The following is a 57,671-nucleotide window of genomic DNA, read 5'->3' as shown; positions in this document are numbered from 1 at the left end:
CCTAAGCAATCTCACCACGAAAAACGCGTTGCCAATTGAAGTTTAGCGACACGTTTTTCGTTGGTCGTTTTGGGTTGATAGGTAGGCGTTAAGGCACGAGTGTTTTTAATTGCTCGATATCGACAGGCTGGTCGTAATCAACGTTTGAAAAACCAAAACCATTAAGCTGCAAGAAGTCGGTGAGAACACCTTCGTAATCGGCAATCTGTGTGAAATTCTCCGGCGTCATTTGTGCAAGCAGAGTGTTAACCTCATCTTGCACATCTGGCTGAAGTTCCCAGTCATCCAGTCGGATCAGTCCTTCATCGTCTCTGTCTTGTTGACGGTTCCACTTGTTGTAGAACAACCGATCCATTTGCTCAATACAACCCTCTTGCAGGCCTTTGGCTTTCATCACTCGGTAAAGCGCCAGCAGGTAAGGGGTTAGCCCTGGGATAAACACACTGGCTTTGGTCACGAGCGCCTTGCACACCGCAATATCGGCTTGTCCATTAATGCCTGACAGCAGCGCATCGATGTCATGTCGGGTCTGATGAAGATGCGTTTTGGCTAAACCTAGCGTGCCTTTGTGGTAAATCGCATGCGTATGTTCTGGGCCAATGTAAGAGTAGGCGACAGTGCGACAACCTTCCGCCAACAAATCGTTCTGACCGAGAAACTGCATCCAGCTTAGCCAGTCTTCACCGCCCATCACTTTCACGGTGTCATTGATCTCTTGCTCACTGGCGGGAGATAACGTGACGCTATTCAGACGGTTTTTCTCGAAATCTATGGCATAACCTTCGACAGCTTCGCCGATAGGTTTGATAGATGAGCGCCAAAACTCGCCCGTTTCGGGGTTAGGGCGTATGCCTGTTGCCAATGAGTACACAACCAGATCGACCTTCCCGCCGCATTGGGTGCGTATGGTGTCAGCCACCATTTGACGGGTTTGATCAGAAAAAGCATCGCCGACGATATTGGACGTGGTGCGGCCAGCTTTGATAGCAGCGTCTTTGACAAAAATATTGTTATACCAACCTGCACTGCCAATGCCTTTGTCTGACATGCCGCGCTCAAAGGACACGCCAATGGTTGAAGCGTTCGCGGGGCCAAAGGTCAGTGCAATGCGAGAAGCCAGCCCAAATCCAGAAGACGCACCTAAAATCAGTACGTTTCTGGGCATATCTGACGTTCGAGCTTGCTGCTGTGCCAGATAAATTTGCTTTTCTATGGCAGCTTTGCACCCAATGGGGTGGCAACTGCGGGCGATGACGCCCTGAATTTGAGGCTGGAGAATCATCGTTACAGTCTTTCCGCTAAATAGGCTTCGTAATCGGGTATATCGACCTGCACTTCTTCGCTCATCATTGGAGACGTGATCAAATAACGGGCGGTGGCACGATTAATGGCGACAGGAATGTTCCACACGGCCGCAATACGCAGTAACGCTTTCACATCCGGGTCGTGGGGCACTGAGCTGAGTGGGTCCCAAAAGAACACCAAAACGTCGATTTTCTTTTCGCAAATCATTGCACCCAATTGCTGATCACCGCCCATTGGGCCACTCATCAGTGATGTGATATTGAGGCCTGTTTCTCGGCTCAAAATCGTACCTGTGGTTCCCGTCGCGAAAAGTTGGTGGTGGGAGAGTGCATCTTTATTTTCTTCAACCCAGCGTAAAAGGTCGGTTTTGCGGTGATCATGTGCAACGAGTGCGATTTGTTTGCTTTTGCTGACCGTACGATTGGTTGATTTCATTTCTAACTTCTTATTCATTCTATGGACGAAGGCTTATTCTGGTGATTTTGGCTGGTTTGAGCGACACGATAATCATCATTTCCAGACATTGATCATTAAATATGGAACATCGTCGCGTTCAAACGGGGCTTTGTGATAACTCTCGTTGGGTTAATCGTCTTATTGTGCTAATCCAATCTGCGTGTTACTTGGCGCAATATGGCAGATACTTTTCCGTGTCAGTTGCATGGCTTAACCAGTGTCGGATAAAAGATGCCACCTCATCGGCATTGTTAAGATCCAGCGAAGTCATGTTTCCACCAGTCAATGACGCTAGCGGTTTATCACATGCGACGGCAATGATGTTGCTGTCATGGCTAAACAGTGTCGGCTTGCCGTGCGCGGGTCGGTGTACTTCGACTTTGGTCAGTACCGCATCGCGGAAACCTTCAACCAGCACAATATCCAGTCGTGAGTGATCCAACTGGTTTAGACATTCTTGCAAAGAAGGTTCTCTGTCTAAATTGTCGTGATATTCAAAAAAAAGCATGTGACGTTTTGCCGTCGCGAGAAGTAATTGATCGCTACCTGCGTAACGAAGACGGTAACTGTCTTTACGTGGCGAGTCCGGCTCTATGTCATGATGACTATGTTTGACGAGTCCTACACGCAGGCCAACAGCATTAAGTTGCGGGATAACTGCTTCAAGTAAGGTTGTTTTTCCTGAGCCACTGAAGCCAGCAAAGCCAAGCACAGGGGTAGGTTGGTTGCATTGCATGATGTTAACGCCTACTTTCTAAAAAGTGATAAAGACAAAAATAAACATGATTACGTACTACATTATTACGTGCACAGTGACGTAGACACACTACAGTTAGCGATGGCATTCCTGCCGTTGCATATTAAAGCTAAATTTGAAGAGAGTCTGGTTGGCAGCATCACGTGACCAAGCGCAGGGTAAGATAAGGATGTACCCGTTGTGCTGTCGCAGCCAAATAGCCTTCTCTAACTATCGAAAACACTAAATTATCACGGAGCGATAATATGTGGGTTACCCTCGATTTTGAAGCATCTGGCCTTACAGAAGCTTCATACCCGATAGAAGTTGGTTACAGCTTGCCCGATGGCGCTGGCGTTAGCCTACTTATCAACCCAGCGTCTTCTCCTGAATCATGGCAGTATTGGGATGATCATGCGGAAATTGAAATACATGGCGTTAGCCGTGAGTATTTGAAAATAAATGGCTTATCCGTGTTTGATGTCTGTACCCATTTGAACAACACCTTGTGTTATTTCGACGATGTATTGTGTGATAGCCAATGGGACTTGTTCTGGCTTGGGAGATTGTATAAAGCCGCGCACATGCGGCCAACGTTTACTTTGACGGAGGTGGGGCACTGGCTTCACCGTCATGATGGTATCGACAGGCAGGATTTTTTGAGTGCGTTGGCATCGCTTGGGCCTGCTCCACATCGGGCAGAAGCGGATGCGAAACACATTCGAGAAGCCTTATCGATGGTGCTTAATCGTCAAAGCTGTTCGTAAGTCACTCTGAGTGCGTTACCCTTTGCTATCTGATTGTGTAGTGAATATTGAAATCAAATGGTAACGCCTCAAACCACACTTCGATTTGCGACGTTTAATGTCGCGATGTCTGCTGATCAACCTGATCAGGTATTCAGTTCGCTAAGAAACGCCGACAGTGAGCGATTCAATCGTATTGCTGCCATCATTCAACATTGCCAACCTGATGTGTTGCTTCTGTGCGAGTTCGATCATCACGGTGAAGGGGGTGATGATGGCATGCTGGCGTATTTTCAGTCCCATTACTTAAATCAATCGCAATATGGGCAATGCCCCATCACGTATCCCTTTCAGTACCTTCCTCCTACCAATACAGGGTTACCGCTGTTTGACGGTGAAGAGGTTTCTTCCGCGCCTGAACGTGCGCATGGCTTTGGGCGACACCATGGGCAATATGGTTTCATCCTGCTGAGCAAGTATCCGTTGGACATCGATAATGCGCGCAGTTGGCAATCGTTTCTTTGGCAGAGCATGCCCAATACCCGTATGCCACGACATTACTTCGATCATGCCGTGGAACAAAGGCTACGTTTGTCATCCAAAAATCATGTCGCGATCCCAGTGTTCGTCGGTGAACATACCGTGCATGTTGTGGCGTGTCATCCCACGCCACCTGTCTTCGACGGTGCAGAAAAGCGAAACCTCAAACGCAATGCTGATGAAATTCGCTTATTGCACGATATCCTGAAAAATGAATCCTATTTGGTTGATGATAAGGGCTTAGTAGGCGGTTTGGCCAAAGGCTCATCATTTGTGGTGATGGGGGATTTGAATGCCGATCCGAAAAACGGTGAGGGTGACAAAGCGGTGATTGCCCAATTGATCGGTGATACGCGTATTCAGCCTTTTCCTATCCCTCAAAGTGGCGGAGCGGCGCACTTTGTGCGTGGGCGTCATGTACGAAACAAAAACCAAGCCACTCATCAGCGCGGCTTGCGTTTGGACTACGTGTTGCCATCGAAGGATTTGCAAGTAAAAGAAACGGGGGTGTTCTGGCCTGCGCCAGATGACCAGCTATTGACACTTTTATTGGATGACGTTGGCAAATTTCGTGCTTCTGCGACATCAGATCACCGTTTGGTTTGGGCTGATATTTGCCTGAGTTAGAGAGTGTTGTGCTAGCACCTGGTGAGTTTTTTGCCGAAAACTAAGGCGGTGTGTGAAAGCGTTCAAGATTTCATCGTTTTGCTGACGATAACGTTCCGTCCATTGTAACTTAAATGTTAACGTGGTCGAGAAACTATGGATTTCTTCAATGAATGGAGTAGCAAGGATGAAAACGATCACCTCACTGGCAGCAGCAATAACCCTTGGTCTGATGTCAGCATCGGCGTCAGCCGATGCGTTTAAGCCTTCTGTGATTTTTGACATGGGTGGTAAGTTCGATAAATCGTTCAACCAAGCCGCCTACACCGGTGCAGAAGCATTTAAAGCGGAAACAGGTGTTAGCTACGGTGAGTTTGAAATCACTAATGAAGCCCAGCGTGAACAAGCGATGCTGCGCATGGCGCAACGTGGCTTTAGCCCAATCGTAGCGGTTGGCTTTCAACAAGCTCCGATCGTAGAAAAAGTGGCGAAGCAATTCCCTAAAACCCAATTTGTCATCATCGATGCTGTGGTTGATCTCCCCAACGTGCGTTCTGTTGTGTTTAAAGAACACGAAGGCTCATTCCTTGTTGGCGCACTGGCGGTGATGAAAAGTGAAAGCGACAAAGTCGGTTTCATTGGCGGTATGGATATCCCGCTGATCCGTAAATTTGCTTGTGGTTATGAGCAAGGCGCGAAATTCCAAGCGGCTGACGCGGACGTTGTTCAGAACATGACGGGCTCAACGCCTGCGGCTTGGAATAACCCTACCAAGGGCGCAGAGCTTGCAAAATCTCAGTTTGATAAAGGCGTTGATGTCGTTTATGCCGCAGCAGGTGGTACCGGTGTTGGTGTGTATCAAGCCGCTGTTGATGAAGGTAAATACGCTGTCGGCGTTGATTCCAACCAAAACTATCTGCACCCAGGTGTGATGCTGACCTCTATGGTTAAGCGTGTTGATGTCGCGGTTCAAGATGCGTTCAACGATGCGCAAAACGGTGAATTCACCCCTGGTTTGCAAGCACTTGGCTTGAAAGAAGGCGGTGTTGACTGGTCATTGGATGAGTACAACAAAGATCTGGTCACGCCTGAAATGGAAGCGCGTGTTAAGCAGATCCGCGACGATATCATTGCTGGCAAGATCGTGGTCCACGATTACTTCAGCACAGATTCTTGCGAGTATTAATTTAGCGACCTCATTCGCCCCTTGATTTGGCTTATGCCTATCAGGGGGCGTTTTGTATCGCTAGCCTTCGTTGTACTTGCCAAGGAGCAGGCATGGCAAACCCCGCAATAGAACTGCGCGATATCAACAAACGCTTTGGTGCAGTCCACGCAAACAAAGACATCGACCTCAAAGTGATGCCGGGCACTATTCACGGTATTGTCGGGGAAAATGGGGCGGGAAAATCCACCCTGATGTCTATTCTCTATGGCTTTTATCAGGCCGACTCCGGCACCATCGAAGTGGATGGTTCCATCGTTAAAATCAAAGACTCCCAAAACGCCATTTCTCATGGTATTGGCATGGTGCACCAACATTTTATGTTAGTGGAAACGTTCACCGTGTTAGAAAACGTGATGCTAGGCGCCGAAGGGCACAGCTTACTCAATGTGGCGTCGACCAATGTGCGTGCCGCATTGAAAAAAATCGAAAGTGATTATGGCCTAACCGTTAATCCAGACGCCATTGTTGGTGAGTTGGCGGTGGGCATTCAGCAACGGGTTGAAATCTTGAAGGCGCTGTATCGCGGCGCACGCATTCTTATTCTGGATGAACCTACGGGTGTGCTGACACCGCAAGAAATCGAACAGTTCTTCGATATCCTCAACACCCTAAAATCTCAGGGTGTGACCATCATTCTGATCACGCACAAACTGAAAGAGATCATGGCGGTCACTGACTCGGTGTCGGTAATGCGTCAAGGTGCGATGGTCGCGCATCGCACCACAGCAGAGACCAGTGTCGACGAATTGGCTGAGCTCATGGTGGGCCGGAAAGTCCTGCTTCGTGTTGATAAAGGCAAGGCCACACCCGGTGAAGAGCGTCTTCGCGTTGAAAGCGTCTCATGGAGGGACAGCCGAGGTGTTAAACGTCTCAAGAACCTAAATTTCAGCCTGCGAGCTGGCGAAATTCTTGGTGTTGCGGGGGTGTCTGGGAATGGTCAGTCGGAACTGTTGTCAGTGTTGTCTGGCGTGACGACGCCACAAGAAGGCGAGATAACGCTAAAAACGGGGAAAGGTGAGCAAACGTTTTCACCTAAAACCAAGCGTAATGCTGGGCTCATGCGTCAACTTAGCGTGGGGCATATACCAGAAGATCGTATTCGCCAAGGGTTAGTGAAAGCCATGCCGGCATCTGAAAGCGCCATATTGGGTTTCCAGCATGATATTGCCTACGGCAAAGGCTTATTGAACCCAGCGGCGATTGAAGCGGCAACACGCAACATGATGGAAAAATACGATGTTCGCCCCGCAGATCCTCATCTGAAATCCGCCAACTTCTCCGGCGGTAACCAACAGAAATTGATTATTGCGCGTGAAATGCTGCGAGAGCCGGATGTGTTGCTTGTCGGGCAGCCAACCCGTGGCGTTGATATTGGTGCGATTGAGTTTATTCACCGCAACCTGATTGCAGCGCGCGATGCGGGTGCAGCGATATTGTTAGTGTCGACAGAACTTGAAGAAATCATGTCTTTGTCTGATCGCATCATTGTATTGGCGGATGGCGAAATCACGGGTGACGTGATTGCCAAAGACACCAATGAACGCCAACTCGGTATTTTGATGGCGAATGCCGCGCAAGAGGAGGGTGCAGCATGAGTGTGGCTCAACAAAGTGCCCCTGCGTGGGTAAAAGTATTTCTGGTTCCCGCACTGCAACTGACCGTGGCGCTGGTGATCTCTAGCTTAGTGGTACTGATGGTCGGTGAAAGCCCGACAGCCGCGTTCAGTGTGATGATCCAAGGGGCGACAAACTTAGAATATGGTGGCTTAAGCAACACCTTGTATTACGCCACAAACTTTGTGTTTACAGGTTTAGCCGTGGCTGTCGCGTTCCATGCAGGTTTGTTCAATATCGGCGGTGAAGGTCAAGCGTATATCGCAGGGTTAGGCATCGGCATTCTGATGCTGGTGTTGGACGATGTGTTATCCATGTGGCTGATGGCACCACTCGCCATCATTATCGCAGCGGCCTTTGGCGCATTGTGGGGGGCGATTCCAGGCTACCTTCAAGCCAAGCGCGGCTCGCACATCGTGGTAACGACCATCATGTTTAACTTCATTGCTTTCTCGGTAATGGGTTACGCGCTGGTGGAGCACATCGCCAAATATGGCGGTAACTCGACCGATTCCCGTTACTTCAATCCTGAAGCGGTATTCCCAAAACTTTACGAGTTAGCCGCAAGTTGGGGATATGAACTGCCATTTTCACTTCTTAACCCGTCTATCCTCCTTGCTCTCGTCGTTGCGTATTTGGTGTGGTTGTTGCTGTTCAGAACGCGATTGGGCTATGCCATTCGTGTGGTTGGGCAAAACGCCGAAGCGGCAGAATATGCCGGTATTGATGCGAAGAAAATCATTATTATTGCCATGACAATCTCTGGCGCATTAGCCGGATTGATGGCGGTCAATGAGGTCTTTGGCGCTCAAAATCGCCTTATTCTCAACTTCACAGGCGGCTTTGGCTTCATCGGGATCGCCGTTGCGTTGATGGGACGTAATCACCCGATTGGTATCTTGGTTGCTGCGTTGTTGTTTGGCGCGTTATACCAAGGCGGCACGGAGTTGCAGTTCGAAATGCCAAGTCTGAACCCAGAGCTGATCATGGTGATCCAAGGGTTGGTGATTTTCTTTACGGGTGCGTTAGATAGACTCATTCGTAAACCGGTTGAAGGCTTCTTTATGCGCCGCGGCGCGAAAGGTGAGGAGGTTGCCAATGGAACTGTTTAGCTGGATTTTGTCCTCTGCTGACTCCACGCTTCGCTTGGCCGTACCGCTTATTTTCGCTGCAATGGCGGGGATATTCTCTGAGCGTGCTGGGGTGGTGGATATTGGTCTTGAAGGCAAAATGCTGTTTTCAGCCTTTGTGGCTGCAGCGGTATCTTACGTGACGGGCAACCCTTGGTTGGGTTTAACCGCTGCTATTTTGGCATCAATGATGTTGGCGCTGATCCACGGGTACGCCTCAATTACTCAGAAAGGCGATCAGATCATTTCTGGCCTTGCGGTGAATTTCTTCGCCTCGGGGATGACAATCACACTCGGCCATGCGTGGTTTGAGCGTGGCGGTCAAACACCATCGTTAAGTGGAGAACAACGCTTTTTACCGGCTCAACTGCCGGGCGCAGAGTGGATGGGCGATGTTGTGCCCGTGCTAGGTCCGTTTTATCGCGATGTGGTCTCAGGACACAATGTGCTGGTGTATCTGGCGTTTGTCGCAGTGATAGTGACCTGGTGGGTATTGTTCAGAACCCGTTTTGGGCTGCGTCTTCGTGCGGTGGGTGAAGAGCCTAACGCCATCGACACCGCGGGTATCTCGGTTGTTTGGCTTCGCTATCGCGCCGTATTAATTGCAGGCTTACTGTGTGGTTTGGCTGGCGCGTATTTGTCGACAGCGCAAAACGCAGCGTTTGGTAAAGAGATGACAGCAGGGCAGGGCTACATCGCGCTGGCGGCGGTTATTTTTGGTAAATGGCAACCACGCAACGCATTGTTAGCTTGTTTACTGTTTGGCTTTTTGTCCGCACTGGAAACGCGGATGCAAGGCGTAGACATTCCGTTTGTGGGCGTGTTGCCGACACAAGTGTTCTCTGCCTTGCCGTATGTGTTAACCGTGGTATTGCTGGCGGGATTCATTGGTAAAGCGGTTGCACCGAAATCTATTGGGCGGCCTTACGAGAAAGAGCGCTAACGTTTGATTGGCTGGGTTTGACTAGCTGGGTTTGATTAGGTTGGATTAGCTTGGCTTAGGTTGAATTGAAGCAAAAACGCCACCGAAAGGGTGGCGTTGTTTGTTCAGACACCAGCGGTAAAGCGGGTGTGACGACGACAAAGCGAACTTGCGTTATGCGTTGGCCGCCGTCGTTGGTAGAACGCGTTTAAGAATATCGGCCAGTGTCACGACACCCACCATTTTCCCATCCTTGCTGACTACCGCCAATTGAACACTGGCTTCACGCATGCGAGCGAGCGCTTCATATATCGGCATTTTTGAGTCAAGCACATATGCGTTACGCGCAACGTCTCGAGCGGGTTTGTCGGTTGGTTCCAATAACGTATCACGCACATGAACCACAAGCGGCTTGAGGCCACTTTTTCCAAACACCAGAATACGTAAATGCCCTGACTTCATCGCCGCGGCACGCACGTCTGCAACGGTGGCGTTTTTATCGACATGCGCCATCACCTGACCTTCCGTCACCAAGGTTTCAACAGGGATGGAGCTTAGATCAATAAGACCTGACAGTTGTCGCTGAATATTCGGTTTCAGCGTGCCTGTCTTGCCAGAATGTTCAACCAGTTGGCGAATGGTACTCACGTCTTGCCCACCGACAGCTGCGCTTTCAACGGGTTCAACGCCAGACGCTTTGACCAGTCGGTTGGCAATGCTGTTTATCGCTTTTAGTAGCGGACGCAGCGGCCAAACGTAGGCTCTAGCAGCAATACCAATGGCAAGTGCGGACTTTTCTGGGTGTGCAATGGACCAAGATTTCGGCGCCATCTCGCCCACGACTAAGTGCAGGAACGTCACAACAAACAGCGCAAAACCGAAGGCAGCACCATCAGCCGCCCATGCTGGTAAGCCCATGACGAGAAACACCGGGCCAACCCAATGATCGACCGCAGGCTTTGTCACCGCACCAAGCGCAAATGTACAGAAGGTGATGCCGAGTTGGGCACCTGCCAACATCAGCGTCAGGTCGTTCATACCCCGAAGCGCAGCGCGCGCCGACGCACTTTCTACGGCGACTTCTTCAAGGCGGTGTCGACGCGCACCCATCAAAGCAAATTCGATAATGACGAAAAAACCACTCAAAACAATAAGGGCAAGTGTCACGATAGTGACGATCAACGGATCGGTCATTGTTCACCCTCCACGATTTGCTGTTCCACCAGTTTTACACGCACCTCTGTTGGCACGTGTCGCTCGATACGTAACACCTCAATCTCGAGATGTCGCATGATCGGCTCGCCAGAAGCCAGCTCTGAAGGGTCGATAGGAAGCGCAATATTCACCGTCTCTCCTTCAGCTGGAAGCGCACCTCGCTCAGCAATCAAGATACCAGCAATGGTTTCTACATCTCCTCGCGGCAAGTCATAACCAATCGCACGTTCTACTTCGTCGACGTGAACATCACCTTCCATCAACCAGACGTTGTCGCCTTCAGGCACCACTGCATCGCCGTGATCGGCGTCATGCTCATCGGTGATTTCGCCCACAATCTCCATCGCTAAATCTTCAATGGTCAACACGCCAGCAAAACCGCCGTATTCATCGATCACACACGCTAAGTGATGGGTAGACGTCACAAGCTGATCCAGTGCGTTAGGCAGTCGCATCAGCGTTGGCAACACAGTAGCAGGGCGCATCACTGATTCTACGGTGTCGTCAGCATGGCCAGCATCGATACGCGCCAGAACGTCTGGGAGATGAACCACACCAACAGGTGCGTCGTCATCATTGATGACTGGATATCGCGTATGCGCTTGCGCCATGAGTGACAGGAGTTCTGTCAACGTGGTTTCAGGTTCAACCCAATCCACTTGCGAACGGGGCACCATCGCGTGTTCCACGTCGCGTTCAGGGAAATCAAGGATGCGGTCCATCATCAGTGATAGTTCAACAGGCAAATCACCGCTATCGCGTGAGTTAGCGATAATGTGGTGTAAATCTTCCTCAGATGCGCTGACGTCGAGATCGTGCACGGGCTCAATGCGAACCGCGCGAAGAAGCAAGTTAGCGGACTTGTCGAAGAAGCTGATGAGCCAGCCAAACACAGACATGTAAATCAAGGTGGAGCGAGACAACATGCGAGACATTGACTCAGCGTTCGCAATCGCCAGGTTTTTGGGGTAAAGCTCACCCATGATCATTTGAACCACCATCGCAACGATCAAAGTAATCACCGTACCGATAGCAATACCGGCCTCAAGTGACAGCCCGAAGCTTTGCAATAAAAGCCCCATAGATTGACCGACAAGCGGTTCGGCAGCGAAGCCCAACACTAAGCCTGTCACTGTGATGCCAAGCTGGGCACCCGACAACATGAAGCTGGTGCGTTTAGTGATTTTGAGCGCGCGTTTTGCGGCTTCATCGCCGGTCGCAGCTAAGGTCGCAAGTCTCGCTCGGTCAACCGCCATATACGCGAATTCTTGCGCAACGAAATAGCCGTTTGCGGCAATAATTGCCAAGAGAAATAGAATGCCGAACAGAAGGGTAATGAGGGGCTCAATCATGCTCGTGTCCTTCCTTGATAACATAAAGCCAGTAAGGGGCGACACAATCGACGAGAGTTGGGGTCCACAAAGTATTCCTAACGTAATAACAGGACGCGCAGTATATTTCCGCGATAACGATTTAGTCTAGTGAATACTCACATTGCACCTTGCAAAGAAAGTGAGACAGGGTGGGAAACCGACCATCACCACCGCATGAATACACCACGTTAGCAGCAAGTAGAGCCTTCCCAACACGCTATTTACCGTTCAACCGCGTTACCGTCTGTTACAAACTATCACTGCACTAAGTGTGGTTTTGAGCCTCCGTAGCAGCAAAAACACCAATCAAAGGTGACAATCATTGGCAACAATCGAAGGTGAAACGGGTTTCAGCGGTGCAGTGTGGACTTGCGCATTAATCTGCATGCAGCGATTTTTGGCGCTTTGGATAAAGCGATGATTGATGCAAACCGCCACCGTGTAGGAAGCCGTTTGAGGTGTTGATTAAAATGAGAGTGGGGATCGGTGGTTTGAAAGTGAGCGCAGCCCCTAAATCGCTTTTGGACAATAACGGCTTAGAGTCGGTACATTCATACCAACATTTCGGATAAGCTAAATTTGTGCAAACTACATTAAGGCGTAAATGTATGTACTGATTCAGTGGCTATTCAGAAGACGACCATTTAATGTCTTCCATTGACGCTATATAAAAGGCGCGTGAAAAGAACTCTCTCCTCAAAATAACAATAATAACAAAGAGAAAAATAGCGTAGAATACATAATGGTGGATAATCCAAGCTAAAGAGGATATTCCAAAGTAATAGGCCCTTACACCATATTGAAAGTGGTAAGACGCCAGAACGCTCATCTCGGACAGTTTGTTGACGACGAGACTCGTCGCCTTTGAATCCTTTTCACTTGGTTCTGGCGCTGACCCCAGCATAAGCAATGAGTTCGCGTGTAAACTCATAGACCACGCAAATTCAAAAAACGCAATCACCATAATAAATAACAAACTCGTTATTTTTAAAACCACGGCCTCCTCTGTCGTTCCATTCAAGTAAGAAAAAGAGTTTATCTTTTCGGTGATTGATTGGCTTGCACCTAACAGTGCGACTAAGCCGCTGATAACAAAAACAGTCGTCGTCGCGAAGAAAGACACATTGTGAATCAATCCTCGCACCAAGCTGACATCTGTAATTCTCTCATGGCGCCAGAGCATTTGTGTTGCCCACGCTTTTCTCCATAACATCATTTGACTGGAAATATTCTTCCCAAATATGGCTTTACTTATAGGCTCATAAAGAAATAAAGACAAAAAGAGGACAACAAGTGCTATCAGATCTCCGTCATTCAGCTTTTGTAAGAATTCAGTCATCCTCTTTCACCCATCACGCCCTTCATTCTTTGATCGAATCTGACCAGGCTGACATCACCTCTGTCATCCCAGAGTTTTCAAGCCGACCATCTTCAACTTGACTCGAAATGATGCTAGGACAAGCGAAATTGAACGGATATATAGTCCGTGGGGCTAATTTGACCTGTCGTAGTGATCCCCTTAAATCCTCAACGAGACTTTCATCCATAGTGTCATCGACAATCGTGAGATCACTCAGGCTAGTATCTATCCTCGGCGTATACATCGCTTTCTCAATATCCATCTTGTAATCCAAGATAAACGAGGATAGCTGCGCTACCGCTGGCATTATTTTTCTTCCGCCTGAAGCCCCTAAAGCGAAGTAAAGACCATCACTGCGTTTGAGAATGGTGGGACACATATTCGCCAAGCATCTTTTGCCCGCAGCGAGCGAGTTTGGCTTATTAGGTTCCGGATCAAACCACATGATCCCGTTGTTCATAAGAATGCCACTGTCCCCCAGCATCAACTTGGAGCCGAAAATTGAAAGCAGTGTCTGCGTGACCGATACACAATTCCCCTCCGAATCAACAACATTAAAATGTGTCGTGCAACTAGGCGCCACTTCTTTACGTTCATCCCCCATAAAACGATAACGCTCTTCGTTGGCCAACCTAATGGCAGTGTCATATACCTTGTAGGCGTTTGAGTCAGGAGAATTGCCCTCTGGCTGCCAATTCTCCATAAGTGAAAAAGTGCGTTTTAAGGTTGGTCCGGCAGTCATTGACGGTGTACCAAATATGGTATGGTCGCGATAACTGTATTTATCTGCAGTCTGCAAAGTCGCCGCGTAGCTTTCAAAGTCTTCCAAGCAATGCTTGCCGCCCGCAGCAACAAGCTCATTGACAATGGTTCTTGCTAACTCACCGCGGTAAAAGCTTTGATGACCCTTCTCTGCTATTGTCTCCAGCGTTTTAGCAAGGCTAGACTGATCACAGACGTTTGATGAATGAGAAGTCCAAGCAGAAGATTTAGGGAAAAGACAGGAATCCAAGAAAGTCTCGGCGGAGGCTTTATACAGTACCAGATCTTTAGTTACGGAAGAAATAATCAGCTGCGCGTACCAATCAACGGCTAACCCTTTCTTAGCAAGGTCTATTGATGGTTGAATGAGTTCTTTCCAAGGAAGTGATGAAAAATGCTCAGCTGCCAGCCCCATTCCAGCGACTTGACCGGGAATAGCCACCGCCAACGCACCAGTAACATTCCTGTCTTCATGGACGCGAGTCCAAGGAAACAAATCTGTCGCCGAACCTTCAACAAGCGGATAGTCTTCGACATCAAGATTCTTAGGTGATTTCATACCGAAGTTGATCACCTTAACGTCGTCCGTTTTGGCTAAACGAACCACCATAAAGCCGCCACCACCGATACCACTCATCCAAGGTTCTGCGACGCCTAAAGCGAACGATGTTGCTATTGCAGCATCAACAACGTTTCCGCCGTTTCTTAAAACCTGAGCACCGATTTCTGAAGCTATGCGACTTTGTGAGGTCACCACACCACGGTGAGTACGAACAACCTTTTTAGTGATACTCCAAGACGATGACTGAGACAAACTCACGGTTAAACTCCATTTTTATTTGTGTTACGACGGAAAATCACCACCGCAGATATGATAGATAAAACTAAAAACAACACAGAAAGTGGCGTAGAGACGAAAACGAGCCAGTTCCCATCGGACAGGGTGAGCGCCTGACGCACAGCTTGTTCTCCTACGGGCTCGAGAACAAAGCCAATCATCATTGGAGCAAGAGGGAAATCGAGTTTTCGCATGACATAACCCAGCAAGCCAAAGCCCAACATCATCCAAAGATCGACCGTACTGTTGTTGAATCCATAAACACCGATAAGACAAAACACCGCGATAATTGGTAGCAGCACACTTTGGGGGATTCTCGTAATTTGAAAAAACATCTTTATCGCGACCTTACCGACCAGTGGCAGAAACAGTGATGCGATAAAAAGCACGACAAACAGTGAATAGATCAGCGAAATATCTTCACTAAAAAGTGCTGGTCCAGGCGCTAAGCCATGTATCAGAAAAGCCCCCATCAATACCGCAGTTGTCACATCACCCGGCACACCTAAAGCGAGCAGAGGAATCAAAGCACCTCCGCAAGTAGCATTGTTCGCAGATTCCGCAGCAGCGACCCCCTCTAACTCTCCTTGACCAAACTTCTCTGGTGACGCCGATTTCCGTTTCGCCTCGGAATATGACAAAAACGCAGCTGGAGTAGCTCCCAATCCGGGTATTGCACCTAGCACTACACCAATGAATGAGCCTCTGCAGATAGTTTTTAGACTCCCCCTGATTTGAAACCAGGAAATAGATGAATTGGCATTGTCGGTTGCTTGCTTAGCTGTCCGTTTCTCGACCAAATTTTCTGCCTGAATAAGGAGCTCAGAAACGGCGAATAAACCGATCAGCATCGCCATCAGAGAAATACCGTTCATCAAATTGACGTTATCAAAGGTAAACCTTGGTGTGGCAACCATCGGATCTAGCCCGACAGTTCCAAAAAGAAAGCCTAATGAAGCGGCTATCAACCCCTTCGAAAGCGAATTGCCTGACACACCAGCCACAACAAGAAGCGCAAAAAGTACTAGGGTTGCAAATTCCGGCGGTCCAAAATTAGTCGCCAATTTGGCAAGGGAGACTGCGCCCAGAACCAATATGGCAGTAGCAATAACATCGGCAATAACGGAAGCCCACAGCGCCATACCCATAGCCTCGCTTCCCCTTCCTTTTTGAGCCAAAGGGTAGCCATCCAAAACAGTCGCAGCTGCTGCGGGAGAGCCTGGTGTATTCAATAAAATGGCAGGAATACTCCCTCCAAAAAGACACCCTTTATAAGCCCCTAACAAAACGCAAAATGCGGTTAGAGGACTAAATCCATAGGTAAGCGGGATAATCAACGCAATACCCATGGTTCCGGTTAGCCCGGGGATTGCCCCCATAAAGATGCCAAATGCGACGCCAACAAAAATAGCGACAAGATTAAGTACAGAAAAAACTGAAACTACAGATTGAAGGATTTCGCCTTCCATACCACTCTCCTTGGTTTAAACGGACATTCCCAATCCAATAACAAACAGTGCATAGAGCGCGAGGGTGACCAGCGCCGGTATGATGATTAGCGTCGCTGGTCGTCGTACTCCATTGATAAGAAAGAGCAGAAACATCATTGCAGATACAGAAAGGATGAAGCCGTATGTTTCAAACACGCTGATAAATAGGACTATCACAAGGACAGTGAGAAGAGGTCGAAACCAAGTCCCAACACTCTGCTTAGGGGCTATCGTTTCCTGCTCACCAGAAGTTTTATCAAAGCTACTTACAAACAGAAAAACTGCGCCAATACCGACCAACGCACAACCAAAGTATGGGAAGAACCTCGGTGACAACGCGATAGATGGAGTATCTTCAACCTGTTCTGGGATTAATGTGACACCTATACCCACAGCGATAATGACAAGCACCACTGCTGACAATCTGTCCTTTAATTTTTGATTCATCATTCCTTCCTGAATTCCTGCTCTAACCTTCCCTCGCTTAATACTGGGCTATTTCCCTAGCCCAGAAAGCTGAATGATTTCGCCTTGTTCGTGAAACGTTTCTGTCACATTCTCCTCAAAACTCTTCGAGTCGAGATAGTTCACCTGCATAGCGAGTTTTTCGATAATCGCCATGAAACCCTCGGTTTCTGTCGCAACTTTTATTGCACTGGCAAGTCGCTCTACCACTTCATCAGGGATCCCTTTTGGACCCGCAATACCCAAAATAGAAGGCGCAGAGATCTCGTACCCTGCATCAATCAAGGTTGGTACATTTGGGAACTCAGCCATTCGCTTGTCGGTAATAATTGAAAGAAGTTTAAATTCGCCAGAGCGGACTTGGGGCAACCACTCCGTTGCTCCAGCCATCAAATCGACGTGCCCACCCAACAGCGCAGTAACACTTGCAGCACCGCCTTTAAATGGGATCGCCTTCCATTTCAACGACTCTTGTTGCGCGAGACGTTCCATAGCAAGGTGTTGTGGAGTGCCGGCACCAGCAATTGCGTAACTCACTTCACCCGGATGTTGCTTCACATATTCGACAAGCTCTTGAATAGAAGAGTAAGGCGCATCCTTGGGCGCCACTATTCCAAGGTTCCATTGGGCAATTTGAGAGATAAAAGAAAAGTCGTTTAAAGGATCGTACGGCAGATTTTGCATATGGGGCGATAGTACTGCCGCGCCTGTGGTGAGTGTGAAAATAGAATATCCATCGGGGCGTTGTGCTTTCGACAACGCCGCAGCGACAGATCCGCCACCTCCCGGTTTATTAATGACGGTCACTTTCTCACCAAGGCTTTTCTCAAGTTCAGTGGATAGCACTCGTGACACGGTGTCCGTTGTTCCACCCGCCCCATAACCAACCGTTAATTTAATTGTCTTCGTTGGCCATTCAGCGGCTTGAGTGAAATTGGCGACAAAAGAAAGCGCAGCAAAAAGAGTAGCGAATAGATACTTCATGATATTTACCTCCATATAAATATTGCATTACAATACTTTGTTGTGCATTGTGTTACTCTGTTAACAACCATATAACGATCAGGTTACGATCGCAAATCAGATCTTGCTTTCTAATGTCTTATTTCTGAGGATTTAGAGGATGGAAAATCGCTTATTTGTTGGCTCAGTTAAGAAAGCCTTTGAAATTATTGAAGCTTTTGATGTGACGACGCAAAGCATGAGTTTGACCGAACTAGTTCAGGTCACAGGGATGGGGAAAAGCGCAGTACAACGCTATGTTTATACTCTTGAGGAACTGGGATACCTGACCAAGAGTCCAACCTCAAAGCGATATGAGCTCTCCTTAAAAATGCTCCTCCCGGCAAGTAGTTACCTCAGTCAAAATAATCTGGTGAGTGCTATAAACCCCCATATTATCAATCTGCGTCAGAACTTGGATGCACGCGTGGGCGTCAGCGTTTATCACCAAGAAAGAGTAGTGTATCTCATTCCACTACAAAGCATCACAGAAGCCTACCCAAACGATTATCCAGGCTTTACGGTGCCCATTTTCTGTACAAGTTCGGGGAGAATATTCCTGTCCACTTTTGATGATAATAAGGTCGAGTCAATTTTGGAGAAGGAAACCAAAAAGTCATTCACACCGTTGACAATGACAAATGAGGTAGACATCAAGAATGAAGTGCATAAGTTCAAGCAAAATGGATACTGCATAACGAATCAAGAGATAAGCCATGGAAAGATAAATATTTCCGTACCAATTTTGGATTACGACAAGGAAATAATAGCCTGTATTGTCGCAGTATTTAAAACGAGCGAATGGGATGAAAGTCGATTAATAAAGGAGGTGTTTCCTAAGATTCAAGAAGTTGCTTCATTTATCAGGGTTCCTTCCCGATAAAGGTGCAAGCATTTAGTTTCTAGCAATCGTTCCAAGGAAAAAAAAGCCAAAGTAATGGATATGCAGAAGGGCTATTAGCGGGGTTGCTGGACTTTGAAGCATTCTCCAGTGGAATGAAATCACCTGCAACCTAAAGAGGCACAGGCAATTTTCACGTTGTATCGTTTATACAGTTCTTAGCTAGTCAATTTCTTCAAAGGGGATATATCAACCACATATTTAAATATCTGTGTCTTCGGAAATTTTGAGCGCATCTTCGATCTCGACGCCAAGATAGCGTATGGGGTTATCAAGTTTTACATGCCCTAAAAGTAGTTGTACCGCCTTGATATTTTTTGTTCTCGGATAGATCAGCGTTGCCTTAGTCCTTCGCATGGAGTGGGTTCCATACTGAGCAGCGTCAAGTCCAAGGGGCGTTGCCCACTTTTTTACGATGTGGGCGTAGTAGGAGTAACTCATTGGCGCCCCAGTTTTTCTGGGACTGGGAAAGATAAAGTCCTGCGGCGAAAGTTGACTGACAAACAACCACTGGCTAAGTGCGTGTTGAGTTTTTGCTGTTATCTCAAACTGAACATCCCGTTGCGTTTTGCTTTGCGTGAACAGAATTCTGGGATGAATGATGCCTAACGACGAAATGTCGCAAACCCTCATTCTAAGTAAGTCACAAGACCGGAGTTTACAGTCAATCGCGAGATCTAAAAGCGCCAGTTCCATCTGATTGCCCTCTATCTCAAGGCGCGTGCGGATCCGCCAGATATCTTCGAGTTTAAATGGCTTCTTTTGTCCTAAGTGTCTTCTCTGTTTATTAATAGTCACCATGCTCCACCTCCATCGGTTGTTTGAGTGACTAAATAATTTTAGAAATGACAGTTTTGGATAATATTTCCTAATGCGAACGGGGCGTCAGAACTTTGCTTGGGGCAAATACTCTAAGAAGGAATGGGGCATAAACGGTTTAGAGTGATCACCATAAACCGCATTGGGACAAAAGCGAGCTAGCACAAAGGGTATCTGCGCAGCTCGCTTTAGAGTGGACTTGGTTATTTATCTAGTTTCGCAGAGGCTTTTTTTCCAACAAAGTAACCCGCACAGAAGACCGCAACAAAGACGACGGCGCCCAACGCGTAAGCCAGTGCTTCTGGCGCACCTAGCCCAAATGCGAACGCAAAACTGATACCAAGGAATGCTTCTTTTAGCCATTCTGTCGCTGGCGCGTTAGTACTCATGCCTATCATGGCGACAAAGATAAAAAGGGCTATCAAGCCGACTTTCAAGCCGACGAGGGTGGAACGTTGCATAAATGGCTCCCGCTAAAATAACGGGGCCATTATACGATATATTTCACCGCTATAGGCACTGCGCCAGTTGACCTTTTTTGGTGGCTGCAAGCACACATCCGCGCTCGCTGTCAGACGCTGACTTGCACTGACCCATTAATTCTCCCGCTGATGGTGCCATCGCGCCAAGCACTTTTTGCGCATGGCTAACGACTTTGCCGCATTCGCTTTCTGGGACAGGGTCATGGCCTGAACATGCATTCAGACCAAATGCGAGTAGGGCGATAAATGTAGATTTTGCGGCAAGCTTGCTCAATGACATGTGTCCTTCCTTTAATCAGTATGATTTCAAATTAAGGGTAGGAGAGGAGTCTCATAAATGCGAAAGCGTGTGTGCGATAGTTAAAAAAAACGGGTGCGATTCGCACCCGTTATCTTGGTTGTTATTGGAGATTGGCAAAGATTAATCGCCAATAAACCCACCCGTTTGATGTCGCCAAAGCTGTGCGTAAATCCCGCCGCTGGCAATCAATTCTTGGTGCGTCCCTTCTTCGGCAATTTCACCGTTATCGAGCACGATGAGTCGGTCCATCGCTGCAATCGTCGACAAACGGTGAGCAATCGCAATCACGGTTTTGCCTTGCATTAGTTCGTAGAGGCTTTCTTGAATCGCGGCTTCAACTTCGGAATCCAATGCGGAAGTGGCTTCGTCCAAAATCAAAATAGGCGCGTCTTTTAACAATACACGAGAAATCGCCACGCGTTGACGTTGACCGCCCGACAGTTTCACACCGCGCTCGCCAACTTGAGAGTCATAGCCATGGTTACCGTGTGTGTCGCTAAGCTGTTTGATGAAATCATGCGCTTGCGCTTTTTTACTCGCATCCAACATGGCTTCTTCACTTGCATCGGGGTTGCCGTACAAGATGTTGTCTCTAATCGAGCGATGCAGCAGCGAGGTGTCTTGTGTCACCATGCCAATGTTCGCGCGTAATGAATCTTGTGTGACCGCGGAGATAGTCTGACCGTCGATTTTGATTTTACCGCCTTCGACATCATGAAAACGCATCAGCAGGTTCACCATGGTTGACTTGCCCGCACCAGAGCGCCCGACCAGACCGACTTTTTCACCCGGCTTGATGGTGAGGTTCAGCTTCTCTATCACGCCTTTGCCTTCACCATAGTGGAAGCTGACATCACTGAATGAAATCTCACCGTTCGGCACTGTCAGTACGGGTGCATTTGGTGCATCAGTAACTTCTACAGGCTTCGCCAATGTGGCCATGCCATCAACCACTGTCCCTATGTTCTCGAACAGCGCGCCGATCTCCCACATGATCCACTTGGACATGCCATTGATTCGCAGCGCAAGACTGACAGCGATAGCGATGGCACCTATGGAGATGGCTGAATCAAGCCATAGCCATATTGAAATCGCACTGATGGCGAAAACCAAGGCATAGTTAATGATTTCAACGGCGATATTGAAGCCTGTCGCTAAGCGCATTTGGCGATGAACGGTATCAAGGAAGGTATCCATGCCTTCTTCTGCGTACGCGGTTTCTCTGTCTGTGTGTGAGAAGAGTTTCACGGTGGCAATGTTGGTGTAGCTGTCAACAATGCGTCCGGTCATGAGCGAGCGCGCGTCGGCCTGTTCTGTCGAAACGGCTTTCAATCGTGGCACGAAGTACATCTGAATACAGATATACGCCATGAGCCAGATGATAAGCGGGATCATCAAGCGAATGTCTGCTTGCCCCACCATGACGAGCATGGTGGTGAAATACACCGCGATATAAACCGCGACATCCAGTAATTTCATCACGGTTTCACGTATCGACAAGGCGGTTTGCATCACTTTAGTGGCAATGCGTCCTGCGAAGTCATTTTGGTAAAACCCGATACTCTGTTTAAGTAAATAGCGGTGTGCCAGCCAGCGGATAGACATGGGGTAATTGCCAAGCAACGACTGGTGTAAAACAAGGGAGTGTAAGGAGACCAGCAGGGGCATAACAATAAGGACCAATACACCCATCCAGATCAGCGTATTGCCTTCGTGTGCGAGAAACGTCGCTTTGTCTTGGTGGGTCAGCCAGTCAACCAGTTTGCCCATGAAACCAAATAGAGAGACTTCTGCAATCGCGATTAGCGCGGTCAGAAACGACATTGCGACCAATGGCCTTTCAAAGCCCTTGGTGTAGTGACGGCAAAAGGCGAGCAAAGTATTGGGTGGCTGCTCGGGTTGTTCAGGGGGAAATGCCCTAGTGACACGCTCAAAGAGTTTGTAAATCATGAAACCTTCGGAATACAGAGTAATGATCGGCGATAGGAAGTTATCGGCAGAAGTTGACCACATGATACGACTCTGCGGGGAAGAATAGCACTCTATTTGTATGAAAAATCATTCAGTTTTAGATTCAATTTCCTTAAGTGGACGTCATCTCTCTGTTGTCAGGTTTTTTTATAGCCTTGTAAAGAATGTATGACTTCTTTCACGTATGCAGTGCAGTGGAGGGCACATCAACTAGAGTTAACTCAAATTTAGACGGTTGAGATACTTACAGCCTGTCATGAGGAGGCGATGGATGTTTTCTTTTGCTCAGAAAGAACCCACTGCGATGAGGCCTGATGTGGGGTTCTCCCTCGCATCTCGCTTGAACCAACGAGTGTCCATTGGGGGGAAATCTAAACAGTGTGCCTGCAATACACCTGCGCATGAGGACAAAACGGATCATCCGCTATCGATTAAGAACGCAGACGCGGCAGAGCCAATAAAGATTCAAATGATGAGCAAAGACAGCCTTAGTTCTGATGGTGCAGAACGTGAAGCTGATGATGTTGCCAATCAAGTGATGAATAAACCTGCCTCAAGTCCCTCAGGAAATTCTTGCAGTGCCTGTCAAAAAAGAGGAAGTGCGACGCCGTCATCGTTGGGAAAAGCACTGCCTCTATCTAGGCCTTCTATACCTTCACATTTGCAAAGCAGAGTGCCTGGTGCTGGCGAACCACTTTCTGTTCATGTTCGACAGGATATGGAACAGCGTTTCGGTTATGACTTCAGCAATGTGCGTGTTCATAACGATGCGAAAGCCGCAGACTCGGCGTCTAGTTTGCGTGCTCGTGCTTATACCCTCGGGAATAACATCATCTTCAATCGAGGACAATATCAGCCTCATTCTGTGTCGGGTCAAAAGGTGCTCGCACACGAATTAACGCATGTGTTACAGCAGTCCAAAGCGGGACGTTCTGCTACGCAGTTCTTAAGTGAAGCGGATTGCGCGAACGAGTGTTCAAAAAAAGACGGGAATACGACTGAAACAGGCAAGTTTTCCATCACCGTCTTTGCTGATAAAGAAGGGCCATTTTTGTTGTTACCGGCAACGCATAAAGTCGGGCATTCATGGATACGCTTGCAAGATGACAAAGGCAATTTATGGACGTACGGCTTTTGGCCTAAGGAAGGTTTCGATGCTGACGATACCCGCGCTGACGTTGATGGCTGTGTTCACCACCCTGATAAAACCCAACACAACAAAAACAACCCGACGAGACAGACGTTTGAACTTACCGCGGAGCAGTTTAATGCGGCGTATAAGTTTGCAGTGAAAACGTGTAATGACCGCCCTAAATACAACCTGTTTGGGTTGCAATGCACTGAATTCGTGAAGCAGGCTCTGGCGGCAGCGGGTCAAGGGAGTGCGGGTGGTTTTGGTTTGATATGGGAAAGTCCGAATGCACTCGCGTCGTGGATGAAAACCAACGCATTAGTCCTTGGGATTAACACGACAGGTGCGACCTCTGCGGCTGATCAAGCAGGACAGGGAGCTGTCGGGTTAGATTTAAAATACCGTCATCAGTTTTATTCGTTACTTGGCACTAAGCTGCGTTTATATGGCATGGGGCGAGCAGAGATAAGCAGCCCAGTCAAAGCGGGATCTGTGGGGTTTGGTCTGGAGCTAAACACTCAAAAAGTCTGGTTGCCTGAGTTGTATCTCGAAACAGGCGCGACTATCGGCGATCTCAATCCAACCGCAGGGCAAGATAAATTTGGCGCCGGCGTGATGGGCAGTGCGGGACTGCGCTTTAGTATCGATGAGTTAGCGTTTGTTGGGGTGGAATACAATCTGGTCAAAGATCTGGTGAATAACGATCCAGAACTGCATCGTTTGATGTTTAGCGTGGGAATCAGGCTGTTCTAAAAAAGCCGGCTGATTTCAGCCGGCTCTGGTTAGATTAAAACGTTATCTGGTGCTATTGGCGTTAGCCACACACTTTAGACCAGCTACCGTCGCTTCCTGGTACGGACGCTGTCCACCAGTTGGCTTGATAGACTTTGCCGTCATTAACGACCTTGTCGCCCGTGTTAGCATGGCTTGGATTACCCTGCCAGTCAGTTTGTGGTAAGTCTGGGTAAACACTCAGACCCGTCGTATCACAAGTGCCTGGGTCTGGGTTGCCTGGATCTGTTGGACCGGTAGAACCGGACAGGTCAGCCAAAGGCAAATCACTGTACTCAAACGCGAACGCGTAATCGACACCGTTGATGTTAACGGTGTAGTTAGCGGGACCAGAGATTGGCAGGTAGTAAACCATATCCAATTCATAGCTATCACCTGCTGGCAGTGCTTTCCATGCTGGTAGCGAGAACGCAGCGCGGTGCATGTTACCCTCAAGGCCACCAATGTTGTTAGACTTGGTGTGACCTGAAACAATCACTTTCAGACCGCCACCAGACTGATCTTTTGCGTTGTCCGGCGAAGAGGTTGGAATGTCGAATTGGAATTCCGTTCCGCCCGGCAAATCAGTGCCAGTGTTGTTGGTGAAGGTGATCTTAGGGTTGATTGGGTAGTTCTGATCGCCCACTTTGAAACCACCGATTGAAACAGTGATATCCACAGCTTCCAATGGCATTGGGTTATCAGACAGCTTGTTTCCATATGGCGTGGCCGCCGCGAACTTGTTGTAGATCGCTTTGGTCATGGTGTTACCCATGTGGAATTCACCGTTGCCCGTCTTACATGCATTTTCTGTGTCATCGACGTTCGTTGTACGGTTACCGTTTGCGTCGAACAGGTAGCAGTTATAGTCACCTGCTAATTCCCAGAACATTACGCCGCCGATACCTTTGTCGATGATGTAGTCAGATTTCACGCCGACAGACGCTTCATCTTCGGTAGACAGGAAGACTTTCTTCTCTGCGTTCCACAACCAAGGTGCAACTGCAACGCTGTCGTAGTTACGCTCGTAGGTGCCTGTCAATACGTCCTGTGGGTCGTTCGCTGGGTCAAGCTTATATGCCGTCGCGTACGAACCAAAGATACCGTTTTCAAGGTTCTTTGCGTGCCACATTGGGTTGGAGCCTGCACCCATTTCGTTGCCTTTAGGATCGGTATCGTGCCACATGTTGTCGATACCTACAGCGCCGTTACCACAATTGTTCTTCTCGCCTTCACCGGTACCCGCTAAACACTCAGCTTGGTTTGGAAGGGCGGCTTTGCCCCACAGACCATTCTCGCCACCGGTGACATCTTGCCAACCACGGGTGTAATACGGCACACCAATGTTGATACGACCAGCAGGCATAGAACCACGGAAGTAGTGGTATGCCCAGTCGGTGTTCAGATAGCCCATGCCGCCATACTGGCTAGTGCCATAGACATTCCATGCAGCGAGTTCTGAATCTTTACCTGTATCGTACAATGCTGAGTTGTGACCAACGTGGTCATTCCACGCACCATGCAAGTCGTAAGACATGATGTTGACGTAATCGAGGTATTTAGTGACATCGAAGGTTTCCATGCCACGCAGCAAGTAACCTGATGACGGCGACGCAATGGTCAACATGTAGTGAATATTGTCGTCAACCGATGCCTGATCGAGTTTCTCACGCAGTACGCGCATCAGCTCTTGATAAGACGCCCATAGATACGCACGACGCGGCTCCATGAAGTTTTTGTCATCTGGGTTGCCCGCACCTGCCATAGAGGTTGGGTATTCGTAATCGATATCCACACCGTCAAATTTGTACTTACGGATCATTTCAACGGCTGAGGTAGCGAATTTTTCGATGCCTGCATGGTTGATAGAACCGTCAGCATTGGTGGTCATGGTGTAGAAACCGCCGTCTGCGACACGTTTACCATCGGCGCCAAAGTGACCGCCTGTTTCCGCCCAACCACCGATTGAAATCAGTGTTTTAACGTCATGTTTTTTCTTGTAAGTAGCGAGTGCACCGAAGTGGCCTTTGAAGCCCAGTGCGGGGTCAATTTCAACGCCAGGCCATTCTTTACCAACAGCGGCGTTTGTTGGGTCGTTAACATCACCAATATTCACGTTGCCGTCGGAGCCAATGCTCACGAACGCATAGTTGATATGGGTGAGTTGTTCCCATGGAATATCGTTAACCAGGTAAGAGGCTTGCGGGTCATCACCCGAACGCCAGCTTGTGAAGTAACCAATGATTCGACGAGGGTGGTCGACACCCATATCTTCACGGCCATCTGCGTCATAAATCGTACAGTAAGGAACGTTTAGTCCCGCTGTTTGATAGAGACCTTCAGGGCGACAGTTTGAAACGGTTGGCGTGCCAGTAACGCTGACGCTAATTAGAGCAGAATCGGTTGATGCGCCTTTGTCATCTGTCGCTTTTGCATAGACAGAAACTGAACCGGCTTTGTCTGTCATCCAATCAAACGTGTACGGTGCCGTATCAGCCGAACCTTTCAATTGGCCGGCGACGTAGAAATCAACTTTCGCGATTGTGCCATCTGCATCGGCGGCATCCGCAGTGAGTGTGACGACGGCACCTTGGTCAACGGCTGTTGCTGACGTTGCAACTGAAACAGTTGGTGCTTCATTGCCAGGATCAACAGTGCCTGCGTCGACAGTCACGCTGAGCGTTGTTGATTCAGTGATGGCACCTTTATCATCGGTTGCTTTAACCGTGATCGTGTGGGCACCTTCAGCGGCAGTCCAGTTTACAGAGTAGGGAGAAGAAGTGTCTGAACCGACTGACGCGCCATCAACGAAGAATTCGACTTTAGTAACAGAGCCATCAGTATCTGCTGCGGCAGCACTTAGCGCGACCACGTCACCGCTAGTGATCTTATCGGTTGCAGTCGGAGAAACCAGCGATGTGGTAGGTGCTTGGTTTTCTGGTGGAGTCACTGAACCGCCAGTATCGCACTGATCAATTTCTTTCCATTCTTTGTAAGAGCCAGATGAGGTTATGGGGTCGTTACCCATTGTCCACCAGTTGGCCGTGTAGACTTTGTTATCTTGCTGAACAGTAGAGCCACCGCCATAAGCAACGTCGCCTTTCCATTCTTGAATTGTTGAGCAATCAGTTGCTGCTTGCGCGTTGAAAGCAAACATACACGCGACGGCGACTGCCGACAGCGTGAAGCCTTTGCTCTTGCGTGTCACATCCATTGGAATTACCTCGAAAAAATTAACTAGCTATTGATCTATTTGTAATTAACGCAACTTAAATTGCGTACTAAATAAAGTAGTGGAGTTGCAGTTTTGAGACACGGCTGTTTTCGTCAGAGTTAGATCTCTAGTCAGTATCTGTGATGAAAAGCTTTTCTCTCTTGGTAGTGACTCACAATTTTAACTGACACATATTCAGTGAATTCATGAAATCTGTGCAGTGAATGTTTGGCGGGAAATACCGTATGCTAGACCAATGTCTAATGAGAATTGTCGACAGTTTGGGTTGAAAAATGCACAATTTGCGGTTAATAATTAACCCATAGAGAAATGTTGTCGACAATGTGTGGTGTTATGCGAGCAACTTATTAAACCCATTGTCGACACCAAAGGAATTGCACAATGAAGGATGTCACCAAATCAGAAGGGATGACGGAATGGCTAATTGAAGCCATTGTCAGCGGAAAATTTGCGTCGGGAAGCAAGATTTCGGAACCAGAATTATCTCGTGAGCTTGGCGTGAGTCGTGGGCCTTTACGAGAAGCCATGATGCGTTTGGAAGCCATGGGCTTAGTCGAGCGCATTCCTCATGTTGGCGCACGAGTGGTTGCGATAAGTGCGGCACAACTTTCCGATATTTACGCGGTGCGAGAAGCATTAGAGGGCATGGCAATTCGACAAGCCTGTACCCATATCACTGCGCGTGAACTGGATGCGTTGAAACATCTTCTTCATCGCCACCAACAGCACATCGACGATGTAGATGGCGCGACCTATTTTCATCAACAGGGCGACTTTGACTTTCATTATCGAATTATTCAAGCCAGCCGAAACAATAAATTAATCAGTTTGTTATGCGATGAACTTTACCATTTGGTGCGCATGTATCGTACCCAATCAACGCGAACCCAATCCCGGCCAGAACGCGCATTAAATGAGCATGTTCAAATCTTAAATGCATTAGAAGAAAGGGATGCAGAACTGGCGGAAATGCTGATGCGAAGACATATCCGACGAAGCGGCGAATTGGCAGCGCAGCAACTAAATTCAGACAGGGAGAAAGCCTCATGAGCGCAGGGAAGAAGTTCCGCGATGCAGTCGTAAACGGCAGACCGTTGCAAGTGATGGGCACGATCAACGCGTATACCGCGATGTTGGCAGAACAAACCGGACACCAAGCTATTTATCTTTCTGGTGGTGGTGTCGCAAACGCCTCTTTTGGTTTGCCTGACTTAGGGATCACCACGCTTAACGACGTACTCGAAGACGCGCGTCGCATTACGGATGCATCTCGCCTTCCATTGCTGGTGGACATTGATACTGGATTCGGGGGGGCATTCAGCATTGCTCGCACGGTGCGTGAAATGGAACGAGCGGGTGTGGCGGCGGTGCATCTTGAAGATCAGGTTTCACAAAAACGCTGTGGGCATCGACCCAACAAAGCCATCGTAAGCCAAGCTGAAATGATTGACCGCGTCAAAGCGGCAGTAGATGCAAGAACGGACCCGCATTTCGTCATCATGGCGCGTACCGATGCACTGGCGGTTGAGGGGTTAGACTCTGCCTTGGAACGTGCTCAAGCTTGTGTTGAAGCCGGTGCGGACATGATTTTTCCAGAAGCCATTAATACCCTCGAACAGTACAAAATTTTCACGCAAGCGCTTAACGTCCCTGTGCTGGCAAACATTACGGAATTTGGTCAAACGCCTCTGTTCTCGGTCAGTGAATTGGACGAAGTTGGGGTTGATCTCGTGCTGTATCCGCTCTCAGCATTTCGTGCCATGAATCAGGCGGCACTTAACGTTTATCAGCAAGTGAAAGCCGATGGTCATCAACGCAATGTTGTCGACACGATGCAGACGCGTGATGAGTTGTATCACTACCTCGGTTACCACAATTACGAACAGCAGCTCGACAACCTGTTTGCTGAGAAAGAATGAGTTCGCTTTGAAATAGAAACGCTGAAACAGAAAGCTTGAAGCACAAAGATGAAACAAGATATTGAAGCAGAAAAAGCAGTAGGGAAACACATAAAAACAATGAATTAGTCAACGACAAGGAGCATACCATGACGGACAAAAACAAGCCGTTGAGCGGAGAAGGACTACGAGGTCAAAGTGCGGGCAGCACGGCTTTGTGTACGGTCGGAAAATCGGGCACGGGATTAACCTACCGAGGTTACGACATTACGGATCTTGCTAATCACGCTGAGTTTGAGGAAGTCGCGTATCTCCTGTTGAAAGGCAAGCTACCGAACGTGCAAGAATTGAAAGATTACAAGCAAACCTTGGTCCACAAAAGGGGCTTACCTTCGGCTTTGTGTAGCGTACTAGAAAGTATTCCTGCTGATGCTCACCCCATGGATGTGATGCGCACCGGTTGCTCCATGTTGGGTAACCTTGATACCGAATTGGATTTCTCAGAGCAGTCAGACAAATCCGACACCATTCTCGCGCACCTTCCCGCCATGATTTGCTATTGGTATCGCTTCTCACATGATGGCGTACGCATTGATACCGCCGCGAGCGATCAAAACAGCATTGCGGGCTATTTCCTCGACATGTTGTCTGACGACACGCCATCTGATCTGCATATCCGCGTCATGCATTGCTCGTTAGTTTTGTACGCTGAACATGAATTCAATGCGTCCACCTTTGCAGCTCGGGTGTGTGCTTCTACCTTGTCGGATATTCATTCGTGCGTGACTGCCGCCATTGGCACCTTACGTGGGCCGTTGCATGGCGGCGCGAACGAGGCAGCAATGGCGATGATTGAAAACTGGGCCACACCCGATCAAGCAGAAACCACGCTAATGGGAATGCTGGCGAACAAAGAAAAAGTGATGGGGTTTGGACACGCGATTTATCGTGAGTCCGACCCGAGAAACGCGCTGATAAAAGCATGGTCAAAACAGCTGTCTGAGTCTTCGTCTGAAGCGGCATTGTATGACGTATCGGAGCGTGTCGAGCAGGTAATGAAACGTGAAAAAGATCTGTTCCCTAACGCTGATTTCTTCCATGCCTCGGCGTATCACTTCATGGGGGTCCCCACCAAGCTATTCACGCCCATATTTGTGATGAGCCGCGTCACAGGCTGGTGCGCTCACGTCTTTGAGCAACGTGCCAACAACCGAATTATTCGACCAAGTGCGGACTACATTGGGCCAGAGCATCAAGACTGGTTGCCAATCGAAAAACGCCAATAAGTGATTAAGGAAAGGAATCTAAACATGTCAATGAATGTCGATGTAAACCAGCGTCCCGAGCCTGATGCACTGCTACAAACCATTGCCGATTATGTGTGCGATAAAGAGATCACTTCTACGGAGGCGTACAACACCGCGCGCAATTGCCTGATCGATACCCTTGGGTGCGGGTTGTTGGCGTTACGCTTTCCAGAGTGCACTAAGCATATGGGACCACTGGTTCCGGGCACAACAGTAAGAAACGGTGCGCGCGTGCCGGGCACTTCCCATGAACTCGATCCGATCACAGCTGCATTTAACATCGGCTGCATGATTCGCTGGCTGGATTTTAACGATACTTGGCTCGCCGCCGAGTGGGGACACCCATCAGATAACCTGGGCGGCATTCTTGCCACTGCAGATTATCTTAGCCGTATTGCTGTGTCAGAAGGTAAACCTGCTTTGACCATGCACGACGTGCTAACGGCGATGATTAAAGCCCATGAAATTCAAGGTGTGTTGGCACTAGAAAACAGCTACAACCGCGTTGGTCTTGATCACGTCCTTTTGGTGCGTGTTGCGTCGACAGGCGTGGTTACACGAATGTTGGGTGGTAACCGCGATCAAGTCATTGATGCATTGTCACAAGCGTGGGTGGATGGTTGTTCGCTGCGTACTTATCGTCATGCTCCGAATGCAGGCTCACGTAAATCTTGGGCAGCGGGCGATGCGACCTCGCGTGCGGTTCGATTAGCCATGATCACCATGAAAGGTGAAATGGGCTTACCGTCTGTACTGACCGCTGAGAAGTGGGGCTTTTATGATGTGCTGTTCAAAGGTGAATCATTCCGCGTGAACCAGCCTTTTGATGCCTATGTGATGGAAAATGTTCTGTTTAAGATTTCATTCCCTGCGGAATTTCATGCACAAACGGCAGTGGAATGTGCCGTGACCCTGCACCCGCAAGTGGCGAGTCGCCTCGATGAGATTGATCGTATTGAAGTGACCACGCATGAGTCTGCGATTCGTATTATCTCCAAAGTGGGCGATTTGGCGAACCCCGCCGATCGCGACCATTGCTTGCAATACATGCTTGCTGTGCCTTTGATTCACGGCGATTTAGTGGCCGAGCATTATGAAGACAGTTTTCACCGAGGCGACAGCCGAATTGATGCGCTGCGCGAGAAAATGACGATTGTTGAAGACACGCGCTACAGCGAAGAATATCTCGACCCAGAGAAACGTTCGATTGCGAATGCGGTACAGGTTTTCTTCACTGATGGGTCGTCGACCGAGAAGGTAGAAGTGGAATATCCGATTGGTCATCGTCGTCGCCGTGAAGAAGGGATCCCCGTGCTTGAGGATAAATTCAAACGTAACCTCCTCACGCGTTTTCCGGCGGCGCAAGCAAATAAGATTTATACGCTTTGTTTAGATCAAGACATCTTGATGAAGACGCCGGTAAATACCTTTATGGAGATGTTTACCATTAATTAGTGTTTCATCAACAAGCCAACATAAGGCTTGAGAAACAGCAGTTACTTGGCAGTAAGCAACGACATCCGCTTGCTGCCAAGCTTTTTTACCTGACTGAGTGCCATTGGCGACTCAAACCTGCAGGTAGAGAAGCAAAACCTCAGCAAGAGGCAAGGAGCATGACAATGTCAGCCTATCAAAACGCCTATCAGCAATCCGTCGCCAGTCCAGATATTTTCTGGTTGCAACAAGCAAAGAATATTCAGTGGTTTACACCACCAACTGTCGCACTAGAAAATGATGCCAACGGCATTGAACGTTGGTTTCCCGATGGTGAGCTTAATACATCGTATCTCGCGCTCGATTATCACGTCGAGAACGGACGCGGCGATCAGACGGCGTTGATCTATGACTCGCCAGTCACCGGTAAAAAAGCGCAATACAGCTATGCAGTGCTTCGTGATCAAGTGGCCAAGTGTGCGGGTATGTTGGCAGCCCTTGGTGTGACCAAAGGGGATCGTGTTGTTATCTACATGCCCATGATCCCGCAAGCCGCCATTTCAATGCTTGCCTGTGCGCGACTAGGTGCTATTCATTCGGTGGTATTTGGCGGCTTTGCTCCGAATGAGCTGGCCGTTAGGCTAGAAGATGCGGAACCCAAAGTGTTGCTGACTGCATCGTGTGGCATCGAAGTGTGCAAAGTGATCCCTTACAAGCCGATGGTCGACCAAGCCGTAATGGACAGTCGTTGGAAGCCCGACAAAGTGGTGGTTTATCAACGGTCCGAACAACCTGCTGCACTAGACCATGAGCGTGATGCAGATTGGGCGACTTTATTTGAACGCGCCTCGCCGCATGACTGCGTTCCTGTTAATTCAACCGATCCTTTATACATTCTCTATACATCGGGAACTACCGGAAAGCCAAAGGGTGTGGTTCGAGACAATGGCGGTCATGCTGTCGCCATGAAATACAGCATGTCGACCGTATATAACATGGAACCGGGAGAAGTGTTTTGGGCGGCTTCTGATGTCGGTTGGGTGGTGGGGCATTCCTACATTGTTTACGCGCCGCTGATTCATGGTTGCACCAGCATTATGTTTGAAGGAAAGCCCGTGCGAACGCCAGATCCTGCGGCGTTTTGGCGTGTTTGTGATGAATACAATGTCTCGGTATTGTTTTCTGCACCCACGGCGTTTCGCGCAATCAAAAAAGAAGATCCAGACGGTAAGCTGATTGGTGACTATCCGATGGCATCGCTTCGCACGATTTTCATGGCGGGTGAGCGTTTAGACCCGCCCACGTTGGAATGGGTGGAGCTTCACACTGGACGTCCGGTTATTGATCATTGGTGGCAAACAGAAACGGGCTGGGCGATTTCCTGCAACCCCATTGGTTTGGAAAGCTTCATGACGAAACCTGGGTCATCAACCCAACCAACGCCTGGGTTCAATGTGCAAATTTTGAATGAGCTAGGCCAGCCTGCCGAAACAAATCAACAAGGATTTATTGCCATCAAACGACCATTGCCACCGAGTTGTCTGTCGACGGTATGGCGGAATCATGACCGATTTGAATCAGGCTATTTACAACAGTTTCCCGGTTACTACGTGTCTGGGGATGGCGGTTATGTGGACGAAGACGGCTATTTGTTTGTCATGGGGCGCATTGACGACGTGATTAATGTGTCAGGCCATCGTTTATCTACGGGAGAAATGGAAGAAGTCGTGGGTGCGCATGAAGCCGTTGCTGAGTGCGCTGTTGTGGGTGTTTATGACGAAATCAAAGGGCAACTGCCACTTGGCTTGGTGGTACTCAAAGACGGGTATTACTCGCATGACGGCGATATTGAAAAAGCATTGGTAGCCAAAGTGCGCAGTGAAATTGGCCCTGTTGCTTGTTTTCAACGTGCGATTGTCGTCGACCGATTGCCAAAAACACGCTCTGGAAAAATTCTGCGTCGTATTATCCGTCAGATTGCGGACGGTGAAAGTTATTCGGTGCCTTCAACCATTGATGATCCCGCAAGCCTTGATGATATTTGCCACGTTTTATCCGGACATTAACGCATTAACTGAAAGATTAAGTTAGCGCGGATTGGGGATAGGCAGAAGAAACAAGCAGGCCACCTAACTCGGTGGCCTGTTCTCAATGTTATTGGGTGTTCACGTAGGCTTTAAAGCGTGCTTTTGCTTCTGGGCTCGCTTTCTCGAACCAGTAGTGCAGCTGATAATCTATTTCGTCTATTGATTTGCTACCCACCACGACATGAGAGGTGCGTGACACCGTCGTCGATGGCGCTGCAGTCAGTTGCAATGAAGCTGGTGCATCGGTTTGATTGAAGCGTGAAAGCTCGGCCAAATAGTCACGACTTAACTGAAAGCCGCTTTTCATAAGTTTATTTTGTTCAAACGCAATGGATGAATGTGTTTCATCAACGAGCTTAAAATTTGGGTTTTCGTTAAATGCGCGAGCCTGACGTTTGTTCTTGTGCTTTGGAAAAGCAAAGTAAACATCTTTGTCATTGGCATCAAATGTCACAACCAGTACATCAGATTTGATGAAAGAGATGTCTTTACCTTCTTCGAAGCTTTCAACATAGCGAAACGCGACTTGTTGTGTCCCGTTTTCCAGTATTATCGGCTCTTGTTTTCCAAACATAGAAGACTTGTGCGATTGGCCGTTGTAAGTCAAAAGTTCAACATTGTTGTTAGCGTGAAGTGTCACTTCCGCAGCCACTGACAATGGCAGCATCGCTGCAAGTACAGACGCGAGAAACAGGTTTCTTCTCATTGTGATCCCTTAAATCTAAAAATGGGTCCACACAAAAGTGGTGGGCCAAATAGTGGTTATTTTACGTGACAGGCGAAACCTTTCAGATAGAAGCCTTCTGGGTAAGCACTATCGAGAGGGTGATCTGCGGCTTGTTCAAAACGTTCAATAAATTGAACCTGACGTTGAGCATCAAGCGCTGCGTCAGCAAGAATTTTTTGGAACAGCGCGTTGTCCATCAAACCTGAGCAAGAATAGGTAAGCAGCGTGCCACCCGGTTTCAGGATTTGCATCGCCACCATGTTGATGTCTTTGTAACCACGACATGCACCATTTAGCTGAGATTTTGACTCTGCAAACTTAGGTGGGTCCATGATAACAACGTCAAAGCGCTCACCACGGTCACGGTATTCGCGTAGCAATTTAAACACGTCTGCATTCACAAACTGCGCTTTTGACAGGTCATAGCCGTTTATTTCAGCATTGGCTTTCGCAATGTCTAGCGCAGGCTGAGACACGTCAACATTGATAACTTCTGACGCGCCGCCTTTTAGGGCATACAGGCCAAAGCCTCCGGTGTAACAGAAGCAGTTCAGCACGCGTTTACCGTTGATGTATTTCACGGAAGCTTCGCGGCTATCACGTTGGTCAAGGTAGAAGCCTGTTTTGTGTCCACCAACGATATCAACACTGATCTTCACGCCGTTTTCTTCAATCACCAAAGAAGCAGGTGGCATGTCGCCATGCAGCACGCCTGTGCGCTCTTTCAAGCCTTCTTTCTTACGCACTGATACGTCTGAACGTTCGTAGATGCTGCACTCAGGGTGAAGTGCGACGAGTGCATCAACGAGATTTTGCTTTTGTGCTTCAGCGCCTGCGCTGAGTAACTGGCAAACCATGAAGTCTTGATAGCGGTCAATGGTGATGCCTGGGAGGCCATCAGATTCAGCCGCAATCAAACGGTAGCCCGTTAGGCCATCTCGAACGGCGAGTGTGTCACGTAGGCCTTGTGCTTCTTGAAGACGTTTTTTGAAGAATTCGACGTCGATTTCTTCTTGCTCAAACGACCAGACTCGCACGCGGATCTGAGAATTAGGAGAAAATGCGCCACGCGCTAGCCATTGGCCTTGATGATCATAAACATCCACTGTTTGACCGAGAGCGGGTTTGCCCTCTACACGCTGAATACCACGTGAGAAAATCCATGGGTGGCGACGGCGTAGTGACTTTTCACGGCCTTTAACCAGATAAACAGACGGATTCATTGGTTTTTCCTAAATTCAGATGTCTGACTCACTGCAACAGCATACAGCGGCCTATAAATTGGGGGTGTATTGTCAGAGAAGAAGGGCAAGAATGCAAACAGCCGCAGGCTCTGCGGCTGTTTTTTAGTAAAGTTATTCGGTACGCAAGCCGTCAACAAGAGATGTCAGGCTAGTGGATTGCTTTTGCAAGTCAGTCACGTCTTTTGCTGTTTGCTGAATCATCTCGCTAACTTGCCATGCTTGTTGGCGCACACGCTCGACGTCAGACGAAATGGTGCCTGCAACGCTGCCTTGTTGGTTTGCAGCTGTTGCAATTTCAGTGCTTCGGTCTGTAATACGCTGACTACGTTCCGAAATGTGACCAATCTCAAGGTCGATGTTCTTCATCAAGGATTCACTTGCCGCTGCATTATCGACGGTGCCTTGCATGACGCCTCGAAGGTGCGCGGTGTTGCTTTCTAGGTCTTGAATCATTCGCTGGATTTCAACGGTCGCTTGTTGCGTGCGACCTGCCAGTGTGCGGACTTCATCGGCAACAACAGCAAAACCACGACCTTGTTCGCCAGCGCGTGCGGCTTCAATAGCGGCGTTCAATGCAAGCAGATTGGTTTGTTCTGAAATGGCGCTGATAGTCGAAACCATACTACCAATCTCATTGGAATTCTGCTCCAGTGAGGAGACTGCTTTTGAGGCCGCTTCAATTTCGGCACTTAGTGCTTGAATGGCATGCAGGGTTTGGTTGACCTGTTGGCGGCTTTGTTCAGACGCTTCACCAGCAACCATAATTTCCCCTGACGTTTGCTCAGCGTGCGTTGCAACGTCACGGATAGAACCTGCCATTTCTTCAGTCGCACTGGCTAATGAATCAAGGTAAGTACGTTGCTCAGTTGAAAGATTTTCACTTTCAGTGCTGCGATGACCCAAATCTGCGGAAAGCTGCCCCATTAGGTTAGATGCATTCTTAATGGCTTTGACTAGGCTTTGTTCGCGATCGGCAACATTGTCGACAGTGGTCGCGATGATGCTAAATTCATCTCTTACGGGGAAGAAATTCATACGACTGGTAAGGTCGCCGTCTAGCATGCGTTGAAGTGCGGTGTTCATGGTGTACATTGCGCCGCCAATGAAGCTAGAGACATAGTGCGATGCCATGAGTCCAAGAATGAACAGGGCGGCCATGATGCTGAGTGAACTTGCACTCATGTGAGACCAAAAGCTGCTGTCTAGCACTTGGTATGTGGTCTGAGAAGACTGGCCCCATTTGTTGTTTGACTGGGTTGCCTTTACGCCAGTGGCGGCGATGATTGAAGCCGCTTCATCAGCGCTGACATCGTAGTGAGACAACACGGCGTTTAACGCTGCGCTATGTTTGTCTTGAACGTCGGCCATTTGCGAGGTTGATGCTGAATGAAATACAACACCAGTGGCAATGGTCAGCGAAAACATGAACACGTAAAGGAAATGAAATTTTCCTTTTAGGCTGAGTCGGATGAGGTATTGGTCAATCCAACGGAACGGCGTTTCTTTCATCTTGAATAAATCCTACAGCTTGAGGTTACTCGGGTAGGGGGATATTACACTGTTGCATACGGTAAAAACCAATCATAGAGGTGTGACGCATGTCTCAAATATGTATCAGAGCCAGTGTCTCTGGGCGGGTTCAGGGGGTTGGGTTTCGGTTTCACACTGCCCACGAAGGATTGAAGCTGTCTTTATCCGGTTTTGCGCGGAATGAAACTGATGGCACAGTGACCGTATTAATGTGCGGCGATGAGAAAAATATCAACGCGCTTTTGGTGTGGTTGGAGCATGGCCCTCAGACGGCCAATGTGACTGGAGTGACAAAAGAGCAAGTTGATTGGCATGCGATAGATGGTTTTTCGATTCAGTAAATGTCCGCTAATCACGTTTGTATTGGCCAGTTTATTCTTAATAGACGCACCAAAAAAGAAAAAAAGAGGCGCTGATCAGCGCCTCTTTTTTCAAATGCATTTAACAGGCTTAGGAAGACCCGCAAGCTTGGTAGCTTGTTTCGCTGGCCCTTTAGGAAACAGTTTATATAGATATCGGCTATTGCCTTTTTCTGGGCCGTATTTCTTCTCCATGGACTTCACCAGCATGCGAACAGCAGGAGAAGTGTTGTACTCCTTATAAAACGCTTGCACAAAGTAAACCACTTCCCAGTGCGCTTCAGTCAGCGTAATGTTTTCTTGCTCAGCAAGAAGCGGCACTAGCGCTTCATCCCACTCAGAGAAATTTTTCAAATAACCTTGGGCATCGGTTTCAATTTGCTTGCCGTTTAATTCCAACATGGATTACCTCGTGTTTCGATCGCGCAAAGCATATCGACTTGTGAGAGAGGCTTCAAGATCATGTTATTCGGCAATAGCAAAAAAGAAAAAAGCTCCCGAAGGAGCTTTTCTAAATCATGTTAACACTGTTCGATTAATCGTCGCCGCCGAAGATGCCAAGCAGTTGCAGCAGGCTCAGGAACAGGTTGTAAATTGCCACATACAGACCAACGGTTGCTGAGATGTAGTTGGTTTCACCACCACGGATGATTGACTGAGTCGTCAGCAAAATCACACCAGTAGAGAACAGAACGAACGCACCGCTAATTGCCACTGAAATCATTGGCATTTGCAGGAAGATGTTTGCAATCATACCTACGATGATCACAACAAAACCTGCCATCAACATACCGTTAAGGAACGATAAGTCACGTTTGGTGGTCAGTGCATATGCAGAACACGCCATAAAGGTCAGTGCGGTACCGCCCAGTGCTGGTGCAATTGCCCAACCGAGACCAGCGCCTACGTACATGTTTAGGATTGGACCTAAGGTGTAACCCATGAAACCGGTTAGCGCGAAAGTTAGCACTATGCCCATTGAGTTATTTTTGTTCTTTTCGGTTAGGAAAAGTAAGCCGTAGAAACCAACCAAAGTAATGATTATGCCAGGGTATGGCATGTTCATCGCCATTGACACACCAGCGACCAATGCTGACCACACAAGGGTTAGTGACAATAGGAAATAGGTGTTGCGTAACACCTTGTTGGTTGCTAACTGGCTCTCTTGCGAGTACTCGCGAGCAACGAAACGATCATTCATAGCTTTCTCCCGATGGGGTACAGACATTTATTTCTATACGACATTTATTGCGCCTTTGGCTCAACTTTTCAAGTCACAATTGTCGCATTACTGATAATAAAACAGCTTAGCCTTTGAGAATACTAATATATCCCTCCAGCTAAGCCTGTTTGATCTTGTAAGCAAATGTTAACGAGTGGTTAACCCGAAAGCTATTACTTATTTGCACTCATGTTCTAGTGATGCAAAATCTGACTCAAGAACAACTGAGTTCGGTCAGATTGCGGATTATTGAAGAATTCCTGTGGGACATTTTCTTCAATAATTTCACCTGCATCCATAAAGATAACGCGATCCGCGACCTCTTTTGCAAAGCCCATTTCGTGCGTTACACACAACATAGTCATGCCTTCTTCAGCTAACTCTACCATTACATCCAGCACTTCGCGCACCATTTCTGGATCGAGTGCAGAGGTAGGTTCATCGAAAAGCATCACATTTGGGTTCATGCATAACGAACGCGCAATTGCTACACGCTGCTGCTGACCGCCTGAAAGCTGACCTGGGTATTTACCCGCTTGCTCTGGAATCTTTACGCGCTCCAGAAACTTCATCGCGACTTCTTCCGCTTCATCCTTGGGCATTTTCTTTACCCAAATCGGTGCTAGCGTACAATTCTCCAACACAGTGAGGTGAGGGAAGAGGTTAAAGTGCTGGAAACACATGCCCACTTCTTTTCTCACCAGTTCAATGTTTTTCAAATCGTCGGTTAGCTCAGTACCGCCAACAATAATGGAACCTTGTTGATGTTCTTCAAGACGGTTGATGCAGCGGATCATGGTTGATTTACCTGAACCGGAAGGGCCGCAAATTACGATCTTTTCGCCTTTTGAAACGGAAAGATTAATGTTTTTAAGCACGTGAAACTGACCGTACCATTTATTCACATCGGTCAGTTGGATAACAGGGGCGTCTTGTTGCGTCATAATACTATCCTTGTTCTCTATCGCTTGTGACCAGTGTGGAGTTTGTTTTCAAGATAAATACTGTAGCGGGACATGCCGAAACAGAAAATCCAGAACACCAATGCCACAAACACATAGCTTTCCGTTGCGAAACCTAGCCAATTGGGGTCGGTATTCGCCGACTGACCAATACCCAGCACGTCAAACATACCAATGATAAGGACGAGACTGGTGTCTTTGAACAGCCCAATAAAGGTATTCACAATCGAAGGAATGGTGATTTTCAGTGCCTGAGGCAGAATGATGAATCCCATTTTCTTCCAATAACTGAGGCCTAATGCATCTGCAGCTTCATACTGACCTTTTGGAATCGCCTGCAAACCACCACGCACGACTTCTGCCATGTAGGCAGCCGAGAACATGACGACACCGATCAAAGCGCGAACGAGCTTGTTAGTTTCCGACTCACCAGACATGAACAATGGCAACATAACTGACGCCATGAACAATACGGTAATTAACGGAACACCGCGCCACACTTCGATATACACAGTACATAAACTGCGAATTATCGGCATATCAGAGCGTCGACCCAATGCCAGCATCACGCCAATAGGCAGTGAAACGACAATACCGACAATGGCGATGATCATCGTGATAAGCAGCCCACCCCAAAGGTGAGTTTCCACCTTTGGCAAGCCTGCTACGTCACCGAAAATCAAGAACACAGCCATGAGCGGGAAGGCAACAATGAATAACAGCAGAATCCAACCACGCTTTGGTGTGCGTTCATAGATCAACAGACCGGTGATAATGGCCAAAATCGCATAGAACAACTGAGGACGCCAAAGCTCTTCCTGTGGATAGAAGCCGAACATAAACTGGTCAAAACGTACGTTGATAAATACCCAACATGCGCCTTCTCGCGAACAATCGTCGCGTGATGAGCCGATCCAATCTGCATTAAGGAATGCCCACTCAACAACAGCCCACAATCCTTTCATGGCAAGAAATGCCAAAATCACGGTCATGACTGAGTTGAGAGGCGATGAAAACAAGTTTTTGCGCATCCATCCTACCGCACCAACTGTATTTGGTGGTGCCGGCAAATCTGGTTGAAACTCATGTTTTGCCATGGGTTACCTCTCTACCAGTGCGACTTTGGCGTTGTAGATATTCATTAACAGTGAAGTCAATAAACTCAACGTCAGATAAACACCCATCGTCATTGCAATAATCTCAATGGCTTGCCCTGTTTGGTTGAGCGTTGTGCCTGCAAATACTGAGACCAAATCGGGGTAGCCGATAGCCATCGCCAACGAAGAGTTCTTCGTTAGGTTTAGGTATTGACTGGTGAGTGGAGGAATAATAATTCGCATGGCTTGTGGGATCACCACCAAGCGAAGCGTTCTGTTACGAGGAAGCCCCAACGCCATAGCTGCTTCTGTTTGCCCATGGCTGACGGCGTTAATACCCGAACGCACAATCTCTGCGATAAATGACGCAGTATAAATAGACAGTGCGAGCGTGAGTGCCGCGAGCTCAGGAATAATTGAGAAGCCACCCTGGAAGTTGAAACCTTTCAATTGAGGATATTCCAGTGACACTGGCATGCCTGCGACAAAGAAAGCCAGCAGAGGTAAACCAATGATCGCGGTAATCGATATCGCAAATACTGGCGTTTGTTCGCCTGTTTTTTCTTGTTTCTTCTTCGCAAATCGAGCCAAGCCAAAGCTAAACACCAGGGCGATAACAAGGGCGATTGAAATCAATACTGAACCTTCTTCAAAAACGGGGCGAGTGAAAAACAAACCACGAACGTTTAAGAAGACGGATTCACCCAAGCTTAAGCTCTGCCGAGGAGAGGGCAGGGCTTGCAATACGGCGAAGTACCAGAAAAAGATTTGAAGCAGGAGGGGGATATTTCGAAAGATTTCGATATAAATCGCGGCAAAACGATTCAATAACCAGTTTCTTGAAAGTCTCGCAATACCAACCAGAAAACCAATAATGGTTGCTAATACAATCCCTAAAACAGAAACCAACGCCGTATTTAATAGACCGACAAAAAATGTTCGACCATACGAGTAGGTTTCATCGTAATCAATGAGCGTTAATCCAATACCAAACCCCGCTTCTTGGCTCATAAAGCCAAACCCTGTTGCAATACCGCGAGCGTCTAAGTTGGTGAGTGCATTATCTACAATGTTGTAAACAAACAATACCAAGGCACAAATTGCAATCGCTTGGAAAACTACAGAGCGAAACGTTGGATTGTATATCAGGCTTTGCTTTTTCTCAGGGCGAGGAGCCGATGAGCTAAGCATATTCTCTTTAGATGCCATACAACCGCACCCCTATCCTTTCACGTTGAAATAAGGGGCACAGATGCTGTGCCCCACAAGTGCTATAAGTAGATAACTACTTAACTTAACGGATAGGTGGCGCGTAGAGGATACCGCCGTCATTCCAAAGGGCATTAACGCCGCGTTGAATGTTAAGCGGAGAGTCGGTACCTACAGTACGTTGGAAGCTCTCATCGTAGTTACCAACTTGCTTGACTACTTGGTAACCCCAATCATCATTCAGACCCAGCCCCTTACCTTTAGGACCATCTTGTCCAAGAATACGGCGGATGTTTGGATCTTTAGATTTCAGCATTTCATCAGCGTTGGCAGAAGTAATGCCAAACTCTTCAGCATTGATCATGGTGTTCAACGTCCACTTAGCAATGTTGAACCAGTTGTCATCGCCTTGGCGAACAACAGGGCCCAAAGGCTCTTTAGAAATGATTTCTGGCAATACCACAGCACTCTTAGGATCCGCCAGTTTGATGCGTGATGCATACAGGCCAGATTGGTCAGTGGTTAAGGTGTCACAACGACCAGACTCAAAACCTTTAACGGTCGCGTCATACGTATCGTAAACAACTGGCTTGAATGAGATTCCGTTAGCACGGAAGTAGTCAGAAAGGTTCAGCTCAGTCGTTGTACCGGATTGAACACAAACTGAAGCGCCATCAAGCTCTAATGCACTGGTCAGGCCGAGGTCTTTTTTCACCATGAAGCCTTGACCATCGTAATAGTTAACGCCAACGAAGTTCAGACCCAAAGTACCGTCACGTTGCAGTGTCCACGTTGTGTTACGAGAAAGAATATCGATTTCGCCTGATTGCAGGGCAGTGAAGCGTTCTTTCGCTGTCAGCGGAACATATTTGACTTTGTTCTTGTCACCCAGAACGGCAGCAGCCATTGCCTGACAGAACTCAACGTCGATACCTTCCCATTGACCTTCTGCATTTGGGTTAGAGAAGCCAGGAAGCCCGGTGCTGACACCACAGCTAACAACGCCAGCCTTTTTGACTTTATCCAAGGTGCTATCCCCTTCGGCACTTGCACCGGTAGAGAAAAGCAGTGCTGAGACAACTGCAAGTCCAAATGTCGACTTTTTAGAAACCATACCTATTAATCCTTTATTGGTTATAACTGGGTCTTACTCATGGACGAGTTACATCTAAGGCAATTAGCCCAACAGTAATGAGAAACTCGTAAAACCATTTATTAACACTGAAACCGAAATTAACACTCGGTTAACAAGTCCAGTATAGGGCCAGATGTCTTGGCTGCAAATTGAACAAGTAAGAGGTGTGACCTAGGCAATGATCTTGGCAAATTTGAGGCATTGTTTACTATAAAATGTGAAGGCAAGGTGTTTGTAACACATTGTTTTTATGCGACTCGTACAGCATGTGTATCAATGAATATGCAACCTACCGCCATATTGAGCACTTCGGTTTGTTTCTGCGTGTTTCGCAATGACTAGAATATTATGTGCTTTTTGATTAGATGCTTATGCATATGTAAATTTGGCAAGACTTTAAATTATTGATAAGCGGTCGAATGTAAATCGCCGTTCGAGCGCGATATGCGCATAGTGGCTTAAATGTGTCCGATTGAACAAAAATGCATAATTAGTGGGTTTACAAAGCGACTTCTGAACATTATTATACGTACCACTCACGGAGAGATGGCTGAGTGGTTTAAAGCACCGGTCTTGAAAACCGGCGAGGGTTTATAGCCCTCCTAGGGTTCAAATCCCTATTTCTCCGCCAAATTTGATAAAGCCCGCTCATTGAGCGGGCTTTTTCGCATCTGGGATCTGCTTGCTATGGTCTCGGGATTTTGAAATCCCTCTAGACTTCGATCTGGTGCCGCCGAATGAGAAGAGGCCGCTGATAAATCAGCGGCCTTTTTGCCTTTCAACAGACTTAGATGAGAGCGAGTTTTCGTCAATCAGTTCATTGATCACGCCTTGGAAATAACGATCTCTTCTAGCATTAGACCCGGCTTAACGAAATCGATATCTAACACGTAGAAACCAGGGTGTAGTTTCACCTGTAGGCCTTCAACTTTCACACAGTCACCGCAAGTTCCATTCGTGGGTAACGTCATGCTGAATTCGCCGTTAAGAAATAAGCTACATGCTGATTGCGCGAGCGAATCTCGGTCAAAGTGCATAACACCATGAAATTGATAGTTGGCTGTTTCGTTCACTTCAAGTGTTACAGACGTATTAACATTGGTGTGTAGGTTCAGCGTTTGTTCTGCTTGATGAATTAAACCTTTGGGTGCTTGGTCTAAAGAGGTAAAGGCTTGTATCGGTTCATAGGCTTTGAGAGCGCGCTCCATAACAGGCGTGGACATAATGAAACGACAAATGTTCATCGCGCTGCGTTGCAACTCACCGAGGGTTAAAGTCTTTTCTGCTAACGCTTCTAACGTGTCGTCACCCATGATATTTGATTCTGCGCCGTTGTGTTCTACCACCATATACAGATCGTTTTGAGCGCGTATCATGAAAGAGGTGAACGTTTTACTTTCTTTCCCCGCGTTGATCGGGTCGTTCATTTTCGCCCACCAATCAGTCATCACAATGCCAGTGAAGCCCCATTCGTTGCGGAGGATTGTTGTATTCAAGTCGTAGTTAGACGCAGCCCAGTGCCCATTGACCGGATTGTAAGAGGTCATAATGGTGGAGGCTTTGCCTTCCTTCACGGCGATCTCGAAAGGCTTGATATGGATTTCTCTAAGTGCGCGCTCAGACATCACGCTATCAACATCGACACGGGCAGTTTCTTGGTCATTGCCAGCAAAATGCTTGATTGTCCCAGAGACGCCAGCATTAGCGAGACCCCGAGTTTGTGCCGCAGCCATGACACCGGTGAGAAGCGGGTCTTCAGAGAAATACTCAAAATTACGACCATTCAGTGGATGTCGATGAATGTTGATACCAGGCCCTAATAAGGTATCAATGTGGTTGGCACGTAGTTCTTTACCAATTAAGTAAAAGAGCTTTTCGTTTAATGCAAGATTCCAAGTGCAGCCAAGTAATGTTCCTATGGGCACCTGAGTGGCTTTGTGACCACTATCCATGCGAATGCCAGAAGGACCATCGGCGGCAGCCGCCACGGGAATTCCTAAGTTAAATAAACTATCGGATAGCCCGCCAAACGCAGAGGCCGTGCCCGGTGTGACTTTAGGACTGCACATGCCTTCACCACGTACAATCATGGCGAGTTGTTCAGGTGTCATTTGAGCAACAAATTCGCTTAAGCTCGCTTTTCCCTGTTTAACATCGATTAATTTAATGCCTTGGTCACCCACTATATCAAGAGGTGTTGGCATGTTTTCTTGAATACGCTCGGCCAAAGAGACGGTGCGAACGGGCACCGTTTCAAGGCAAGATTCGTAAACGCCGTTCGGTGTTTTCTTAGCGGGTTTGATGCGTTCAAAAGAATAAGTGGGCGCGCAAGCTTCACTTAGGGACTCAACCAAAACTAACGAGTCTACGTGATAATCCGCAGCGATATGTTTTGCATGGCGAATGCTATCGCCCATGAAAAATTGGTAGTTACCTGACTCAATGACATAGCTGTTGCGGCTACCTGTCACGCCACTATCATCATAGGAAGCCAGCATGCTTGCAGGGACGGAAATTTTCACAAAGTCACTTTGGTTTGGCTCGATGACCTTTGTCTTGGCGAAACCGATTAGCACTTTTGCGGGCTTGCCTAATTGACCTTGTGGCGCTTCAACATAAAGCTGCACCACTTCTTTACTGGCGTAATGACTGCCAATGTTACTCACTTTGATATCAAAAATTAGCAAGGCTTTTGCGCCTTCACCGTGAATCGAGAAATCTACTAACTCACGAGTAAACGCGGTATAGGATAAACCCGCGCCAAACTCAAATTGAACAGAATCGGGTTGGAAGGTTTCAAAATATCGGTAGCCGACATAGATGTCTTCAACGTAAAGGTTACGGTCTTTACGCCCGAAATTGGGTGATGATGGGTAGTCAGAAAGGTGGTGAGCAATGGTGTCGGTTAAGCGACCACTTGGGGACTGTTGCCCAGATACGATATCAGCAAGTGCATGACCGCCTTCCATTCCCGCAGCCCAGCTATAAAGTACGGCTTTGAGCGATTGTTTGTGTTCCAGCGTGTTTAACCACGACATGTCCATGATGTTCGTGACATTCATGACCACGATAACGTCCGAAAAGTGACTCGCCACTTTGGTGATCATGTCGATTTCACGATCCGTTAAGCGATAACTGCCTTGTTCATCGGCGTTGTCTTGATCTTCACCTGCGGTTCGTCCGATAAACACCATTGCTTTATTCGAGCACGCTGAAGCACTAGCAACGAGATCATCTGACAAGGACATTTCTTGTTGGAACCAAGGTTCGGCAGCCCATGCGCCGCCACCATCATCGAACGGGTTGTTGGCGATCCACTCTTGATACACCGCCACCAATTCTTCATTTATGGTTATCGCGCTGTTGGCTCTAAATCCTTCTAGAACGCTGATGGCATAGGGAACATTCACCGCACCACCTGAACCCGTACCACTTCGATAGGTATCGATTTGGCATCGCCCAAACAGGGACACCACATCATGTGTTTTCAAGGGCAAAATTGAGTCAGTGTTTCTTAAGAGTACGATGCCTTCTGCGGCAGCTTGTCGGCTGACTGAGACGAGGTTTCTTTGTGCATCATTGATTTCTTTTCTGTTCATATACAATCACACAACCGTTGAGTATTGGTATCGACATCATCATTCTGACAAGAAAACTGGATAATGTCGTTGAAAACACAGATGAAAATTCACGTTATTGAGAAGAAATAGTATACTCGCGACGTGCGTGAAACTACCAATATGACGACCAAAATAAGGAATCTAGCGACATGAGTGTCGTCTTATCTACTTAGAGCACATCAAAAACACAGCCATCTAAAATTCGCTACCTTGATGGGCATCATCATTGTGATTTCGCGGTACATAAGCATGATTTTTCTGAGTTGTTTTTAGTCACGGGCGGGAGTGGGAAGCTTGATGTTCCTGAAGCCAATCGAACTTAGTGCCTAATGTCTGGCAGGTCGCCAACAAACTATCGCTTAACCAGCATCATGTGGGTGCTTAACTGCAACTATGTCTAAGGAGAGACGGTGACAATCACATCAGGAATAGCATTATTCTTTGCAATGGTTCTATCTGCTGCAATTCCCGGCCCAAGCGTTCTCGCCGTGGTCTCTAGATCTATATCCCACGGATGGGCGCAGGGATTACTTGTTGTCATGGGTGTACTACTTGCCGATTACATCTTTATATTTCTAGCGATATCTGGTTTAACGGTAGTGGCGGGTTTGATGGGTGAATTTGCTATCATCATTAAATATGTTGGGGTGACATATCTATTTTGGTTAGCCTACGTGACTTGGACTTCAGATGTGAGTAATTCAATAGCCAGTGAGTCCAAAACTTCCTCAAGAACATCAAGCTTAATTTCTGGCCTTTTAATGACAATCTCCAACCCTAAAGCAGTTTTGTTTTATATGGGGTTCTTTCCTGCATTTGTTGATTTAAGTGCTACGACTGCAATTGATGTCGTGAGTATATTGTTTATTTCGACCTTTTCAGTGGGCGGCGTTTTAGCTATCTATGCCTGTGCGGCATCAAAGGCTAGTTTCGTGTTTACAGGTAGTAATGCGAGAAAACGACTAAACAAACTGTCAGGCGGCTTTTTGGTGACCTGCGGCATCCTAATGGCTGCAAAGACATAACATGGATATCAAAGGAGGGCTTTCGCCGCCCCGTATTTTACATTTTCGTACATACAAATAGATAAAGCGATTGTCACTGATGTCTGGATAACTGATAGCGTTAAAACAACACAATCTATCTACTTTCCAGACTGTCGAAAACGGGCTTATATGTAAGCACAAGACTACCTCAAAGGGTATTAGTGAAAATCTGACAACGGCTTATTATCATGACAATATCTGTGTTCAAACGAATAAAACTCAAGTTGCATCGTCAGCATTGTAAGAATTCAGTGCACTAAGTCCATCGCTTCCTAACTCCCCAAACAATTGAATATTTGTGCCTTGGATGTTTGAGTTATTCGTGGCATCGAAGGTGACATTGCTCATCGTTATTTACCGCAACTACTCTGAGCTGTTTGGCTTTTTAACCAACGCGCGCGATAGGCACGAGAAGTCACTTGGGCATATATGTCGCCACTCCCACCTAAAAAATGTATAAATATGTCGTTGACCTGTCTATAGCTTCATAGTTTAAAGTGTCGTTATTCACCAATGGAATTGAGTTAAATGATGTATCAAATCTCTGAACTCGCAGTCGAAGTTGGGCTGTCACGCACAGCGCTTCTTTATTATGAAAAGCAGGAGCTTATACAAGGTCGAAGATTGAGTAATGGCTATCGAGTCTACGATGACAATGATCTTCAACGCATTCGTTTGATCCAGCAACTTCAGACTGGAGGGTTAACCCTCAAAGAGTGCAAAGCGTGCCTTGAGGCAAAAATCGATCGTCAGCTTTTACAAAAAAGACTGAATTTATTGGATGAAGAAATAACCCAAAAACAACAATCGAGGCATTTTCTTGCCGCGATACTTGGTGAGGGAGATCTCAAAGAGTGGCATGAGAATGCAAACAAATTAGCACCTGATGCACATTTAGATTGGTTGATGAAGCAGGGCTTCAGCGAAAAAGAAGCGCTGCGATTGAAATGGTTATCAAAAGATATGAACGAACACGAACAATATATGGCTGATTTTATGAAGGTCTTTGCGTCGCTTGAGCGATGGGCCCCAGGCAGCGAGAGTGAAACTTTAAAAGCACTGCTACTTTTGCCAGAGCAACCAAACGCTATTCTTGAAATCGGATGTGGCAAAGGGCTCGCCACCTCGGTGTTGGCGAACAATACCAATGCGTCTATTACCGTTGTGGATAATGAACAATCAGCATTAACAAGACTCAGCGATCGCTTTGATGATGAAGGCTTAGTTGACCGTCTTACGACGGTCTGTGCCAGTATGACTGAGCTTCCATTTGGCAATGAAAGTTTTGATTTGTTATGGGCTGAAGGTAGTGCCTATATTATGGGTGTGACCAATGCGCTATCACAATGGAAACCGCTGCTCAAAGAAGGTGGTGTGTTGATGGTTAGCGATTTGGTTTGGTTGACGGATGCGCCAAGTGAAGAGGCTATCGAATTTTGGCGGCAGGAATACCCTGACATGCAAGCGATTGATACCCGCCTAAAGCAGGTGGAATCTGCTGGTTATGATGTTCTTACCAGCTTTACGCTAAGTCGCAAAGCGTGGGAAAACTATTACGAGCCATTAATAGCGCGCGTTAAAGAACTAGAACCAGAAATGAAAGGTACTCAAGCATTGCAAGACATCGCGAGAGAAAGCGATATTTACCGCAACTATCTTGGTCAATTTGGCTATCAGATGTTTCTTTTGAAAAAACGCGGATAATCTCAACGCAATTTGACAGCGGTCTGGCAAGCTGAGGTTGAAAGTTTACGACAGGTTAAAAAAAGCCGACAAACTGTCGGCTTTTTCAATAATTTGACGCTAGCAATTTTGTTAGTCGATAGACACTGGGGCTTGTAGCTCTTTCAGGATCATTTTCTGAATATCGATGCCCAAGGTCATCACGATCAGGCTCCAATTCAGAAATGGCAACGAACCTTGCGAAATACCGTGTGCAAAGTTAGTGGCATTCCAATGAAAAACCTCTGATAGCTTTTCTGTGGTCAGCGCTTCGTAATTGTCGTTATCGATCAGATTGCTGAATTGCTCGCTGGTCGGACACACGAATTTGTCATTCGGTCTGAAAGCCGTGGGTTTGAAGTAAGAAAGTACCTTTCTCACGTTAACCTCAATCACTTCTCCATCGCTTTGGATGTTCGGCTTTCCAGCGAGTGCAGACAAGAAGCACCAACATGGGTAAGGAATCGTCGAAACATTGTCAGGTTCATTTTTATAACGCGCCGTCCATGCATTCACATTCTTTTGCTGAATACCCGTCACGCTAACCAATTGATTTGAATCGTATCCGTTGTCTTTCAGTAGGTTAATCACCTCTGCAACTTCTGACACAAAAGGTTTGGTCCATTTACTGTACGGAGCGAGTGTCGTATCTCTTATCATAATCGATTATAAATCTTCTTTTTAAACAGCCGGTTAGGCTATTTTCTTGTAACGTTACCCGAGATCATACGTGTTCAGGTCGATAAGTCTACTGTTATCGGAATGATGGGCACCCCTCAGCACATTCTTATCCAAACTAGCATCAATACAACTATTGATAAGCAAACACTTTCTTGGTGACGACCGTCAGTTGCACAAATTGCCTCGCCATTTCTCGATTGAGCCAAAGATAGCCAAAATAACTGATATCTCGGGTATCGCCTTTTGGGTGGGCAATGGTGTCAGAGGAGAGATTCAAGATACTAATCTGTTCAAGGCTCATGGCAGTGACGTCTTTATTGACTATCTGGTGGGCGAGGTCTTCGAAATGGTTGGAGAGCGCATATTGCGTTTCGATAAGCCCATCCATTTCGCTGATTTCATCTTTACCTTGTTGGGCATCCCATTGGGTGCTGATCAGCGCTTCAAGTTCGGCGTAGAGCCGCTTTTCAATCAGCAATATAGAATTGAGAACATTCTTGTTAATACCAGATTCTTTGAGTGCGTGAGGCAGTATGCTTTGTTGTTTATCTACAAGCTCGTTGAGTTTGTCGGCATGCGAAGGTTCAAAAATGCCTTGTTTCGCGTCTTCAATGTGTTGGGTGTAGTAACGGTTAAACTCTTGAAGGAATTTTTCGAGTAGGAAAATGAATTGATCTGTGGCTCTTGAAGGGAAGATATACAAGCTAACCAAAACAGCCACGACGCCAGCCCACAGCACATTCATGATCCGCCAGCCAGCGGCTTCAAAATCGGCAGGACCACCACCGGCAACGATGACGATGGTAACGGCAGCCATCAATGCAGCATAGGCGTAACGTTCCTGTGTGAAATACATAGCACCTATCAGCAAAGCGAAAAACGCGAAATGATGTATCCAGTGATATTGCGGGGGGATAAGAAACAATGCGAGACCAGCCATACCTCCAGCAATCGTCCCTAATACGCGTTGTTTTGCTTTGGAAAGTACACCCCCCACAAAGGGAATGGCTCCCAATATGGTCACTGCGGTGATTAACGCCCAATAGCCATAGGGCACATCGAAAGCTCGGACGATGAGTAAAATGAAACCCATCACAATGGTGACTCTGACCATGTAGAGCAGACGGGCGTGTTGCAGGGCAAAGGTGGGGTATTGCGTCATGGTAGCGCCAAGCTTGGTTTTTGGTGCTTTAAGCATATATAACGAGTCATGGCGCGTATGACGAAAAGTGCGACAAACAAAAAGCCAACAAGGGTTACAGGTGAAATCGGCCGAAAGCCATGGAGATCTAGCCACTCTCTCGCGCAGTGGCGGGGGAGTGGCTTGATTTTCGTTCTTTATTCAAGAATGATATGGGGTAAATAACGCGATAAATCTTGAGTGATCAGCGAAGCATCTTCGCGTATCGAAATGCCAGCGGCTTTGTCGTCAACCAGCCAACTGCCAATCAGCGTATAGTTGTCACCAAATTTTGGTAGCGGATGATACGCCTGAACAATCATACCTTCTTCACCGTATGGGCCATCAACCGCCATGGTTTCTTTGCCATCCTTAAAGATGGATATGTTTGCGCCTTCTCGGGAGAAGAGGGGCTTAACAACGAAGTTACTGAGGCTTTTACGAGCAGGGTCGTCAGCAAAGTAAGACGCGAGCAGGTTAGGGTGATTGGGGAATAACTTCCAAAGCATAGGCAGAAGCGCTTTGTTAGAAATCACGCTCTTCCACATCGGCTCCATCCAGTTAACATTAGCTGTATCTAAGTGCTTCTCATATTCTTCATCGAACATAAACTCCCAAGGATACAGTTTGAACATCCAGTCGATGATTCTATCTTGGCAATCCGTAAACTGTCCTTTTGCATCAACACCAATGTCTTCGATAAAAACGAAGGCTGAAGCAAGCCCCGCCTCTTTCGCGCAATCTTCCATATATTGCACGGTTCCTCGATCTTCTTCTGTGTCACGACAGCAGGAGAAATGCAGGGTTTTTCCTGGGAATCGACGTCCCAGGTCTCTGAAGCGGTTGATCAAAAGGTCTTGTAGCAAGTTGAACTGGTCGGCATCACGGCGGATTTTGCCACTGTTGACCATTTCTTCTAACCAAACCCATTGCCAAAAACCCGTTTCGAATACCGAGGTTGGCGTGTCCGCATTGTTTTCGTATAGCTTGGCGTTACCACTGCCGTTGTAAGCAAGATCAAGCCTTGAATAAAGTGAGGGTTCACGTGCCGTCCAAGAATCCAAGATACCTTGCCAACGTGTTTGTGGGATCTGAAACCGTTTTAGCCAGTATTCGTCTTTGACAACATGATCGACGACGTCCAAACACATTTGGTGCAGTTCTTCGGTTGGCGTTTCAAGGTCTTCCTCAATTTGCTTTAAGGTGAACTGGTAGTAAGCGGATTCGTCCCAATACGGTTCGCCATACATGGTGTGAAAGCCGAACCCGTATTCATCTGCGAGTTTTTTCCAATTGGGGCGAGGGGTACTGCTAACTCTAAACATCAACGAGATCCATAAGTTGTTGGCGTTGGTTAATACGCGAGTTTTACAACGAGAAAGAGAAAAATAACGAGAAATAGAGTGGGGCAGCGATCATGCTAAATCAGGTTAAGCCGTGGTCAGCAGCACTGGCATGGTCTAGAGAGTAGCCGTGGCCAACAGGATCCCTGTGGCCACTGACACTGACATGAAGGATAGCGTTAACCGCCCCAACCTTTGCTGCTAGAGCGACTCCAGCTAGATTTTGCCGCAACTTTAGAACCAAAGCCGCCACGAGAGATCGTTTTGGTGACGGCAGGTTTCTGTTTGAGGTGATCTTTGGGGACGTAGACCTTTGAATATTTGCTTTTTCTGCCGTAAGAGTACCCGTCAGAAGAGACCCAATCACCGTAATACCGACTTCCAGGATAAGAAGAACTAAACATGGGCTGGTGGTAGTAAGATCGGTTATTGATGGCTTGCCCAAACATGAATCCGGCCATTGCTGGCATGAACCAGTTATTCTGAGGAGCACGTACACAGTTCTCGTAGCCGAACTCGCTGGCACAGTCATCCTGGGAATTATATTTTGGTGCTGTGCTGGCTGCGTCATCCACGGCATCTTGATAGGCCGCGCGGCATTCGCTGCTGTATCCTGGATTATCGTCAACACAATCCGTGACATTGGCATAAATGTTCATTTCTTTGCCGTTGTCACTGCAACCGGACACCAACACAATGGCGGCGACGGTAACGCTCGGTACTGCAGGTCGCCAGCTTTTGCGCAGGCGTGGTTTTATGACCTGTTGGCTTCTTTTCATGTCAACATCTCCTAGTAGGTCATACAAGCTGCGTTAAGCAGGCCAATGGAGATGGACATCGAACCCATAACAATACCTGCTGGGATCTCATTATTTTGGATACGTTCAACCAGTTTTGGCATGAAGCCGTATCTGACAATCAAGAATGCAAGAATTTGGGCGACAAGTGCAACAACGCCCCAAATGGCAAAATCCAAGAGGTTGACTGAATTACTCGCGGCACTGGCGATGGCTAAGCTGTAGCCGATAAATGCACCCGACAGGGTAAGAGCGGCTGCGATATTATTTTCTTCTTTTAGCAACTGCCATTCGTCATAAGGTGTGATGCGGATATAGACGAACTTGAAGATCATCAAAAACAAAATTGACAGGCCGAGATAGAGAGCAAATGAGCCTAGGCTTGCTAATGAAAGTTCGAGTTGAGACATAAGAGTTCCTTTCTGAATGTGATAAATGGCGGTGGGATTAGCCCGCCACGGTAAAGTCGGTAGGAGAGAGCTGAATACCCGTGCTTAGGACAACGGCATGTTCAGCACGACCACCTGAAATGATTTCTTCGCCAGAGACGAGCAAGGATTCGAAGATATCTTCGCCAGCTTCCCGCTCATAAACCATGATGAACTGGTCGGTTGTTGATGTGCTGCCATCTTCGGCCCAGGTTTTTTCTGTCATCGCTACTGGCTGTGTGTTGTCCCAGACTTTCTCGTAAGTCATGCCATCGAGTTCCCAATGCGGTTGGACAATTTTATTGTTTATCCAATCATTCCACGCTGCGTCGGTATCGACAGGTTTTGATTCGTAAAAATAAAACAGTTTCACTTCACTCACATCGGCGTCACTGGTGCCGGATTGCAATACCTGAAAGTACCCGTCGTCATCGGTATAGAACCTGAGCAATCGAGTATGGGCGTCCAGTTTTACTTCGCCAACGGCTTTGATTATTTGGGTGCGTGAAGCCTGCTCAATGGTTAATACAGGCTCCATTAATCTAAATTTCAGGTCGTCGAGCTCTATCGCTCCACCTAGCCTCAACCCGAGCACTTCGGGTGCGCCGTCTTCTGGTGGGGGAGTTACTTTGTTCTTCTTCAACCAACTAAACATATACAGTTCCGAGAGTCAGGGTACATAAATGGGTGAACGTATCACCCATTTAGTGATTGATTGCTACTACTCTGCAAAGCGAGGCTACTGATAGTCATCATTGTATGTAAGCCAAGAGGTGACTGAACTGCTTGGACAGTCACCATCGCAAAAGTAGCCAAAGAGGCATAGCCTTCCTTGGTAAGGGTTATTTTTTCCCTAAAATACGAGCAAGCTCGTCTTCGGCAGATGCACTTTGACTTCCCGTGATACCTGCTTGGGACAGCTTCTTATCCAAGCTACTGCCAGATTGTTCTTGTTCGAGTTCTGTCGCGGCTTCGAATTGTGCTTGACGCTCTTGTTGGCGATTTTTGATTCGCTCCAACGATTCAACCGCAGTGTGCATTTTTGCGTTCGCACCTAAGTTTGTATTCGACACTGCGGCTTGGGCACGCTGAACTGATTCATTGGCCTTAACCACATCCACTTGTTGCTCAAGTTGACGCAATTTATCTTTGGCCTGAGCAATGTTGGTTTTTAGCGACTTTTCTGATTGCGTGAACTGTTGCAGATAGGTGTTTTCGGCATCTTGCTCGTTTCGAAGTGCAGCAACGCGAGTCGCACATTCTAGCGCCAAATCTTGCTGACCTTTTTCCATGGCAGCACGGGCGTGTCCTTCATACTCGGCAATGCTGCTTTCAAAGCCCGCCACTTTCTGAGCCGAGAGTTTGCGCTTAGCAATAATCCCGACCAGAGCATTGTCTGAGCGTCGTAACTCTTCTTTTGCATCGCGGATTTCTTGATCTAAGATGCGCAATGCTTGATTGTCTGCAACTGATTCTGCTGCTTCGGTTGCGCCACCTTTAATCGCCGTAAATAACTTTTTCCATACGCTCATCGTGGTGCTTCCTTATAGGTAATCTTGGTACAGTTCGAGAAATGCTTCGATATTACGAAACAGTGTGGCGACTTCAATCACGACAGTCTCTGCTTTTGATTGTGATGAAAGCGAACCAAATGCGGTGTAATAACTGTCTCCGCCGATTTCGTTTATACCGATAGTGCTGAGAGGGAACATTTTGTGGGTACGTAGTATGGTGTCATTTAAACCAGAAACGTCTTTCACTGCGTCTTGTGGAAACAGTAGGGCCTCTACAAGAATTTGCTCTCCGGCAACGGCCAGAAATGCTTCGATACCATCCTCATTGGTTAAACATAAGGACTCTCCAGCTTCAGCGACACTCCAACCATCATGTTCAGCCAGCAGTGTTTGCAGATCATTCAATTGCCAGGTCATAGTGTTCCCTCTAGTTTGGCTCGACGCTGTGCGTCAAAATAATAAAGATGCAAGCCTCCAACTTTTTGTCAGTAAGCCTTTTCTCTAGTTTTCATTCTGTACTACCTGCAGAATGCCGTTAGCATTTCTTTGAGGTAGCATTTGGTCAATACGGTTTACAGATGTTCCGACGTAACATCAATTAGTAACATGTAAGCAGCTAATAATAAACCAAACTAGAATACCAACAAAAGTCACCCTATGAAATGCGCGCTTGGTTTCTCAAAAGGTGAACATGTAACACATTGAAATTACCTTAAAAGTCATCAAGTAATACGAATTCAACATTTGAATTTGAGAGATGTCTGGCAAGCAATGCGAGTGCACTTAAGGAGGGGGCATTCAAGATGGTCGCGTTTGGATCTAGGCGTCTCAATTGATTGGGGTGGTGTGAACGCTAAATCTGAGCGATACATAGGGCCATAGACACAGAGCGATATTGTTCTCGTCTTTACTTCACTTCAGCATTTGAACGCCAGACTCAATCTCTTTATGTGATCTGGGTGTGACAATGCCGTTAGTTTTTCCGAACCGATCCTCTCGAATAAATCGACCAACACTGAAAAGCCCCGAAAAGAGGGGCTTGTTTTGTGGGCAAAATCCTTGGATCTTGTGTTAGCTCATCACCATATTGGTTGCCATGGCCAACAGTAATACCGCGAAGACTTTTTTGATCGTCGTAACGGGCAGGTGATGCGTCGCTTTTGCCCCCAAAGGCGCAGTAAACCATGAAGTACAAACAATACCGAATAAAGCTGGAAGATAGACAAATCCCAAAAAACCATCCGCTAAAGCAAAATGCGCACTTCCCGAACTGATGTAGCCTACGGAGCCGAACAATGCGATCACAATGCCGCATGCCGAGGCACACCCAATAGCCTTCTTCATATCAAGTGAGAAAAACGTCAATAGAGGAACCAATAGAGCACCGCCACCGATACCGATCATGGCAGACAAACCACCAGTGATTGTCGTGAGTAAGGTTAACAGGCCTTTATTGGGTAGTTGACGATCTGTAGAGGAATCTTTTTTGCGGCTGCTGTAAAACATTTTCAATGCGATGAGTACAACGCTCACGGCAAACACTAACCGAACCACATCCTCAGGCAACAGTGCTGCCATAAATCCGCTGATCAGAGCACCAAAGGCAACGCCCGTCATTATCCAAGGGGCCAAGTCCCATGGTACATTGCCATTCTTGTGGTGCGCGATGGCGGAAGATGTGGATGTGAATAAGATCGACGCCAATGATGTCGCGATCGCAACGATGACCA

At 47.5% G+C, this 57,671-nt stretch carries 50 protein-coding genes, 1 tRNA gene and 1 pseudogene (1 of these 52 only partly in view); 18 read left to right on the top strand and 34 right to left on the bottom strand.

The features are described from left to right. Nucleotides 1-88 precede the first annotated feature (88 nt). From fabV to mobB, 3 genes are all read right to left on the bottom strand, one after another. Nucleotides 89-1,282 carry an enoyl-ACP reductase FabV gene (gene fabV / locus ACED36_RS15355; protein WP_016958146.1) on the bottom strand — a complete coding sequence of 398 codons (1,194 nt, stop codon included), beginning with the start codon at nt 1,280-1,282 and terminating at the stop codon, nt 89-91. A 2-nt stretch (nt 1,283-1,284) separates the two neighbouring features. Then, on the bottom strand, nt 1,285-1,740 hold the full coding sequence (locus tag ACED36_RS15350) for a methylglyoxal synthase (protein ID WP_016958145.1): 456 nt from the start codon (nt 1,738-1,740) through the stop codon (nt 1,285-1,287). 184 nt (nt 1,741-1,924) lie between these two features. Further along, nucleotides 1,925-2,497, bottom strand: a complete 573-nt coding sequence (mobB, locus tag ACED36_RS15345) for a molybdopterin-guanine dinucleotide biosynthesis protein B (protein ID WP_016958144.1) — start codon at nt 2,495-2,497, stop codon at nt 1,925-1,927. 266 nt (nt 2,498-2,763) lie between these two features. Here mobB and ACED36_RS15340 point away from each other — a divergent pair, with 266 nt between their 5' ends. The 6 genes from ACED36_RS15340 (at nt 2,764) to ACED36_RS15315 (ending at nt 9,303) form a co-directional block, all read left to right on the top strand. Continuing rightward, on the top strand, nt 2,764-3,264 hold the full coding sequence (locus ACED36_RS15340) for a hypothetical protein (protein WP_016958142.1): 501 nt from the start codon (nt 2,764-2,766) through the stop codon (nt 3,262-3,264). Between the two features lie 57 nt (nt 3,265-3,321). Next, nucleotides 3,322-4,410, top strand: coding sequence for an endonuclease/exonuclease/phosphatase family protein (locus ACED36_RS15335; protein WP_017003040.1), 1,089 nt, complete (start codon nt 3,322-3,324; stop codon nt 4,408-4,410). 166 nt (nt 4,411-4,576) lie between these two features. After that, on the top strand, nt 4,577-5,575 hold the full coding sequence (locus tag ACED36_RS15330; RefSeq protein ID WP_016958140.1) for a BMP family protein: 999 nt from the start codon (nt 4,577-4,579) through the stop codon (nt 5,573-5,575). A 92-nt stretch (nt 5,576-5,667) separates the two neighbouring features. Then, nucleotides 5,668-7,212, top strand: coding sequence for an ABC transporter ATP-binding protein (locus tag ACED36_RS15325; protein ID WP_016958139.1), 1,545 nt, complete (start codon nt 5,668-5,670; stop codon nt 7,210-7,212). After that, complete coding sequence (locus ACED36_RS15320) at nt 7,209-8,342, top strand: ABC transporter permease (RefSeq protein ID WP_016958138.1); 1,134 nt, start codon at nt 7,209-7,211, stop codon at nt 8,340-8,342. The genes ACED36_RS15325 and ACED36_RS15320 overlap by 4 nt, the downstream gene beginning before the upstream one ends. Beyond that, the gene (locus tag ACED36_RS15315; RefSeq protein ID WP_016958137.1) at nt 8,329-9,303 is read left to right on the top strand and encodes an ABC transporter permease; all 975 of its coding nucleotides are present in this window, start codon (nt 8,329-8,331) and stop codon (nt 9,301-9,303) included. The genes ACED36_RS15320 and ACED36_RS15315 overlap by 14 nt, the downstream gene beginning before the upstream one ends. Nucleotides 9,304-9,456: 153 nt before the next feature. Here the strand turns inward: ACED36_RS15315 and ACED36_RS15310 are convergent, their stop codons facing one another. The 7 genes from ACED36_RS15310 to ACED36_RS15280 all read right to left on the bottom strand — a co-directional run bounded on the left by ACED36_RS15310 (nt 9,457) and on the right by ACED36_RS15280 (nt 17,769). Further along, on the bottom strand, nt 9,457-10,476 hold the full coding sequence (locus ACED36_RS15310; protein WP_371733507.1) for a CNNM domain-containing protein: 1,020 nt from the start codon (nt 10,474-10,476) through the stop codon (nt 9,457-9,459). After that, the gene (locus tag ACED36_RS15305; protein ID WP_371733506.1) at nt 10,473-11,849 is read right to left on the bottom strand and encodes a hemolysin family protein; all 1,377 of its coding nucleotides are present in this window, start codon (nt 11,847-11,849) and stop codon (nt 10,473-10,475) included. Before ACED36_RS15305 ends, ACED36_RS15310 begins: the two co-directional genes overlap by 4 nt. A gap of 646 nt (nt 11,850-12,495) precedes the next feature. Then, the gene (locus ACED36_RS15300; protein WP_371733505.1) at nt 12,496-13,209 is read right to left on the bottom strand and encodes a DUF599 domain-containing protein; all 714 of its coding nucleotides are present in this window, start codon (nt 13,207-13,209) and stop codon (nt 12,496-12,498) included. 22 nt (nt 13,210-13,231) lie between these two features. After that, complete coding sequence (locus ACED36_RS15295; protein ID WP_371733504.1) at nt 13,232-14,812, bottom strand: gamma-glutamyltransferase family protein; 1,581 nt, start codon at nt 14,810-14,812, stop codon at nt 13,232-13,234. Nucleotides 14,813-14,814: 2 nt separating this feature from the next. Further along, complete coding sequence (locus ACED36_RS15290) at nt 14,815-16,299, bottom strand: tripartite tricarboxylate transporter permease (protein ID WP_016958132.1); 1,485 nt, start codon at nt 16,297-16,299, stop codon at nt 14,815-14,817. A gap of 15 nt (nt 16,300-16,314) precedes the next feature. After that, nucleotides 16,315-16,767 carry a tripartite tricarboxylate transporter TctB family protein gene (locus ACED36_RS15285; protein ID WP_016958131.1) on the bottom strand — a complete coding sequence of 151 codons (453 nt, stop codon included), beginning with the start codon at nt 16,765-16,767 and terminating at the stop codon, nt 16,315-16,317. A gap of 48 nt (nt 16,768-16,815) precedes the next feature. Then, a complete protein-coding gene (locus ACED36_RS15280; protein ID WP_016958130.1) occupies nt 16,816-17,769 on the bottom strand; it encodes a tripartite tricarboxylate transporter substrate binding protein in 954 nt (317 codons plus the stop codon). 139 nt (nt 17,770-17,908) lie between these two features. On the opposite strand from ACED36_RS15280, the gene ACED36_RS15275 reads away from it, so the two are divergent. Further along, complete coding sequence (locus ACED36_RS15275) at nt 17,909-18,670, top strand: IclR family transcriptional regulator (RefSeq protein ID WP_016958129.1); 762 nt, start codon at nt 17,909-17,911, stop codon at nt 18,668-18,670. Between the two features lie 219 nt (nt 18,671-18,889). On the opposite strand, the gene ACED36_RS15270 is transcribed toward ACED36_RS15275, so the two are convergent. The 4 genes from ACED36_RS15270 to ACED36_RS15255 form a co-directional block, all read right to left on the bottom strand. Next, nucleotides 18,890-19,489: a tyrosine-type recombinase/integrase gene (locus ACED36_RS15270; protein WP_016958128.1), complete on the bottom strand. Its 600-nt coding sequence runs from the start codon at nt 19,487-19,489 to the stop codon at nt 18,890-18,892. Between the two features lie 221 nt (nt 19,490-19,710). Further along, nucleotides 19,711-19,968, bottom strand: a complete 258-nt coding sequence (locus tag ACED36_RS15265; RefSeq protein ID WP_016958127.1) for a hypothetical protein — start codon at nt 19,966-19,968, stop codon at nt 19,711-19,713. A 49-nt stretch (nt 19,969-20,017) separates the two neighbouring features. Beyond that, on the bottom strand, nt 20,018-20,269 hold the full coding sequence (locus ACED36_RS15260) for a hypothetical protein (RefSeq protein WP_016958126.1): 252 nt from the start codon (nt 20,267-20,269) through the stop codon (nt 20,018-20,020). Between the two features lie 141 nt (nt 20,270-20,410). Then, nucleotides 20,411-22,237 carry an ABC transporter ATP-binding protein gene (locus ACED36_RS15255; protein WP_026023816.1) on the bottom strand — a complete coding sequence of 609 codons (1,827 nt, stop codon included), beginning with the start codon at nt 22,235-22,237 and terminating at the stop codon, nt 20,411-20,413. 295 nt (nt 22,238-22,532) lie between these two features. On the opposite strand from ACED36_RS15255, the gene ACED36_RS15250 reads away from it, so the two are divergent. Further along, the gene (locus ACED36_RS15250; RefSeq protein WP_016958124.1) at nt 22,533-24,146 is read left to right on the top strand and encodes a DUF4157 domain-containing protein; all 1,614 of its coding nucleotides are present in this window, start codon (nt 22,533-22,535) and stop codon (nt 24,144-24,146) included. Nucleotides 24,147-24,207: 61 nt separating this feature from the next. Here the strand turns inward: ACED36_RS15250 and ACED36_RS15245 are convergent, their stop codons facing one another. Continuing rightward, on the bottom strand, nt 24,208-27,378 hold the full coding sequence (locus tag ACED36_RS15245) for a chitinase C-terminal domain-containing protein (RefSeq protein WP_016958123.1): 3,171 nt from the start codon (nt 27,376-27,378) through the stop codon (nt 24,208-24,210). Nucleotides 27,379-27,780: 402 nt separating this feature from the next. Here ACED36_RS15245 and ACED36_RS15240 point away from each other — a divergent pair, with 402 nt between their 5' ends. The 5 genes from ACED36_RS15240 (at nt 27,781) to ACED36_RS15220 (ending at nt 34,104) form a co-directional block, all read left to right on the top strand. Continuing rightward, nucleotides 27,781-28,449 carry a GntR family transcriptional regulator gene (locus ACED36_RS15240; protein ID WP_016958122.1) on the top strand — a complete coding sequence of 223 codons (669 nt, stop codon included), beginning with the start codon at nt 27,781-27,783 and terminating at the stop codon, nt 28,447-28,449. Continuing rightward, on the top strand, nt 28,446-29,318 hold the full coding sequence (gene prpB / locus ACED36_RS15235) for a methylisocitrate lyase (protein WP_016958121.1): 873 nt from the start codon (nt 28,446-28,448) through the stop codon (nt 29,316-29,318). Before ACED36_RS15240 ends, prpB begins: the two co-directional genes overlap by 4 nt. A 128-nt stretch (nt 29,319-29,446) precedes the next feature. Then, nucleotides 29,447-30,583, top strand: a complete 1,137-nt coding sequence (prpC, locus tag ACED36_RS15230; RefSeq protein ID WP_016958120.1) for a 2-methylcitrate synthase — start codon at nt 29,447-29,449, stop codon at nt 30,581-30,583. 24 nt (nt 30,584-30,607) lie between these two features. Then, on the top strand, nt 30,608-32,059 hold the full coding sequence (locus tag ACED36_RS15225; RefSeq protein ID WP_016958119.1) for a bifunctional 2-methylcitrate dehydratase/aconitate hydratase: 1,452 nt from the start codon (nt 30,608-30,610) through the stop codon (nt 32,057-32,059). A gap of 89 nt (nt 32,060-32,148) precedes the next feature. After that, nucleotides 32,149-34,104: a propionyl-CoA synthetase gene (locus ACED36_RS15220; protein ID WP_277814486.1), complete on the top strand. Its 1,956-nt coding sequence runs from the start codon at nt 32,149-32,151 to the stop codon at nt 34,102-34,104. A gap of 88 nt (nt 34,105-34,192) precedes the next feature. Here the strand turns inward: ACED36_RS15220 and ACED36_RS15215 are convergent, their stop codons facing one another. The 3 genes from ACED36_RS15215 to ACED36_RS15205 all read right to left on the bottom strand — a co-directional run bounded on the left by ACED36_RS15215 (nt 34,193) and on the right by ACED36_RS15205 (nt 37,605). Then, nucleotides 34,193-34,831 (bottom strand): DUF2057 family protein, encoded by a 639-nt coding sequence (locus ACED36_RS15215; protein WP_016958117.1) that lies wholly within the window; start codon nt 34,829-34,831, stop codon nt 34,193-34,195. Between the two features lie 56 nt (nt 34,832-34,887). Then, entirely contained in the window at nt 34,888-36,075 is a 1,188-nt protein-coding gene (locus tag ACED36_RS15210) for a class I SAM-dependent methyltransferase (protein ID WP_016958116.1), read from the bottom strand. 132 nt (nt 36,076-36,207) lie between these two features. Beyond that, nucleotides 36,208-37,605 (bottom strand): methyl-accepting chemotaxis protein, encoded by a 1,398-nt coding sequence (locus tag ACED36_RS15205; RefSeq protein WP_016958115.1) that lies wholly within the window; start codon nt 37,603-37,605, stop codon nt 36,208-36,210. Nucleotides 37,606-37,694: 89 nt separating this feature from the next. Between ACED36_RS15205 and yccX the strand changes: the two genes are divergently transcribed. Further along, complete coding sequence (gene yccX / locus ACED36_RS15200) at nt 37,695-37,967, top strand: acylphosphatase (RefSeq protein ID WP_016958114.1); 273 nt, start codon at nt 37,695-37,697, stop codon at nt 37,965-37,967. 90 nt (nt 37,968-38,057) lie between these two features. Here yccX and ACED36_RS15195 read toward each other — a convergent pair whose 3' ends face one another. From ACED36_RS15195 to ACED36_RS15170, 6 genes are all read right to left on the bottom strand, one after another. Further along, the gene (locus tag ACED36_RS15195) at nt 38,058-38,387 is read right to left on the bottom strand and encodes a TusE/DsrC/DsvC family sulfur relay protein (protein WP_016958113.1); all 330 of its coding nucleotides are present in this window, start codon (nt 38,385-38,387) and stop codon (nt 38,058-38,060) included. Nucleotides 38,388-38,520: 133 nt separating this feature from the next. After that, nucleotides 38,521-39,186 carry a Bax inhibitor-1/YccA family protein gene (locus ACED36_RS15190; RefSeq protein ID WP_016958112.1) on the bottom strand — a complete coding sequence of 222 codons (666 nt, stop codon included), beginning with the start codon at nt 39,184-39,186 and terminating at the stop codon, nt 38,521-38,523. 215 nt (nt 39,187-39,401) lie between these two features. After that, the gene (locus ACED36_RS15185; RefSeq protein WP_016958111.1) at nt 39,402-40,151 is read right to left on the bottom strand and encodes an amino acid ABC transporter ATP-binding protein; all 750 of its coding nucleotides are present in this window, start codon (nt 40,149-40,151) and stop codon (nt 39,402-39,404) included. A 17-nt stretch (nt 40,152-40,168) separates the two neighbouring features. Next, nucleotides 40,169-41,266: an amino acid ABC transporter permease gene (locus tag ACED36_RS15180; RefSeq protein ID WP_016958110.1), complete on the bottom strand. Its 1,098-nt coding sequence runs from the start codon at nt 41,264-41,266 to the stop codon at nt 40,169-40,171. A gap of 3 nt (nt 41,267-41,269) precedes the next feature. Next, entirely contained in the window at nt 41,270-42,475 is a 1,206-nt protein-coding gene (locus ACED36_RS15175) for an amino acid ABC transporter permease (RefSeq protein WP_016958109.1), read from the bottom strand. A gap of 85 nt (nt 42,476-42,560) precedes the next feature. Continuing rightward, nucleotides 42,561-43,589, bottom strand: a complete 1,029-nt coding sequence (locus tag ACED36_RS15170) for an amino acid ABC transporter substrate-binding protein (protein WP_016958108.1) — start codon at nt 43,587-43,589, stop codon at nt 42,561-42,563. 561 nt (nt 43,590-44,150) lie between these two features. Between ACED36_RS15170 and ACED36_RS15165 the strand changes: the two genes are divergently transcribed. Next, a tRNA-Ser gene (locus tag ACED36_RS15165) sits at nt 44,151-44,241 on the top strand. 193 nt (nt 44,242-44,434) lie between these two features. On the opposite strand, the gene ACED36_RS15160 is transcribed toward ACED36_RS15165, so the two are convergent. Further along, the gene (locus ACED36_RS15160) at nt 44,435-47,209 is read right to left on the bottom strand and encodes a glycoside hydrolase family 3 C-terminal domain-containing protein (protein WP_016958107.1); all 2,775 of its coding nucleotides are present in this window, start codon (nt 47,207-47,209) and stop codon (nt 44,435-44,437) included. Nucleotides 47,210-47,383: 174 nt separating this feature from the next. On the opposite strand from ACED36_RS15160, the pseudogene ACED36_RS15155 reads away from it, so the two are divergent. The 3 genes and pseudogenes from ACED36_RS15155 to ACED36_RS15145 form a co-directional block, all read left to right on the top strand. Next, nucleotides 47,384-47,523, top strand: a pseudogene (locus ACED36_RS15155) (AraC family transcriptional regulator); the annotation flags it as partial. Nucleotides 47,524-47,640: 117 nt separating this feature from the next. Further along, nucleotides 47,641-48,255, top strand: coding sequence for a LysE family translocator (locus ACED36_RS15150; RefSeq protein ID WP_016958106.1), 615 nt, complete (start codon nt 47,641-47,643; stop codon nt 48,253-48,255). Nucleotides 48,256-48,807: 552 nt separating this feature from the next. Further along, nucleotides 48,808-49,980 carry a methyltransferase domain-containing protein gene (locus ACED36_RS15145; protein ID WP_029486127.1) on the top strand — a complete coding sequence of 391 codons (1,173 nt, stop codon included), beginning with the start codon at nt 48,808-48,810 and terminating at the stop codon, nt 49,978-49,980. Between the two features lie 111 nt (nt 49,981-50,091). Here the strand turns inward: ACED36_RS15145 and ACED36_RS15140 are convergent, their stop codons facing one another. From ACED36_RS15140 to ACED36_RS15100, 9 genes are all read right to left on the bottom strand, one after another. Beyond that, the gene (locus ACED36_RS15140) at nt 50,092-50,658 is read right to left on the bottom strand and encodes a hypothetical protein (RefSeq protein ID WP_026024252.1); all 567 of its coding nucleotides are present in this window, start codon (nt 50,656-50,658) and stop codon (nt 50,092-50,094) included. A gap of 151 nt (nt 50,659-50,809) precedes the next feature. Continuing rightward, nucleotides 50,810-51,877 (bottom strand): FUSC family protein, encoded by a 1,068-nt coding sequence (locus tag ACED36_RS15135; protein ID WP_016958103.1) that lies wholly within the window; start codon nt 51,875-51,877, stop codon nt 50,810-50,812. Nucleotides 51,878-52,017: 140 nt separating this feature from the next. Next, entirely contained in the window at nt 52,018-53,184 is a 1,167-nt protein-coding gene (locus tag ACED36_RS15130; protein WP_016958102.1) for a glutathionylspermidine synthase family protein, read from the bottom strand. A 197-nt stretch (nt 53,185-53,381) separates the two neighbouring features. Then, nucleotides 53,382-53,981 (bottom strand): DUF1190 domain-containing protein, encoded by a 600-nt coding sequence (locus tag ACED36_RS15125; protein WP_016958101.1) that lies wholly within the window; start codon nt 53,979-53,981, stop codon nt 53,382-53,384. An 11-nt stretch (nt 53,982-53,992) separates the two neighbouring features. Continuing rightward, entirely contained in the window at nt 53,993-54,409 is a 417-nt protein-coding gene (locus ACED36_RS15120) for a DUF350 domain-containing protein (RefSeq protein ID WP_016958100.1), read from the bottom strand. 37 nt (nt 54,410-54,446) lie between these two features. After that, nucleotides 54,447-55,082, bottom strand: coding sequence for a YjfK family protein (locus tag ACED36_RS15115; RefSeq protein ID WP_016958099.1), 636 nt, complete (start codon nt 55,080-55,082; stop codon nt 54,447-54,449). A 187-nt stretch (nt 55,083-55,269) separates the two neighbouring features. Then, nucleotides 55,270-55,959: a PspA/IM30 family protein gene (locus ACED36_RS15110; RefSeq protein ID WP_016958098.1), complete on the bottom strand. Its 690-nt coding sequence runs from the start codon at nt 55,957-55,959 to the stop codon at nt 55,270-55,272. A gap of 12 nt (nt 55,960-55,971) precedes the next feature. Further along, nucleotides 55,972-56,358, bottom strand: coding sequence for a DUF2170 family protein (locus tag ACED36_RS15105; RefSeq protein ID WP_016958097.1), 387 nt, complete (start codon nt 56,356-56,358; stop codon nt 55,972-55,974). A 654-nt stretch (nt 56,359-57,012) separates the two neighbouring features. Continuing rightward, on the bottom strand, nt 57,013-57,671 hold the 3' portion of the coding sequence (locus tag ACED36_RS15100) for a sulfite exporter TauE/SafE family protein (RefSeq protein ID WP_016958096.1). It continues 154 nt past the right edge of the window; the window shows 659 of its 813 coding nt (coding positions 155-813); the start codon falls outside the window, past its right edge; it ends in the stop codon at nt 57,013-57,015.

It is taken from the genome of Enterovibrio sp. FF113 (assembly GCF_041439165.1).
GTDB lineage: Bacteria > Pseudomonadota > Gammaproteobacteria > Enterobacterales > Vibrionaceae > Enterovibrio > Enterovibrio norvegicus_A.
Note: the sequence above shows the minus strand (reverse complement) of the source record. Positions and strands in the feature narration are given on the sequence as shown.

Bases quoted from the DNA above. Each gene is read 5' to 3' on its own strand.
- fabV (WP_016958146.1), bottom strand. From the start codon at position 1,282: ATGATTCTCCAGCCTCAAATTCAGGGCGTCATCGCCCGCAGTTGCCAC.
- ACED36_RS15350 (WP_016958145.1), bottom strand. From the start codon at position 1,740: ATGAAATCAACCAATCGTACGGTCAGCAAAAGCAAACAAATCGCACTC.
- mobB (WP_016958144.1), bottom strand. From the start codon at position 2,497: ATGCAATGCAACCAACCTACCCCTGTGCTTGGCTTTGCTGGCTTCAGT.
- ACED36_RS15340 (WP_016958142.1), top strand. From the start codon at position 2,764: ATGTGGGTTACCCTCGATTTTGAAGCATCTGGCCTTACAGAAGCTTCA.
- ACED36_RS15335 (WP_017003040.1), top strand. From the start codon at position 3,322: ATGGTAACGCCTCAAACCACACTTCGATTTGCGACGTTTAATGTCGCG.
- ACED36_RS15330 (WP_016958140.1), top strand. From the start codon at position 4,577: ATGAAAACGATCACCTCACTGGCAGCAGCAATAACCCTTGGTCTGATG.
- ACED36_RS15325 (WP_016958139.1), top strand. From the start codon at position 5,668: ATGGCAAACCCCGCAATAGAACTGCGCGATATCAACAAACGCTTTGGT.
- ACED36_RS15320 (WP_016958138.1), top strand. From the start codon at position 7,209: ATGAGTGTGGCTCAACAAAGTGCCCCTGCGTGGGTAAAAGTATTTCTG.
- ACED36_RS15315 (WP_016958137.1), top strand. From the start codon at position 8,329: ATGGAACTGTTTAGCTGGATTTTGTCCTCTGCTGACTCCACGCTTCGC.
- ACED36_RS15310 (WP_371733507.1), bottom strand. From the start codon at position 10,476: ATGACCGATCCGTTGATCGTCACTATCGTGACACTTGCCCTTATTGTT.
- ACED36_RS15305 (WP_371733506.1), bottom strand. From the start codon at position 11,849: ATGATTGAGCCCCTCATTACCCTTCTGTTCGGCATTCTATTTCTCTTG.
- ACED36_RS15300 (WP_371733505.1), bottom strand. From the start codon at position 13,209: ATGACTGAATTCTTACAAAAGCTGAATGACGGAGATCTGATAGCACTT.
- ACED36_RS15290 (WP_016958132.1), bottom strand. From the start codon at position 16,299: ATGGAAGGCGAAATCCTTCAATCTGTAGTTTCAGTTTTTTCTGTACTT.
- ACED36_RS15285 (WP_016958131.1), bottom strand. From the start codon at position 16,767: ATGAATCAAAAATTAAAGGACAGATTGTCAGCAGTGGTGCTTGTCATT.
- ACED36_RS15280 (WP_016958130.1), bottom strand. From the start codon at position 17,769: ATGAAGTATCTATTCGCTACTCTTTTTGCTGCGCTTTCTTTTGTCGCC.
- ACED36_RS15275 (WP_016958129.1), top strand. From the start codon at position 17,909: ATGGAAAATCGCTTATTTGTTGGCTCAGTTAAGAAAGCCTTTGAAATT.
- ACED36_RS15270 (WP_016958128.1), bottom strand. From the start codon at position 19,489: ATGGTGACTATTAATAAACAGAGAAGACACTTAGGACAAAAGAAGCCA.
- ACED36_RS15265 (WP_016958127.1), bottom strand. From the start codon at position 19,968: ATGCAACGTTCCACCCTCGTCGGCTTGAAAGTCGGCTTGATAGCCCTT.
- ACED36_RS15260 (WP_016958126.1), bottom strand. From the start codon at position 20,269: ATGTCATTGAGCAAGCTTGCCGCAAAATCTACATTTATCGCCCTACTC.
- ACED36_RS15250 (WP_016958124.1), top strand. From the start codon at position 22,533: ATGTTTTCTTTTGCTCAGAAAGAACCCACTGCGATGAGGCCTGATGTG.
- ACED36_RS15245 (WP_016958123.1), bottom strand. From the start codon at position 27,378: ATGGATGTGACACGCAAGAGCAAAGGCTTCACGCTGTCGGCAGTCGCC.
- ACED36_RS15240 (WP_016958122.1), top strand. From the start codon at position 27,781: ATGAAGGATGTCACCAAATCAGAAGGGATGACGGAATGGCTAATTGAA.
- prpB (WP_016958121.1), top strand. From the start codon at position 28,446: ATGAGCGCAGGGAAGAAGTTCCGCGATGCAGTCGTAAACGGCAGACCG.
- prpC (WP_016958120.1), top strand. From the start codon at position 29,447: ATGACGGACAAAAACAAGCCGTTGAGCGGAGAAGGACTACGAGGTCAA.
- ACED36_RS15225 (WP_016958119.1), top strand. From the start codon at position 30,608: ATGTCAATGAATGTCGATGTAAACCAGCGTCCCGAGCCTGATGCACTG.
- ACED36_RS15215 (WP_016958117.1), bottom strand. From the start codon at position 34,831: ATGAGAAGAAACCTGTTTCTCGCGTCTGTACTTGCAGCGATGCTGCCA.
- ACED36_RS15210 (WP_016958116.1), bottom strand. From the start codon at position 36,075: ATGAATCCGTCTGTTTATCTGGTTAAAGGCCGTGAAAAGTCACTACGC.
- ACED36_RS15205 (WP_016958115.1), bottom strand. From the start codon at position 37,605: ATGAAAGAAACGCCGTTCCGTTGGATTGACCAATACCTCATCCGACTC.
- yccX (WP_016958114.1), top strand. From the start codon at position 37,695: ATGTCTCAAATATGTATCAGAGCCAGTGTCTCTGGGCGGGTTCAGGGG.
- ACED36_RS15195 (WP_016958113.1), bottom strand. From the start codon at position 38,387: ATGTTGGAATTAAACGGCAAGCAAATTGAAACCGATGCCCAAGGTTAT.
- ACED36_RS15190 (WP_016958112.1), bottom strand. From the start codon at position 39,186: ATGAATGATCGTTTCGTTGCTCGCGAGTACTCGCAAGAGAGCCAGTTA.
- ACED36_RS15185 (WP_016958111.1), bottom strand. From the start codon at position 40,151: ATGACGCAACAAGACGCCCCTGTTATCCAACTGACCGATGTGAATAAA.
- ACED36_RS15180 (WP_016958110.1), bottom strand. From the start codon at position 41,266: ATGGCAAAACATGAGTTTCAACCAGATTTGCCGGCACCACCAAATACA.
- ACED36_RS15175 (WP_016958109.1), bottom strand. From the start codon at position 42,475: ATGGCATCTAAAGAGAATATGCTTAGCTCATCGGCTCCTCGCCCTGAG.
- ACED36_RS15170 (WP_016958108.1), bottom strand. From the start codon at position 43,589: ATGGTTTCTAAAAAGTCGACATTTGGACTTGCAGTTGTCTCAGCACTG.
- ACED36_RS15160 (WP_016958107.1), bottom strand. From the start codon at position 47,209: ATGAACAGAAAAGAAATCAATGATGCACAAAGAAACCTCGTCTCAGTC.
- ACED36_RS15145 (WP_029486127.1), top strand. From the start codon at position 48,808: ATGTATCAAATCTCTGAACTCGCAGTCGAAGTTGGGCTGTCACGCACA.
- ACED36_RS15140 (WP_026024252.1), bottom strand. From the start codon at position 50,658: ATGATAAGAGATACGACACTCGCTCCGTACAGTAAATGGACCAAACCT.
- ACED36_RS15135 (WP_016958103.1), bottom strand. From the start codon at position 51,877: ATGCTTAAAGCACCAAAAACCAAGCTTGGCGCTACCATGACGCAATAC.
- ACED36_RS15130 (WP_016958102.1), bottom strand. From the start codon at position 53,184: ATGTTTAGAGTTAGCAGTACCCCTCGCCCCAATTGGAAAAAACTCGCA.
- ACED36_RS15125 (WP_016958101.1), bottom strand. From the start codon at position 53,981: ATGAAAAGAAGCCAACAGGTCATAAAACCACGCCTGCGCAAAAGCTGG.
- ACED36_RS15120 (WP_016958100.1), bottom strand. From the start codon at position 54,409: ATGTCTCAACTCGAACTTTCATTAGCAAGCCTAGGCTCATTTGCTCTC.
- ACED36_RS15115 (WP_016958099.1), bottom strand. From the start codon at position 55,082: ATGTTTAGTTGGTTGAAGAAGAACAAAGTAACTCCCCCACCAGAAGAC.
- ACED36_RS15110 (WP_016958098.1), bottom strand. From the start codon at position 55,959: ATGAGCGTATGGAAAAAGTTATTTACGGCGATTAAAGGTGGCGCAACC.
- ACED36_RS15105 (WP_016958097.1), bottom strand. From the start codon at position 56,358: ATGACCTGGCAATTGAATGATCTGCAAACACTGCTGGCTGAACATGAT.